Source organism: Mesorhizobium sp. M0040 (assembly GCF_040323505.1).
Classification (GTDB): domain Bacteria; phylum Pseudomonadota; class Alphaproteobacteria; order Rhizobiales; family Rhizobiaceae; genus Mesorhizobium.
In genome coordinates this window covers 1-48,339 of record NZ_JAMYVA010000043.1, presented here as the reverse complement: position 1 = coordinate 48,339, position 48,339 = coordinate 1, and the positions used below count along the sequence as shown (strand labels likewise).

Annotated in this window: 41 protein-coding genes and 4 pseudogenes; 26 read left to right on the top strand and 19 right to left on the bottom strand. The window is 60.4% G+C overall.

Annotated features, from left to right (window positions below):
* Positions 1 to 197 (top strand): annotated as a pseudogene (locus tag NKJ91_RS26395) (LysR family transcriptional regulator); the annotation flags it as partial.
* Between the two features lie 339 nt (positions 198 to 536).
* On the opposite strand, the gene metH reads toward NKJ91_RS26395, so the two are convergent.
* A complete protein-coding gene (gene metH, locus NKJ91_RS26390; protein WP_352457871.1) occupies positions 537 to 4,346 on the bottom strand; it encodes a methionine synthase in 3,810 nt (1,269 codons plus the stop codon).
* Between the two features lie 858 nt (positions 4,347 to 5,204).
* On the opposite strand from metH, the gene NKJ91_RS26385 reads away from it, so the two are divergent.
* The 6 genes and pseudogenes from NKJ91_RS26385 (at position 5,205) to NKJ91_RS26360 (ending at position 11,683) form a co-directional block, all read left to right on the top strand.
* Entirely contained in the window at positions 5,205 to 6,089 is an 885-nt protein-coding gene (locus tag NKJ91_RS26385) for a sugar phosphate isomerase/epimerase family protein (protein WP_352457873.1), read from the top strand.
* Positions 6,090 to 6,340: 251 nt separating this feature from the next.
* Positions 6,341 to 7,573, top strand: coding sequence for an ROK family transcriptional regulator (locus NKJ91_RS26380; protein WP_352457870.1), 1,233 nt, complete (start codon positions 6,341 to 6,343; stop codon positions 7,571 to 7,573).
* A gap of 259 nt (positions 7,574 to 7,832) precedes the next feature.
* Positions 7,833 to 8,834, top strand: a complete 1,002-nt coding sequence (locus tag NKJ91_RS26375; protein WP_352457869.1) for a tagatose kinase — start codon at positions 7,833 to 7,835, stop codon at positions 8,832 to 8,834.
* Positions 8,831 to 10,144 carry a D-tagatose-bisphosphate aldolase, class II, non-catalytic subunit gene (locus tag NKJ91_RS26370; protein WP_352457868.1) on the top strand — a complete coding sequence of 438 codons (1,314 nt, stop codon included), beginning with the start codon at positions 8,831 to 8,833 and terminating at the stop codon, positions 10,142 to 10,144. Before NKJ91_RS26375 ends, NKJ91_RS26370 begins: the two co-directional genes overlap by 4 nt.
* A pseudogene (locus tag NKJ91_RS26365) lies at positions 10,141 to 10,870 on the top strand (SDR family oxidoreductase). Before NKJ91_RS26370 ends, NKJ91_RS26365 begins: the two are co-directional and overlap by 4 nt.
* Positions 10,871 to 10,909: 39 nt before the next feature.
* Positions 10,910 to 11,683, top strand: a complete 774-nt coding sequence (locus NKJ91_RS26360; RefSeq protein ID WP_352457867.1) for an SDR family NAD(P)-dependent oxidoreductase — start codon at positions 10,910 to 10,912, stop codon at positions 11,681 to 11,683.
* A 435-nt stretch (positions 11,684 to 12,118) separates the two neighbouring features.
* On the opposite strand, the gene NKJ91_RS26355 is transcribed toward NKJ91_RS26360, so the two are convergent.
* The 6 genes from NKJ91_RS26355 to NKJ91_RS26330 are packed head-to-tail and all read right to left on the bottom strand — an operon-like array spanning position 12,119 to position 17,386.
* Positions 12,119 to 13,156, bottom strand: a complete 1,038-nt coding sequence (locus NKJ91_RS26355; protein WP_352457866.1) for an ROK family protein — start codon at positions 13,154 to 13,156, stop codon at positions 12,119 to 12,121.
* A complete protein-coding gene (locus NKJ91_RS26350; RefSeq protein WP_352457865.1) occupies positions 13,156 to 13,878 on the bottom strand; it encodes a ribulose-phosphate 3-epimerase in 723 nt (240 codons plus the stop codon). The genes NKJ91_RS26355 and NKJ91_RS26350 overlap by 1 nt, the downstream gene beginning before the upstream one ends.
* Positions 13,875 to 14,708 carry an alpha/beta fold hydrolase gene (locus tag NKJ91_RS26345; protein WP_023680303.1) on the bottom strand — a complete coding sequence of 278 codons (834 nt, stop codon included), beginning with the start codon at positions 14,706 to 14,708 and terminating at the stop codon, positions 13,875 to 13,877. Before NKJ91_RS26345 ends, NKJ91_RS26350 begins: the two co-directional genes overlap by 4 nt.
* Positions 14,708 to 15,526 carry a sugar phosphate isomerase/epimerase family protein gene (locus tag NKJ91_RS26340; protein WP_352457864.1) on the bottom strand — a complete coding sequence of 273 codons (819 nt, stop codon included), beginning with the start codon at positions 15,524 to 15,526 and terminating at the stop codon, positions 14,708 to 14,710. Before NKJ91_RS26340 ends, NKJ91_RS26345 begins: the two co-directional genes overlap by 1 nt.
* A complete protein-coding gene (locus NKJ91_RS26335) occupies positions 15,526 to 16,602 on the bottom strand; it encodes a Gfo/Idh/MocA family protein (RefSeq protein WP_352457863.1) in 1,077 nt (358 codons plus the stop codon). Before NKJ91_RS26335 ends, NKJ91_RS26340 begins: the two co-directional genes overlap by 1 nt.
* 10 nt (positions 16,603 to 16,612) lie before the next feature.
* The gene (locus NKJ91_RS26330) at positions 16,613 to 17,386 is read right to left on the bottom strand and encodes a sugar phosphate isomerase/epimerase family protein (RefSeq protein ID WP_352457872.1); all 774 of its coding nucleotides are present in this window, start codon (positions 17,384 to 17,386) and stop codon (positions 16,613 to 16,615) included.
* Between the two features lie 175 nt (positions 17,387 to 17,561).
* On the opposite strand from NKJ91_RS26330, the gene NKJ91_RS26325 reads away from it, so the two are divergent.
* The 3 genes from NKJ91_RS26325 to NKJ91_RS26315 all read left to right on the top strand — a co-directional run bounded on the left by NKJ91_RS26325 (position 17,562) and on the right by NKJ91_RS26315 (position 20,019).
* Positions 17,562 to 17,792 (top strand): hypothetical protein, encoded by a 231-nt coding sequence (locus NKJ91_RS26325; RefSeq protein WP_352457862.1) that lies wholly within the window; start codon positions 17,562 to 17,564, stop codon positions 17,790 to 17,792.
* A gap of 87 nt (positions 17,793 to 17,879) precedes the next feature.
* A complete protein-coding gene (locus tag NKJ91_RS26320) occupies positions 17,880 to 19,028 on the top strand; it encodes a Gfo/Idh/MocA family protein (protein ID WP_352457861.1) in 1,149 nt (382 codons plus the stop codon).
* Between the two features lie 16 nt (positions 19,029 to 19,044).
* Positions 19,045 to 20,019, top strand: coding sequence for an alpha/beta hydrolase (locus NKJ91_RS26315; RefSeq protein WP_352457860.1), 975 nt, complete (start codon positions 19,045 to 19,047; stop codon positions 20,017 to 20,019).
* Here NKJ91_RS26315 and NKJ91_RS26310 read toward each other — a convergent pair.
* Together NKJ91_RS26310 and NKJ91_RS26305 are read right to left on the bottom strand one after the other, a co-directional pair.
* On the bottom strand, positions 20,000 to 21,022 hold the full coding sequence (locus tag NKJ91_RS26310) for a LacI family DNA-binding transcriptional regulator (protein ID WP_352457859.1): 1,023 nt from the start codon (positions 21,020 to 21,022) through the stop codon (positions 20,000 to 20,002). The two genes, NKJ91_RS26315 and NKJ91_RS26310, sit on opposite strands and share 20 nt — an antisense overlap.
* 320 nt (positions 21,023 to 21,342) lie before the next feature.
* A complete protein-coding gene (locus NKJ91_RS26305; protein ID WP_352457858.1) occupies positions 21,343 to 22,104 on the bottom strand; it encodes a DeoR/GlpR family DNA-binding transcription regulator in 762 nt (253 codons plus the stop codon).
* Positions 22,105 to 22,334: 230 nt separating this feature from the next.
* Here NKJ91_RS26305 and NKJ91_RS26300 point away from each other — a divergent pair, with 230 nt between their 5' ends.
* The 7 genes from NKJ91_RS26300 to NKJ91_RS26270 all read left to right on the top strand — a co-directional run bounded on the left by NKJ91_RS26300 (position 22,335) and on the right by NKJ91_RS26270 (position 29,794).
* Positions 22,335 to 23,135: a beta/alpha barrel domain-containing protein gene (locus tag NKJ91_RS26300; protein WP_352457857.1), complete on the top strand. Its 801-nt coding sequence runs from the start codon at positions 22,335 to 22,337 to the stop codon at positions 23,133 to 23,135.
* A gap of 3 nt (positions 23,136 to 23,138) precedes the next feature.
* A complete protein-coding gene (locus NKJ91_RS26295) occupies positions 23,139 to 24,077 on the top strand; it encodes a PfkB family carbohydrate kinase (protein ID WP_352457856.1) in 939 nt (312 codons plus the stop codon).
* Positions 24,078 to 24,225: 148 nt separating this feature from the next.
* Positions 24,226 to 25,371: an ABC transporter ATP-binding protein gene (locus NKJ91_RS26290; RefSeq protein ID WP_352457855.1), complete on the top strand. Its 1,146-nt coding sequence runs from the start codon at positions 24,226 to 24,228 to the stop codon at positions 25,369 to 25,371.
* A 627-nt stretch (positions 25,372 to 25,998) separates the two neighbouring features.
* A complete protein-coding gene (locus NKJ91_RS26285; RefSeq protein ID WP_023680291.1) occupies positions 25,999 to 27,252 on the top strand; it encodes an ABC transporter substrate-binding protein in 1,254 nt (417 codons plus the stop codon).
* A gap of 98 nt (positions 27,253 to 27,350) precedes the next feature.
* On the top strand, positions 27,351 to 28,289 hold the full coding sequence (locus NKJ91_RS26280; RefSeq protein ID WP_023680290.1) for a carbohydrate ABC transporter permease: 939 nt from the start codon (positions 27,351 to 27,353) through the stop codon (positions 28,287 to 28,289).
* 6 nt (positions 28,290 to 28,295) lie between these two features.
* Positions 28,296 to 29,141 carry a carbohydrate ABC transporter permease gene (locus NKJ91_RS26275; protein WP_352457854.1) on the top strand — a complete coding sequence of 282 codons (846 nt, stop codon included), beginning with the start codon at positions 28,296 to 28,298 and terminating at the stop codon, positions 29,139 to 29,141.
* Positions 29,142 to 29,587: 446 nt separating this feature from the next.
* A complete protein-coding gene (locus tag NKJ91_RS26270) occupies positions 29,588 to 29,794 on the top strand; it encodes a hypothetical protein (protein WP_352457853.1) in 207 nt (68 codons plus the stop codon).
* A gap of 84 nt (positions 29,795 to 29,878) precedes the next feature.
* On the opposite strand, the gene NKJ91_RS26265 is transcribed toward NKJ91_RS26270, so the two are convergent.
* The 4 genes from NKJ91_RS26265 to NKJ91_RS26250 all read right to left on the bottom strand — a co-directional run bounded on the left by NKJ91_RS26265 (position 29,879) and on the right by NKJ91_RS26250 (position 34,163).
* Complete coding sequence (locus tag NKJ91_RS26265; RefSeq protein ID WP_023680286.1) at positions 29,879 to 30,634, bottom strand: ATP-binding cassette domain-containing protein; 756 nt, start codon at positions 30,632 to 30,634, stop codon at positions 29,879 to 29,881.
* Positions 30,627 to 31,688, bottom strand: a complete 1,062-nt coding sequence (locus NKJ91_RS26260) for an ABC transporter permease subunit (protein ID WP_352457852.1) — start codon at positions 31,686 to 31,688, stop codon at positions 30,627 to 30,629. Before NKJ91_RS26260 ends, NKJ91_RS26265 begins: the two co-directional genes overlap by 8 nt.
* Before the next feature lie 100 nt (positions 31,689 to 31,788).
* Positions 31,789 to 32,766, bottom strand: a complete 978-nt coding sequence (locus NKJ91_RS26255; protein WP_352457851.1) for an ABC transporter substrate-binding protein — start codon at positions 32,764 to 32,766, stop codon at positions 31,789 to 31,791.
* 491 nt (positions 32,767 to 33,257) lie between these two features.
* Entirely contained in the window at positions 33,258 to 34,163 is a 906-nt protein-coding gene (locus tag NKJ91_RS26250; protein ID WP_352457850.1) for a sugar-binding transcriptional regulator, read from the bottom strand.
* A gap of 282 nt (positions 34,164 to 34,445) precedes the next feature.
* On the opposite strand from NKJ91_RS26250, the gene NKJ91_RS26245 reads away from it, so the two are divergent.
* Both NKJ91_RS26245 and NKJ91_RS26240 read left to right on the top strand, forming a co-directional pair.
* The gene (locus NKJ91_RS26245) at positions 34,446 to 35,351 is read left to right on the top strand and encodes a tagatose-bisphosphate aldolase (RefSeq protein WP_352457849.1); all 906 of its coding nucleotides are present in this window, start codon (positions 34,446 to 34,448) and stop codon (positions 35,349 to 35,351) included.
* A gap of 36 nt (positions 35,352 to 35,387) precedes the next feature.
* A complete protein-coding gene (locus NKJ91_RS26240) occupies positions 35,388 to 36,863 on the top strand; it encodes an ROK family protein (RefSeq protein WP_352457848.1) in 1,476 nt (491 codons plus the stop codon).
* 78 nt (positions 36,864 to 36,941) lie between these two features.
* Here NKJ91_RS26240 and NKJ91_RS26235 read toward each other — a convergent pair.
* Positions 36,942 to 37,028 (bottom strand): annotated as a pseudogene (locus NKJ91_RS26235) (short-chain dehydrogenase); the annotation flags it as partial.
* A gap of 131 nt (positions 37,029 to 37,159) precedes the next feature.
* Between NKJ91_RS26235 and NKJ91_RS26230 the strand changes: the two are divergent.
* Complete coding sequence (locus NKJ91_RS26230) at positions 37,160 to 38,128, top strand: oxygenase MpaB family protein (RefSeq protein WP_352457847.1); 969 nt, start codon at positions 37,160 to 37,162, stop codon at positions 38,126 to 38,128.
* A gap of 119 nt (positions 38,129 to 38,247) precedes the next feature.
* On the opposite strand, the gene NKJ91_RS33880 is transcribed toward NKJ91_RS26230, so the two are convergent.
* The 3 genes from NKJ91_RS33880 to NKJ91_RS26215 form a co-directional block, all read right to left on the bottom strand.
* Positions 38,248 to 38,370: a hypothetical protein gene (locus tag NKJ91_RS33880; protein WP_502896966.1), complete on the bottom strand. Its 123-nt coding sequence runs from the start codon at positions 38,368 to 38,370 to the stop codon at positions 38,248 to 38,250.
* 381 nt (positions 38,371 to 38,751) lie between these two features.
* Positions 38,752 to 39,531 (bottom strand): SDR family NAD(P)-dependent oxidoreductase, encoded by a 780-nt coding sequence (locus tag NKJ91_RS26220; RefSeq protein WP_352457846.1) that lies wholly within the window; start codon positions 39,529 to 39,531, stop codon positions 38,752 to 38,754.
* Positions 39,518 to 40,210: a GntR family transcriptional regulator gene (locus tag NKJ91_RS26215; protein WP_352457845.1), complete on the bottom strand. Its 693-nt coding sequence runs from the start codon at positions 40,208 to 40,210 to the stop codon at positions 39,518 to 39,520. The genes NKJ91_RS26220 and NKJ91_RS26215 overlap by 14 nt, the downstream gene beginning before the upstream one ends.
* 206 nt (positions 40,211 to 40,416) lie before the next feature.
* Here NKJ91_RS26215 and NKJ91_RS26210 point away from each other — a divergent pair, with 206 nt between their 5' ends.
* From NKJ91_RS26210 to NKJ91_RS26195, 4 genes are all read left to right on the top strand, one after another.
* A complete protein-coding gene (locus tag NKJ91_RS26210; protein WP_352457844.1) occupies positions 40,417 to 41,442 on the top strand; it encodes a sugar ABC transporter substrate-binding protein in 1,026 nt (341 codons plus the stop codon).
* 133 nt (positions 41,443 to 41,575) lie between these two features.
* Positions 41,576 to 42,616 (top strand): ABC transporter permease, encoded by a 1,041-nt coding sequence (locus tag NKJ91_RS26205; protein ID WP_352457843.1) that lies wholly within the window; start codon positions 41,576 to 41,578, stop codon positions 42,614 to 42,616.
* Positions 42,613 to 43,584 carry an ABC transporter permease gene (locus NKJ91_RS26200; protein ID WP_352457842.1) on the top strand — a complete coding sequence of 324 codons (972 nt, stop codon included), beginning with the start codon at positions 42,613 to 42,615 and terminating at the stop codon, positions 43,582 to 43,584. Before NKJ91_RS26205 ends, NKJ91_RS26200 begins: the two co-directional genes overlap by 4 nt.
* A gap of 1 nt (position 43,585) precedes the next feature.
* The gene (locus NKJ91_RS26195; RefSeq protein WP_352457841.1) at positions 43,586 to 45,106 is read left to right on the top strand and encodes a sugar ABC transporter ATP-binding protein; all 1,521 of its coding nucleotides are present in this window, start codon (positions 43,586 to 43,588) and stop codon (positions 45,104 to 45,106) included.
* Between the two features lie 126 nt (positions 45,107 to 45,232).
* On the opposite strand, the pseudogene NKJ91_RS26190 reads toward NKJ91_RS26195, so the two are convergent.
* Positions 45,233 to 45,556, bottom strand: a pseudogene (locus tag NKJ91_RS26190) (substrate-binding domain-containing protein); the annotation flags it as partial.
* A 225-nt stretch (positions 45,557 to 45,781) separates the two neighbouring features.
* Entirely contained in the window at positions 45,782 to 46,300 is a 519-nt protein-coding gene (locus tag NKJ91_RS26185) for a hypothetical protein (protein WP_352457840.1), read from the bottom strand.
* A 244-nt stretch (positions 46,301 to 46,544) separates the two neighbouring features.
* On the opposite strand from NKJ91_RS26185, the gene NKJ91_RS26180 reads away from it, so the two are divergent.
* Positions 46,545 to 47,582: an IS110 family RNA-guided transposase gene (locus tag NKJ91_RS26180; protein ID WP_352457839.1), complete on the top strand. Its 1,038-nt coding sequence runs from the start codon at positions 46,545 to 46,547 to the stop codon at positions 47,580 to 47,582.
* A gap of 399 nt (positions 47,583 to 47,981) precedes the next feature.
* Entirely contained in the window at positions 47,982 to 48,212 is a 231-nt protein-coding gene (locus NKJ91_RS26175) for a helix-turn-helix transcriptional regulator (RefSeq protein ID WP_352457838.1), read from the top strand.
* The last annotated feature ends 127 nt before the right edge of the window (positions 48,213 to 48,339 follow it).

Sequence of the window (48,339 nt, the reverse complement as noted above, 5' to 3'; positions counted from 1 at the left end):
TTCCGTGCTTCGTCGGTGACGGCGATCCGCGGCTGGTTCGCGTTGCTCAGCCTATCCCCGAACTTGAAACCGACCAATGGATCGTCACCCATCACGAGGAACGCCACTCCCCGCCGGTACGGAAAGTCGCCGACCGGATCGCCGCCTTGATGCGGGCGCACCAGCCGCTGTTTCGCGGCGAGACGCCGATCCGGTAAGCCTCAGGCATCGATCGGCCGCCAGTGGAGCCGCACGCTGGCACTCATGCCCTGGCCGGGCTCCAGCGCCGTCAGGCCTTGGCCGTGATGCGCGTCGACCGGATCCGACACCGGTTCTCGACCGCTAGCTAGCGGGTCTAAGCGATTGGTTTCATTGTCAGCTTCCGTCCAGACTTGTTGCGGGAATGCTCACCGCGTCCCATACTCCTGCTATGGAGATGCCTAGGATTTTCGCCATCTCTGCATCTTCTTGCCGCCTGCCGCCCAGTGGGTGAGCGGCGCGCCCGGCAAGGCTTGAATACAGGACGAATTCCACTTTGAAGCTGGTACGCCGACAATCTATTCAGCGGCCTCAGCGACCTGCACTGGGATGTAATTCAGGATGGGCCCGAGCCACTGCTCGACCTCCGAAATTGACATGTCTTTGCGCCGTGCATAGTCCTCCACCTGATCGCGCTCGATCTTGGCCACCCCGAAATAATAGCTTTCCGGATGGGCGAGATAGATGCCGGAGACCGACGAGCCGGGCCACATGGCATAGCTTTCGGTCAAGGTGACCCCTGCGTTGCGTTCGCCGTCGAGCAGCCTGAACAGCGTCGCCTTCTCGGTATGGTCGGGCTGCGCCGGATAGCCGGGCGCCGGCCTGATGCCGCAATAGGGTTCGCCGATCAGATCCTCCGGGGCCAGGTTCTCGTCCGGCGCATAGCCCCACAACTCTTTTCGGACACGCTCGTGCAGCCGCTCGGCGAAGGCTTCGGCGAAGCGGTCGGCGAGCGCCTTCACCATTATCGAGGAATAATCGTCATTGGCCCGCTCGAAGCGCTCGGCGATCGCCACTTCCTCGATGCCGGCGGTCACGATGAAGCCGCCGAGATAATCCGCCTTGCCACTTTCGAGCGGCGCGACGAAATCCGACAGGGCGACGTTGGCCTTGCCGTCGCGCTTGGTCAGTTGCTGGCGCAGCGTGAAGAAGGTCGCCAGCTCTTGCGAACGCGTGTCGTCGGTGAAAAGCCTGATGTCGTCGCCGACGGCATTGGCCGGCCAGAAGCCGATCACGCCCTTCGGTGCGAACCATTGTTCCGCGATGATCTGCTTCAGCACCGCTTGTGCATCCTCGAACAGCTGGCGCGCCGCCGGCCCCTGTGCCTCGTCTTCGAGAATCTTCGGATAGCGCCCCCTCATCTCCCAGGTCTGGAAGAACGGCGTCCAGTCGATGTAGCGGGCGAGTTCGGCGAGGTCCCAGGTCTCGAAAACCTTCAGCCCAAGGAAGGAGGGGTTTTGCGGGACATAGCCCGACCAGTCGATCTTGTGGGCGTTTGCCCTTGCCCTGGCGAGCGGAAGGCGCAGCTTGTCGGCTTCACTACGCGCATGCGCGTCCGCCACCTTGCGGTACTCGGCGCGTACCGTATCGACATAGTCGCCCTTTGCCTGGTGGGACAGCAATGACGAGACGACGCCAACGGCGCGGCTGGCATCTGTGACGTAGACCGTCTGGCCGCGCTCATAGCGCGGGTGGATCTTGACCGCCGTGTGAACGCGGCTGGTCGTCGCCCCGCCAATCAGCAACGGAATGTCGAAACCTTCGCGCTCCATTTCGGAGGCGACATGCGCCATCTCGTCGAGCGACGGCGTGATCAGGCCGGAGAGGCCGATGATGTCGACGTTTTGCTCGCGCGCCGTCCGCAGAATCTTAGTCGCTGGCACCATGACGCCTAGATCGATGATCTCGTAGTTGTTGCAGGCGAGCACGACGCCGACGATGTTCTTGCCGATGTCATGGACGTCGCCCTTGACCGTCGCCATCAGGATTTTTCCGGCGGTCTGGCGTTCGCCGGTGTCGATGCCGTTGGCGGCGTTGGCCAGCTTCTCGGCTTCCATGTGCGGCAGCAGCCCGGCGACCGCCTGTTTCATCACGCGCGCGGACTTGACCACTTGCGGCAGGAACATCTTTCCGGCACCGAACAGGTCGCCGACGACGTTCATGCCGGCCATCAGCGGGCCCTCGATGACATGGAGCGGCCGCTCGGCGGCAAGCCGCGCCTCGTCGGTATCGGCGTCGATGAACTCGGTGATGCCGTTGACCAGCGCATGCGAAATGCGCTTGTCGACAGTCCACTCCCGCCAGGCGAGATCGCGTTCCTTGGCCTCCTTGCCGGCGGTTCCCTTGAAGCGCTCGGCAAGTTCCAGCATCCGCTCGGTGGCGCTGCCGCCGCCCGCCGGCTGGCGGTTGTTGACGACGTCCTCGCAGGCTTCGCGCAGTTCCGGATCGATCGATTCGTAGACTGCAAGTTGGCCGGCATTGACGATGCCCATGTCCATGCCGGCCTGGATGGCGTGGTAGAGGAACACGGCATGCATGGCCTCGCGCACCGGTTCGTTGCCGCGAAACGAGAAGGACAGGTTCGAGACGCCACCCGAAATGTGGACGTGAGGTAGGGTCTGGATGATTTCCCGCGTCGCCTCGATGAAGTCGACCCCGTAATTGTTGTGCTCGTCGATGCCGGTGGCGATGGCGAAGATGTTCGGGTCGAAAACGATGTCTTCCGGCGGGAAGCCGGCCTGCTCGGTCAGGAGCTTGTAAGCGCGGGTGCAGATGGCGACTTTTCGCGCCTGCGTGTCCGCCTGGCCTTCCTCGTCGAACGCCATGACGACGACCGCCGCGCCATACGCGCGGACGAGTTTCGCATGGTGGAGAAAAGCTTCCTCGCCTTCCTTCATCGAGATGGAATTGACCAGCGGCTTGCCCTGCACGCATTTCAAGCCAGCCTCGATGATCTCCCATTTCGAACTGTCGATCATCACCGGCACGCGGGCGATATCCGGCTCGGCGGCGATCAGGTTGAAATACTCGACCATCGCCTTCTTCGAATCGATCAGGCCCTCGTCCATGTTGATGTCGATGATCTGGGCACCGTTGGAGACCTGATCGCGCGCGATGTCGAGGGCGGCAGGGTAGTCGCCGGCGGTGATCAGTTTCCTGAATTTCGCCGAGCCGGTGACGTTGGTGCGCTCGCCGACATTGACGAACGGAATTTCCTTGGTGAGCGTGAAGGGTTCCAGACCTGACAGGCGCATTTTGCGCTCGATCTCCGGAATAGCGCGCGGCGGATATTTCCTCACTGCCGCTGCGATGGCGCGGATGTGATCCGGCGTCGAGCCGCAGCAGCCGCCGACGACATTGACCAGTCCCTCGCGCGCAAAACCCTCGATCTGCGCCGCCATGAATTCCGGGCTCTCGTCGTAGCGGCCGAACTCGTTGGGCAGGCCGGCATTGGGATAGGCACAGGTGAAGGTGTTGGCGACGCCGGAAATCTCGGCGACATGTGCGCGCATGGCGTTGGCGCCGAGCGCGCAGTTGAGGCCGACCGTGAACGGACTGGCGTGGCGGATCGAATGCCAGAAGGCCGTCGGTGTCTGGCCCGACAGCGTGCGGCCCGACAGGTCGGTGATCGTGCCTGAGATCATGACCGGAAGATGCACGCCCTTTTCGAGGAAGATCTCGTTGCAGGCGAAGATCGCCGCCTTGGCGTTCAGCGTGTCGAAGATCGTCTCGATCAGGATGATGTCGGCGCCGCCGTCGATCAGGCCGCGCAACTGCTCGCCATAGGCGATGCGCAGATCGTCGAAGTTGACGGCGCGATAGCCGGGGTTGTTGACGTCCGGCGACATCGAGGCGGTGCGGTTGGTCGGTCCCAGCGCGCCGGCGACGAAGCGTCGCTTGCCGTCTTCCTGTTGGGCGCGAATGCACGCCCGCCGCACCAGACGGGCACCGTCCCGGTTCAGGTCATAGACCGCATCCTCCATGCCGTAATCGGCCTGGGCGATCGACGTGGAGGAGAAGGTGTTGGTCTCGATGATGTCGGCGCCGGCAATCGCGTACTGGTAGTGGATTTCCTCGATCGCTTTCGGCTGCGTCAGGATCAGCAGGTCGTTGTTGCCCTGTTGATGGCAGGCGCAGCCGACGAACTTGTCGCCGCGGAACTGTTCCTCGTTGAAGCCATGCCCCTGGATCTGCGTGCCCATCGCGCCGTCGAGGATGAGGATTCGTTCGCGCGCGGCCGATTCCAAGGCAGAACGAATCTCCGATCCATCCGCCTTGGCGACAACGGGTCCGAAAAGGGAATCCAAGGAGGATTCAGAATGCACCACGGTGAGCCTCGGCTTCCAAGATCACACACCGTGACATAAACATATCTTTATGTCAAAATATGATGTGCTCATCGTAACCTTTGATACGTCATGGCAGGCATCACGCTGGTCATTAGCCCCACTGCCAATGCGGCAAGGCCTATTCCGAGTTCATGTCTCATCTTTCACTCCTCCAAAGAATCTTGAATGTCAGTCCGTCATTTCGCAGTCATGGCAATGTTCCTTCTCGCCAGACCGGAAACCTCCTGGCCATCAAAGGCATTGTGGGGGCCCCGCCTCCGCGATTTCCTCCAATCGGCCCGGTGGCGCCTCCCGGCTTGATCCAAATTTAAGACGCCAGCGCACGGGCACTGGCCCTATGAAGATTCATCGCTTTTCGTGCCCGCACCCGAACAGAAAACTCCCCTCAGGTGCTGGCCTTGGGAGGCAACATTTTCTGCTGTTTCGAATTGCCGGCTTGGTCTCAACTCACGGACCGAGTTGGCCATATTCATGCGAACGAGCACAGAAGAGCGCTATCAGCCCATCTGTCGCGAAGAGCGGAGAAATTGGATCAGGGCAAGTTAATTTCCTCCTCCACGTTTCGCTGGTTGGGCAGCGTTATATGTTGTTCTTGGCAACAAATTAAACGGTGCGGGAATTCTGTCAAGCCAAAAAACCCGCCGAGGTAGCGGCCCCGGGATTCCGCGTATTATCCTCGGCATATTTGCGTGGATGATGCTCGATCCGGTTAGGAGTTGCCGCGCGCAGAAGCATTTGGTTGCGCCGTCGAGGACCTTGACATTTGTCACGATGGGGGCATTTTTGTTGTCCTTGTCAACATTTATAGAGTCGCCAGTACCCAGGAGGAAACAGCCGATGCGCAGATTGGGCATTCATTCGTTCGTATGGACCGGCGGTGGCACTCAGGCCATGCTTGAAGAAGCGATGGAGAATTCGGCTGCGTGCGGTTACCGGCTGATCGAGTTTGCGTATCTTCAACCCGAAAAGTTCGACATCCATCGCCTCGCCAAGAAGGCTCAGTCGTTAGATCTCGAAATCGCCGTCACCATGGGCCTGCCCTTGAGCGCCGATGTGTCGAGCGAGGACGACGCTGTCGTGAAGGCAGGTGAGGAATTACTCGCGAATGCAGTCGCGGCGGTGCGGGACATCGGCGGTACCAAGCTCGGGGGCATTCTCTATTCCGCGCATACGAAATATTCGACAATGCCGAGTGATCGCGGCCGCAAGAACAGCATTGCAGCCATTGCCAAGACGGCTGACGCAGCAAAGAAGGCCGGCGTCGATCTGGTCCTGGAGGTCGTCAACCGGTTCGAGACGAATCTCTTGAACACGGCGGCTCAGGGCCTCGACTTCATCAAGGCGACCGGCTCCGATCACGTCACGCTCCATCTCGACACGTTTCATATGAATATCGAGGAGGCCAATCCAGCGGCGGCCATTCGGCTGGCCGGCGACAAGATCGGCTATTTTCACATCGGCGAAAGCAATCGCGGCTACCTCGGCGATGGAGTGATCGATTTCGATCGCATCTTCGACGCGTTGCTAGACATCGGCTATAACCGCGACATCACCTTTGAATCGTTCTCCAGCGCCGTGGTCGATGAGGGTCTGTCCCTCGCATGCGCCATATGGCGCGATACCTGGACCGAGAACATGCCGTTGGCAAAGCACGCCAAGGCCTTCATCGACCTGAAAATGCAAGGGGCGGTTCGTCGGCGAACGACGAATGCCCGTCCATAAGTCGAGGACAATCTGATTATGCGGCAGTGCGGACCCTCTGCCTAAGGCGCCCTGCTCCGCGGTCTTCAGCGCTGTAGTGCTGCGGCTTTTTCGCTGTTCATCGGCAGCCTCGGATCCGTGAGACAGAAGCTTCGGGGGATGCGTGTTCAACAAGATCGCGCCAGTTGCTGCACGCCTGCGCGGCGTGTACCAAGTGAGCGCGTTGTGGTTACGTTCGGCTTGCGGACCGCAGGTAACCTGGAGAGACCTAAGTGAACGACCCGGCGCTGACCGCCAGTTCAAATCGCAGGATTCGACAAAACAATGAAGTGGCGGCTCTAAGAGCCCTTCATCAGTTTGGACGTCTCACTCGAGCCGAACTCGCGCGCAAGTTACGGCTTAACCGCTCTTCGTCGGGGCATATCATCGCGAGCCTGACGGCTGACGGTCTGGTGCGCGAAGCAATTGAGGATCTGCCTGAACAAGCGCGCTATGCCCGAGCCGGCCGCCCCGGCATCATGCTGGAACTTGTGCCGGATGCTATTTTCTTCCTTGGGGTCGAGATCGGTGTCGAGCATATCAGTACGGTAGAGATCGATCTTGGAACCAATATCGTTTCGACGAATGTGGAACCGTTTGATGGCCCGTCGATCAACGTAGAGGCCGCGGTCGACCGCGCCGTAAGGCTGGCGCTCCAATCTATTCCTCTGTCAAAACTGGAGCGATGTGAAGGCGTTGGCGTATCAACCCCGGCGCAAATGGATAAGAATGGCTTCGTCCACTTTGCGCCGCTTCTCGGCTGGCGAAATGTTCACCTTGCAAAGCTGGTGAGAGACGCCCTGCCGATTCGTGTTCCGGTCCTTGCCGAGAACGATGCCAACGCATTCGCGATCGGCGCGACTTACGGGCGCAGCGAGGTGCATTCCGGCGTCACGCTTTTTCTCGTTATGGAGAGCGGTGTCGGCGGCGGCATTATCGTTGACAGCAGCCTTTTTCGCGGCGCCAACGGGCTGGCGGGGGAGATTGGGCACTTGATTATCAGCGACGCGCCAGGCCCGCGCCGCAATCTCGAACAACTAATCGGCCTTGAAAACATTATGGCCGATTATCGCAAGACCTCCGCCCTCAGTGATCCGACATTCGGCAACTTCCTTTCCGATGTCCAAAACCGGTTGCCCAGCGCCGTCTCAACAGCCGAGGACTGGGCAAGGGCTTTGGCAATAGGCCTGGTGCAGACTTGCCGAATCATCGACGCCGACAAGATCGTGCTAGGCGGTTCGGTCGCCGCACTCTATCCCTTGATGGCTGCCAGGGTCGCTGCACACATCCATGCCATACAGGAATCCAGTTTCCCGTTCGCATCGATCACAATGAATGATGAAGGAACTGTCGGTTCCGCCTTCGGTGCGGCCTGCATGTTACATCAGCGATACTTGTCTCTGCAAAGCCAGCGTTTCGCCGACGGTGCGGCGGAACTCGAAGGGGCAGAGGAAGACGAAGACTAATGTCCAGGTTCGGCACTGCCGAACCGATGCTGCTGCTCGGGCTACCCGTCTGATCGCGATTTAGAACGCCATTGTGGCGTGTCCGTCTCGATTGATTAATATGTTGCATAAGGCTACAAACATAATTAAATGTAGCCTCTGGAGGAGCATCCCGCATTCCCATCGTGGCCGTCTCGGGTTGTCGTTCGCTGTGGAGCGAGCGGCCGCAACCTCCAGGCGCGTGCTCCAGTCAAAAGATGTGCGCTAGCCGAGTTGTATGATGCCCGCAGATGCGATTTTAATTCAGACCAAGCTCGCACCCGACGCACTAGGGCCGACGGTGGTCATCGGCGAGATCCTGGTGGAAATCATGGCTAAAAGTCGCGGCGACGGCTTTCTCGAGCCGATAGAGCTTATCGGCCCCTTTCCCAGCGGCGCGCCGGCGATTTTCATCGATCAATGCGCCAAGATCGGCGGGTCGGCGGCAATTGTCGCCTCGGTCGGCGATGACGATTTCGGCCGCATCAACATCGAGCGGCTCCGGTCTGACGGCGTGGACGTATCGGCCATCTCGGTCAGCCAGGATTATCCGACCGGAAGCGCGTTTGTTCGCTATCGCAATGACGGCTCGCGCGACTTTGTCTTCAACATCGGAAAATCGGCGGCGGCCCTGGTGAGCCTGACGGTTGAAGCGAAGGCGCTCTTCGAGCGGGCTGGACACCTCCATGTCATGGGTAGCGCTTTTGCCATCCCGGGTATCTGGGAGACGATGGATCATGCCATCGGCGTCATCAAGCGGCGCGGCGGCTCCGTTTCACTTGACCCGAACTTGCGCAAGGAATTGCTCGGGCTCGGGCAGACGCAGGAGCGCTTCGCCAAGCTCGTCGATGTCGCCGACCTTATCCTGCCCTCCGGCGACGAATTGTTCATGGCAGCTGGAGTTGATGGTGAATCTGCCGCGGTCATCGCGCTCTTTGGGCGCAGTGTGACAGAGATTGCGCTTAAACGCGGCGAACACGGATCAACATTCTTCGGTGCTGACGGCTCGCGGATTGATTGCTCGGCGTTCAGGGTTGCGGAAATTGATCCGACGGGCGCTGGCGACTGTTTCGGCGGCGCTTACGTCGCTTGCCGCCGTCTCGGCATGCCTGTGTTCAAAGCCCTAGAGTATGCCAATGCCGCGGGAGCCCGCAACGTTACTATTCAAGGTCCGATGGAAGGTGCCGCCTCGCGTCGGCAGCTTGACGAATTCATCGCCGTGACCCCGAGAAACGCTCGATGACCGGTCTCCTCAAAAGCCTGGCGGCGGCGCGGCGCAATGGTTCGCCGATAGGCGTCACGTCTGTCTGCTCAGCGCATCCATTGGTCATTCGGGCAGCAGCGCGCAATGCTGCACGCTTCTCCGACATGCTTGTGATCGAAGCAACCTGCAACCAGGTCAACCAGTTCGGTGGCTACACCGGAATGCTGCCCAGCGATTTTGTTCGTCTCGTCCAGCACATATCGGCAGAAGAAAAGCTTCCGATGGAAAGGATCATCTTCGGTGGGGATCACCTTGGGCCAAATCCGTGGCGCGGGGAACATGCCGGCGCAGCGATGGCGAAGGCAGAAGAGATGGTCACGGCGTACGTGTCCGCCGGCTTTCGAAAGATCCACCTCGATGCTTCGATGGGATGCGCCGGCGAGCCTGCCGCGCTCGACGACGCCAGAACGGCGGAGCGTGCAGCGCGGCTGGCCTTGGCGGCAGAGCGCGCGGCGCGCGCCGCAGGAGATGAGGCCCCGGTCTACATCATCGGCACCGAGGTGCCGACGCCCGGCGGCGCCAACCATGCAATCAGCGACATTGAGCCGACCAGCGTAGCGGCGGCGACGCACACGATCGATGTTCATCGCGACCTGTTCCTGAAGCAAGGCTTGGCCGATGCGTTCTCACGCGTCATCGCACTGGTGGTCCAGCCCGGTGTGGAGTTCGGCAATGAGAATGTGGTCCTTTACGATTCCGCCAGGGCACGCGGGCTGACGCGGCTGCTCGAGCAGGAGCCTGGCCTGGTCTACGAGGCGCATTCAACCGACTACCAGGGACGAACATATTTGCGCCAATTGGTCGAGGACGGCTTCCCGATCCTGAAAGTGGGGCCGGAATTGACCTTCGTCCTGCGTGAGGCGCTCTACGCGCTGGACCTTATCGCGACCGATCTTTTGCCTGACTACGGAGCCCGTCCACTCTATCAGGCCATGGAGCGATTGATGCTGGCCAAACCCGGCAATTGGCAGGGCCACTATCACGGCTCGGAAGCCGAACAGCGCATCCAGCGCCACTACTCGTTCTCGGACCGCATCCGGTATTACTGGAACCAGCCGGAGGCGGAAGCAGCGGTCGCGAGCCTGACCGCGGCCCTGCACGGCAAGACGGTGCCGCTCACGCTGTTTCGCCAGCATCTGCCCGCATTCGAGGCGTTTGCAGGCAAACCGCTCGAGCCTACCTCGTTACTGATCGCCTCGATCCAGCGCAGCCTGGACGAGTACCGCTTCGCCTGCACGGGCGAGGCACTCAACACCGAAAGCAACCCGACGGCTGGAGGACGAAGATGAGCGAACAACTCTCTGGAAAGGTCATTGCAATCACGGGCGCGGCATCGGGTATCGGCCTTGCTTGTGTCCGTGGTTGTCTCGATGCTGGCGCGCGGGTGGTCCTGATCGACTATGCGGATGAGAAACTGCGCAGCCTGGCCGCTGATCTCGGCGAGAACGCGATTCCTTTGAGGGTGGATCTCACCAATCCGGAAAGCGTGGCAGGCATGATGCCCGGCATTCTGGACAAGGTCGGTCACCTCGACGCCTTCCATGCCAATGCCGGCGCCTATATCGGCGGCGATTTCATTGATGGTGATCCGGACGCCTTTGACGGGATGCTGAACCTGAACGTCAATGCCGTATTCCGAACGGTCCATGCGGTCCTGCCGCACATGATCGAGCGGGGCACGGGAGACATTGTCGTCACCAGTTCCGTTGCCGGCCATACCGCAATACCATGGGAGCCGATCTACACCGCTTCCAAGCACGCAGTTCAAGCGTTCGTCCATGCGCTGAGGCGACAGGTGGCGAAGCACGGCATCCGTGTCGGCGCGATTCGCCCCCGGACCGGTACTGACGCCCCTCGTCGCCGACTGGCCGAAGGAGAACCTCGACCGGGCGATGGCGGCCGGAAATCTGTTTGAGCCGAAGGAAATTGCCGAAGTCCTGCTGTTCATGCTGACCCGGCCGAGAACGGTGACAATTCGCGATATCGTCATTCTGCCGACCAACTTCGACATTTGACACGTAGCGTCTCGGCATCGAAATTCGGGGAGGTAGGCCATGTATCAAGCGCGCTTCAGGGTGGACAACGAGATCGCCGTGGTGACCGGCGGAGGCAGTGGTATTGGCCTCGCATGCGCCGAAGCGTTGGGCGAGTCCGGAGCGCATGTGGTCATCATAGAGCCCGACGAGCAGATCGGCAGTGCTGGCAGGGATGCACTGACTGCGAAAGGCTACTCGGCCGAGCTGATGCTCGGTGACGTCACTTCGTCAACAAGGATGAGCGAGATTGCTGACACGCTCGCCACTCGGGGCACGCCGGCTTCGATTCTCGTCAACAATGCCGGCGTCGGCAGCAGCGGCATTTCGTCGGAAGATATCAGTGATGAACTCTGGCTGTGGATGATGAACGTCAACATCAACGGCGTCTTCTGGTGCTCGCGCGCTTTCGGCCGCCACATGATCGCGGCCGGCCGCGGCTCAATCGTCAATCTGGGTTCCATGTCGGGCACGATCTGCAACCGGCCGCAGCCGCAAACACCTTACAATGTCTCCAAGGCGGCCGTGCATCACATGACCCGCTCGATCGCCGCCGAATGGGCGCCTCATGGCGTGCGGGTTAACGCGGTGGCGCCAACCTACATCGAAACGCCGATGGTCCTGGCGATTCCGGAAAACGCGCCGCGTATAGAAGCGTGGTTGCGAGACACGCCAATGGGCCGCATGGGCCAGGCGCACGAAGTCGCCAGCGCTGTCCTGTTCCTCGCTTCCGACGCGGCCAGTTTGATGACCGGAGCCCTCGTACCCGTCGATGGGGGATTTACGTGCTGGTAGGACCGTAGCAGCCAGGAGTTTCCTCCCGGTCACTTCTCTCACCGAAGCTCGAGCTCGAGAAGGTGGATGCGGCTTCGGCCGCCGGCACATCGCCTTAGGTAACCTCGGCGCCGATCGCAGCCAGCGCGAACCACGTCGAAATCCTTGTCCCCAACCAACAGTCGAGCCGCCCGCCAGGCACCGCCGACCAATGTAGATCGGCAATCTGTCAGCAAAATTAATGACGCCTCCGCACGGGCGACGCTGGCCGAGCCCTGCTTCGAACGGTCATGCCGCCGCTGGGCAGTTCGCAGTCTCGCCGCGACTACCAGAAGGCTTGTATGCGCCCATTGCGATGGCGCGCACCTCCAGCGGTGTAGTCGAGCAGAGTCGCCTGGTCGTGGACTAATGACCTCGACGGATCTGTAGGATTTGCGCACGCCGCTCAGCTTGAGCTCAGCCATGGCTTGCCTCCCGGGCACCGGCACGTTTGGTCGTGTCGTTGTTGTTTTCGTCATCTTGCGCCATCGCCAGCGGCGCGCCTGGTTCGCCTTCCCACAGGATCAGGCTGGCGGCGCCGATCAGTCCGGCCTGATTGCCGAGTTGCGCCGGCACGATGGGTACGTCCCGGTAGGCGGGCATCGCCCGCTGCTCGACGACCGCCCTGATGCTTGGAGCCAAGAGGTCGAAACCGTTGGCGAGACCGCCACCCATTACGATCAGGTCCGGCGAATAGAGATGAAGCAGATTGGTGAAGCCGATGCCCAGCCAATTCGCCTCCGCCTCGATGAGTGTGCGCGCGCGCCCGTCGCCTGCACGCGCGGCATCGACCACGTGCCTGGCCGAGATGTCGCCGTCGGCCGAAAGGCGCCGCAGCAGCGAGCCGTCGCCCGGCGCCGTCAGCGCCGTGGCGCGCCGCCCGAGCGCGGTTCCGGAGGCGACCGCCTCGAAGCAGCCGACGGCGCCGCAGAAGCAGCGGTCTCCTTCGCCGGTGATGGTCATGTGGCCGATCTCGGCCGCCAGCCCGCGCCGGCCATGATAGACGTGACCCTCGGCAACGACGCCACCGCCAATGCCAGTCGACACGGTGACGAACACCATCGACCCGGTGCCACGCCCGGCGCCGAAGCGCCATTCGCCGAGTGCTGCGGCATTGGCGTCGTTCTCCAGCCGCACCGGCAGACCGAAATACTTGCCGAGAATGTCGATCAAGGGCACATCGTGCCAGCCAGCCAGTGTCGGCGGTGCGATCACGATCCCGGCCTTGGGGTCGAGCGGCCCCGGTGCGCCGACGCCGATGCCGGCAACCTTGGCCTGTGGGTGCTGTGTCAGAAGGTCCCCGGCCAGCGCGATGATCTGGCCGATCACCGCTTCCGATCCCGCGATCGCCATCGTCGGGGCCGAAACATGGGCGATCACGTGGCCGCCGCTCTCGACCAGCGCGCCGCGCAGCTCCGTTCCGCCGAGATCGAAGGCAAGCGCAACCTTTGTCATCAGGCGGCAATCTCCAGCCCATGCAGCCAGGCCATGCGCTGCGCAAGGTCGGGGTCGCCGAATGCCAGCGATCCGAGCACCACGGTTTCGGCGCCGGCGGCGCGCAGGCGGGGCACCGTTTCGTGGCGGATGCCGCCATCGGCAGCCAAGATGATTTCGTTCTCGCGACCTGCTTTTCGCATCAGCGCCCGTGCCTCGATCAGGCGCGGGCCGGCCTGGTCGGACAGGCTCTGGCCCTTGACGCCGATGGATGTGCCGAGAAGCGTCACGAAAGCCACTTGCGACAGGAAAGGTTTGACCGCGGCCACCGGCGTTTCCAGTCTCAGCACCACCCCGGCCTCGACGCCGAGCTCACGCGCCAGCCGCACGGCGCGTAGGCCGGCCTCGCCGTTTTCCGCATGGACGCTGACAAGATCGGCGCCGGCCTCGATGAATTGGCGCGCCTGCTCCTCGACGATCTCCGCTTCAACCATCAAATGCACATGGATCGGCTTTGCCGTCAGCATGGCAATCCGCGCCACCAGGTCCGGAAAGAACAGGAAGCCGGGGGTGAAGCGGGCGTCCGCGACGTCGATGTGGTGGAGGTCGACAAACGGATCTATGCGCTTCAGGTCGCGCTCCATATTGGCGAGGTCGGCCGACCACAGCGAAAACTCGCCGAGCAGCCGGTTGCGCGGAAGGGCGGCGATGGCAGCGGGGCCGGACAGGGATTTGGTCGTCATAACGGGACAAGGCTCCGGATGTTGAAGTGAGCGCGAAGGAAGGTCGTGATCTCAGCCTGCAGCTCGGCGAAATGCCTGACGCTGTCGAGCGCCTTGGGAGAGATTTCCGCAAAGGTTGCGCCGGGGATCGCCGTGGCAAGCGTGCGCGCAGCCGGCAGCGGATGCACCGCATCCATGGCGTTGCCGATAACCAGCGTGGGGACGCCAAGGGCAGCGGCGTTGCTTTCAGAAACGCCCGGTCCGTCGGCGGCGATGTCGGCGAGGACCTGCGCGAATGGCGCGGCGTCCGGCCGGTCGAAATAGCCGAATAATGAGGCGAGATTGTCGGGCGCGTGGCGCTGCAGGCGCTCGGCGGTTTCCGATTGCGCGAAGATCGTCCTGGCCTTGTCGGGGCCGTGGTCGAGGATGAGGCCGGCGACCTCGGCGATCGGCCGCAGGTTCACCGGCGCGCTGTCGAAAATCCAGGCCGGGCGTACAAGCAGCAGACCCGCGATGCGGTCCGGGTGGCGACAGGCAAGGCGCAAGGCAATGGCGGCGCCCATGGAAACGCCGCCGGCGACGAAACGGTCGAGACCGGCTTGATCGGCGGCGGCAACAACATCGTCCGCGAACATGCTCAGGGAAAACGGACGGCGGCTGCCCAGTCCGGAGGCGCCGTGCCCGCGGCATTCCAGCGTGATGCGCCGCAAGTCGGCACCGGCCGGGAAAGCCTGGGCGATTTGCGCCTCGCCGCCGCCCAGCCCATGCTGGAAGACGACGGCAAGCCCGTTGCCATTATCAGAAATCCGAAGCGTGGCGTCGTCGCGAAGCAGAGCGGCCAGGCGCGCCATCAGGTCAGCCCCATCAGGAAGCGAGCAACCCCTGGTGCCTCTTCGGCCGAGAGGCCATGCGTGACCAGCGGCCCGTCAAAGCCTGATGACTTCAGCCTGGCGACGAAATCCGGGAAATCGACGACGCCCCTGCCGGCGGTGGCAAAGCGCCCGTCGGCGAAGCGGTCCTTGGCATGCGCCATGGCGACGTGGCCGGCAGTGCGTTCGACGGCGGCGGCCACGATGGCGCTTGCTTCCTCGGGGCTCGCCTGTTCGAACAGGTTGGCCGGATCGAGCACGACGCGCAACCGCTTCGAGCCCATCTCGGCGATGAGGCGCATCGCATCCTGCGCCGAGGTTACGATGTTGGCCTGTTCGGGCTCGATGCCGAGATCGACGCCATGACGCTCGGCGAGTTGAAGCGCCTTTTCGATCTCGCCTGCCATGTCGTCCCATGCCTCACGGTCGGCGTTGTCGGGGTGATACGCCCACTGATCGTCCGCGTTGCGCGTTCCCGTGCACAGGGTGACGAGCGGAACAGCAAGGGACGCCGCGGCCTTGATGACCACGCCAAGCCGGCGCATGCCGTCGTCGCGCACCGCTTTGTCCGAATGGGCCATATTGTAGGTGCCCGACAGCGCCACCAGGGCGACGCCGGAGGCACCGGATGCTGCCGCGATGGCGCTGATGGCACCGTCAGGTACCGCATCCGGCATCGACGGCAGGCCGGCGCAGGCAAGATTGAACTGGGTGACGGCAAATCCCGCGTCGCGCACCGCCGCCAGCACGCCGGCCGGCTCGCTGCCCGGGAAGGTCCTGGCGAACACCCCGACCTGCATCAGACCGCTCCCGTGACGGCAGCGATCTCGACGCGCAGCCCGCTCTCCACCGAGCGGGCGATCGCCACCATGGCGCGGATCGAGGCGAGGCCGTCCTCGACATCGGCGCCGCGCAGCGGCGCGCCGTCGAGGACCGTGTTGGCGAGGCCTTCGAGTTGCCGCCTGAAGAAATGGCCGTCGGCGCCAAGCGGCTTTCGCGCCGTCGCATCCTTCTCGTGAAAGATGTCGACCTCGCTCGCTCGGAAATACCAGGGATTGAAGGTCTTTGCGATCACGGAGCCGTTCTCGCCATAGAGTTGAAAGCCTTCGTGCCAGTCCATGCGGACGGCGACGGTGAGGTCGAGATGGCCGAGCGCGCCATTGGCGAATTCAGTTTCGACGAACCAGCAATAGGCGCCGAAACGCTCATTGAGGCGGGCGCGCACCGCGACAATCTCGCCGCAGAGGAAGCGTGCTGTATCGACAAGGTGCGAGCCGTGCGCGAGCATGAAATACTGCCTGAGGTCGGCCTTCGGATTGCCGGCCGGCTTCTTTGCCAGCTTGCTGGTGACGGGCAGCGGCTGCACCGCGTCGGTGTTGGTGTAGCGATGCGTGGAATCGCAATACCAGGCCTTCAGCGCCAGGATTTCGCCCATCTCGTCGCGGACGAAATCGCGCGCCGCTTCCAGTGCCGGGTCGAAGCGCTTCATATGTCCGACCTGCAGCACCTTGCCGGAGCGCTTAACCGCATCGGCGAGCGTCTCACCTTCCTCGACCGAGACGCCGATCGGCTTCTCGCACAGCACGTGCTTGCCGGCCTCGAGCGCCTTGATCGACATCGCAACGTGATAGGCGTCCGAGGTCGCAACGATCACCGCTTCCAGCTCAGGGTCGGCGAGCATCTCATCGTAGTCGCCATACATTTTTTCGGGCTCATAAGTCGCGCCCATGCGCGCCAGCAGGTCGGGAGCGGCATCGCAGATCGCATAGAGGTCGGCATTCCTGGCTTTCACGCAGGATTCCAGATGGGCAAATTGCGCGATCGGCCCGCAGCCGAGCACACCGACACGTAGGCGACGGTCTTGCTTGCGGATCATGGTCTCTTCCTCAGGCGCCGTAGCCGCGCATCGTCTGGCGGTTGGGGTTGCCCGCGGCCGCGGTATCGGGGGCCGCGGTCTCGGATTCCTCTTCCAGCACCAGCCAGCCATTGAAGCGTGGCGCTGCACTGGCGATGTCGATCACCGCCGCGGTATCGCAGACGCCCTTGCCGAGCATCGCCCATGTGCCGCTGGCATCGACATCCTTCAGGTGCACGTAGCAGATGCGGTCGCGATAGGTGGTGAGCGTATCGGCCATGTTCCGATGGCCACGCAAGATGTGGCCGGTATCCGGCACCCAGCCGACGAGCGACGGATCGACCAGCCCAAAGATCCGGTCGTAGTCGGCGCGATCGAAGAGCAGCGTGTTGTGGTGCGAACTCGGATGCACCGCGACCTGGACGCCCGCCTTGCGCCCTAGCTCCCCCGCCTTGTTGTAGACCTCCGCGGCGATGGCGAATTTGTCGTCGCGCGGGCCGTCGGAGACGACTGTCGCCGAGCCCATCGACACCAGCGTGTCCGGAAAGGCAGCAGCGAAGTCGATCCATCGCTTCGCGGTCTCGAGGTCGTTGCCGATCTTCTCCTTGAGCGTGAAGCCGCTCTTGGAACCGAAGGCGAAGGAGACGAGCGTCAGACCTGACGCCTTGAGCGCGGTCGCGAACTCCGCCGGCTTGTCGGCATATCGGCCGATCATCGTGTCGGTGATCTCGATGCCGGCATAGCCGCCATCGGCGATCGCCTTCAAGAGATCGTCCGGGCCGCCGGCAAAGCCCTCTCCGAGCATTTCCCAGGTAAAGGTCTGGCAACCGACTTTCAGGTCTTTCACGATCGTCCTTTCATTCCTTGATGCCGCCCCGCGTTAGCCTTGCGGTCCTGCCGTTCGTTGAAGGCCTTGATTAGGTCGCCAAAGGTTTCCTTGCCGAAGAAGGCGGCGCTGGCAAGCTGATTTCGGAACGTGATTGCGCCCGCGCCGGTCGAATGCCGAGACCCGTGTCGAGCGCTGCGACGCCCAGCATGCCGGCGCCGATGAGAAATTGCCGGCGATCGGCGATGGTGACGTGACCCACAGGCTTCGTAGCGGCGGTCGGCCGTTTTTCATGTCAGTCATTTCCTCCCCTGAAGGCAGGGCCTCCATGTTGCGCCAGCATTTTCGCATGTTCTGCAAAAATTTTACGCGCGTCAATATTTAAAGTGCTGTATAGCGGGCTGTGATTGCGGCTCGCCACCGATTCAGCAGGCCCGCCGAAGTGTCATCGCGTTGGGAGGCAGACTCGAAAATGCAAGCAAAATCACAGATTAAGCTCGGTATCGGCATTGTCGGATGCGGCAACATCTCGATGACTTATCTGCGCAACGCGGCGCTCTTCGGCGGCCTCGAGTTGCGTGCATGCGCCGACATTTCCACCGAACTGGCGGCACTGCGCGGCAGCGAATACGGCATCCGGGCAGTCAGCGTCGACACGCTTCTAGCCGATCCGGACATCGACCTTGTCCTCAACCTGACCGTCCCGGCGGCGCATTTCGACATCTCGTTTTCGGCGCTTTCGGCGGGCAAGCATGTTTTCACCGAAAAGCCGCTGTCAACCTCGGCTAGCGACGGCCGCCGGCTTGTCGCCGAGGCGGCGAAGCGCAATCTGCTCCTAGGCTCGGCCCCCGACACTTTTCTCGGCGCAGCCGGACGGCGGGCGCGCCGCCTGATGGACGAGGGCGCGATCGGCCGCGCCGTCACCGGCACCGCCTTCATGATGGGGCGCGGCATGGAGCACTGGCATCCCAATCCGCAATTTTACTATCAGCCGGGCGCCGGCCCAATCTTCGACATGGGCCCCTATTACCTGACCATGCTGGTCAACCTGCTTGGGCCGGTGGCACGCGTGATGGCGATGGCGACTCAGGGACAGGAAGTGCGCCTTATCACTGCCGAAGGTCCCTACAGGAACACCAGTTTCAAGGTCGGCACGCCGACCAACATCCTATCGCTGCTGGAGTTCCGATCGGGCGCCACCGTCACCTTCGGAGCCTCCTGGGATGTCTTCAGACACTCCAATCACCCTATCGAACTGCACGGCACGGAAGGCTCACTGCGCCTGCCCGATCCTGACACGTTCGGCGGCACCGTATCGCTTTCGGAACGCGGCGCCGACTGGGCCGACTTCCATAGCGAGAGCGAGCTCTACGGGGGGCGCAACTGGCCTTACGCCGCGCCCGACCGCGCCAACTACCGCATGCTTGGCGTCGCCGATTTGTCGCATGCGCTGACGACGGGCAGAAAACCCCGCGCCTCCGGCGATCTCGCTTTGCATGTGCTGGAGATCATGGAGGCGATCCTCGCTTCGGGAGAAAGCCGCGAGTCCGTCGCCGTCAACGGGGCGGTCGACCAGCCGCCGCTTCTTGGCGAGGACGAGGCGACGAGCCTGCTTGCCTGAGGCGTAGGATCAGTCGATGGCTGCGTTGCTTTCATCACTTCTCGATCCGGAAGCCCGGCATGTGCTCGACCTCGGCCGACAGGCTCCCGCGCGGCCGTTCGAGGCCGGCACGCCTGAAGAGGCGCGGCGCGCCTATGAGGAGAGCTTTCCCACACTGCAGGGTGAACGCGAGCCGGTCGCCTCGCTGAACGAACGCTTCATCGACGGGCCTAGCGGCCCGTTGACGCTCAGGATCTATCACGGGCGACGGGCGGCCTTGGCCAGTGCCCCAGCGCTGCTTTATCTGCATGGCGGCGGCTGGGTAATCGGCAATCTCGATTCCCATGACGAGATCTGTCGCTGGTTTGCCAACATGGCGGCCTGTGTGGTCGTCTGTCCCGACTATCGGCTGGCGCCGGAACACAAATTCCCGGCCGCCATCGAGGATTGCCGCGCAGCGTTTGCCTTCATGCAAAGTGCGGCCGACGATCTCGGCATCGACGCGGAGCGGATCGCTGTCGCCGGCGACAGCGCCGGTGGCAATCTCGCTGCGGTGCTGTGCCTGATGGTGCGTGGGAGCAAGAATCCGCCGACCGTGCAATTGCTGTTCTATCCGAACACGGATGCCTCGCAGACAGCGGACAGCTATCGCCGTTTTGCTGAGGGCTATGGTCTCACCGCGGCAACGATGGCCTGGTTCCGCGACCACTATGTCAACCATGCCGGGGATATCGACGACTGGCGCGTGTCGCCGCTGAAGGTCGCCAGCCTTGCCGGCGCAGCACCAGCCTTTGTCGCGATCGCCGGTCATGACATTCTCGTTGACGAGGGTGGGGCTTACGCAAAGCGTCTGCAAGATGACGGCGTGCCTGTCGTGCTGAGGCGCTGGCCTGGCCAGATCCACGGCTTTGTCTCGATGGGCCGCCATGGTCCGGCCTCGCGGCAAGCCGTCGGCGCGGCGGTTGCCGCGTGGCGCGGCTTCGATGGAAAGCTCAGGCCGATTGACGCATGACCAGCGTCGCGTCGAGATTGACCTTGGCGGCAACCTCCGCTCCATCCTCGTTCAGCAGGGCCAGCAGCGTCTCGACGCTATGTCCCGCCATGGCGGCGAAGTCCTGCGCCATGGTGGTGAGGCCTGGACATGTGTAGCGGCTCAGCGGGTGATCGTCATGAGCTGCGACACGCAGGTCGCAATCGGCCTTGCGACCGACCTTGAGGCCTTGCGCGTAGGCGGCCGCCATCACGCCGAAGGCGAGACGGTCGTTGTTGCACAGAATGGTCTTGCCCGACAGGCCGCCATTGCCGAGCATTTTTTCCATTTGCTCGTAGCCGATCCGTTCGAAATCCCATGTGTAGTCGTCGGTGTTGCCGATGACGACAGGCTCATGCCCGAGCCGCTTCATAGAAGCGATATAGCTTTTCAGTCGTTCTGGCGAGTTGTGGTTGACGTGCGGGATATCGAAATAGACCGGGGCGTCGCCGGACCGGCACAGATACTCGACGATGGTCGAGACGCTCTGGGCATTGTTGTTGCCGACGAACGGCGTTCCGCCTTCGAGATAGGTGTCGAAATAGACCACCGGTATGGCCTGCGTCAGCTTCTCCAGCGTGCGGTGGTCCGAGCGCAGGCCGAGCGGCGCGATGAGTGCACCGGAGACCTTCAGCGACAGGATGGTTCGCGTTGCCTCCACTTCGAGCTCGCGCGAGCCGTGCGAGGAGATCACGATCGGCCAGTAGCCTTCGTCGCGCAGCCTTAGTTCGATGCGGCTGACTATCTCCGAATAAAAGGGGTCGGCCACTGTCGGCACCATGATGCCGATGCTGCGGGTCCGCTTGCGGTTCAGGTTGCGTGCAAACAGATTGGGCTGGTAGTCGGACGAGCGCAGCGCCTCTTCGATACGCTGCCGTGTCGCTGGCTTGACGCTGGTCGGATCGTCGAAATATTTCGACAGCGTCGGCCTGGAGACGCCGCAAGAGCGGGCAAAATCATCCATCGTCTTGTGCGTCGTCGGCATTCAAACGCCTCGCGTTCTGGACATCCAATCACGGGGTTGCCCTAAGCGCTGCCCCAGGGCACCCGCATACGGTGCGCTGCCGTGCAACGGCAACGCAAAAGTTTACAGAGGGCTTCAGCAGTTTCAACGCGTATCGCTGAATTTGTTTCACGCGTAAATTTATTAGTTAACGCGAAAAGTACAAGCCTAATTGACTCAGGATATCGGTTGCCGCCAGGCAGAATTGCACGCGGCCGAGAGGGCCGTCCGAGTCGGGGCCTAGGGGCTCGGTTGCCAATGGGACGAGCTGCCAATTCTGAGCACCACAATCCGGAAGGCACCTAGACATAGCGCACTTCGACTCCCAGCTTGTCCAATCGACTGCGAATCCCAAAGGGCATAGCGGTGTCGGTGATGATCAGATCGACACGTGACAACGAAAATGCCTTGGATGAGGCGCCGATATCCCATTTGCTTGAATCCGCCACAAGGATCACGCGCCTGGCCATACGAACCAGATTGCGTTTTGTGCGCGCAATGTCTTCTGAGACATCGACGACATCGAATGACTGATCGATCGCATGCGCGCTGAGGAACGCTTGGTGGGCCACAAGGCCGCCCACAGCCCTGTCAAAATCCGACACGATCGTGCTGACCGTCGAGGGATAGACCCGACCGCCTATCATATGCACGTCCAGCCCAGGGCGATACATCAGATGCTGTGCAATGTTCATCGCGGTTGTGGCTACTACCACATTGTTGACCGGGGGCATCTGCATTGCGACCTGCAGCAACGTCGAGCCGCTGTCGAACACCACGGACTGGTTGTCTATGATCTGGCGCGCCGCCATCTGCGCGATACGCCGTTTGGCATCGAAATTGCGAGACATCCGCTCTTCGAAGGCCGCCGCGGGCGAATCAGCGGGCAAGGCGATCGCACCGCCATGCGTTTTGATCAACTGCTTTTTTGCATCCAGAATTTCCAGGTCGGACCTGATGGTCACCTCGGAGACGCCGAAGTTTTCCGCCAGTTGGCTGGTACGCGCCTGGCCGGTCCGCTGAAGCGCGAGCATGATCTGATGTCGCCGTTGTTCCGCAAGCATGTGTAACCCCGAATTGCTGTTTGGATAACTGCACGCCAACCTTTCGAAAATCGAATAGGAAACCGGCCTGCGTTTGAGAATTCGAGGGATACCGCCTCACCGCAGCGAACGCTAGCCGTTGCAGTTGCAATCTATATCGAAACGAAAGAAATCGAAATATTGAATATTGTTTTGCTTTCGAGTTAGGGTCCTCAACGTCAGATCAACAATTGCGAAGGGACTGCACTGATATGGGCCTTGGAACTAAAATTCGCTTGTCGCGGCTGTTCTCGCATCGATCTGGGAACCTGTTCGGTGGTGCCGTCGACCATTTCGTAGGGTACGGCAACGTCCGCGAGGGAGGCCTTGCGGATCTGCCCGGCGCGCTCAAGCGGGTGATGGCCGGAGAGCCAGATTACATCAGCATTCAGCCTGGTGCGGCGCGTCATTTGTGGCCGGCTTACGCCGGCAAGGCAGCGCTGGTCATTCAGGCGGGATGCTTTACGCCCGACGATCGGATCAGTCAGTTGATCGCGACGCCCGAAGATGCAGTGCGCTATGGTGCCGATGCGCTGGCGGTCGCCATTCCGGTGCGGGGCGATACCGAGGGTCACTACATTCGTTGGCTTACCGATACGGTCAACGCGGCTGCTCGTTTCGAAATGCCGGTCGTTGCACATGTTTATCCCCGCGACTATTCAAACGGCTGCAAGATCGTCTTCACCCCCGACGAAATCGCCTACGCAGTGCGGATTGGTTTTGAGACCGGTGTTGACGTGATCAAGGTCGGATACACCGGGGACTTCGACTCATTCAAGGAAACCGTGGCAACTTGCCCGGTTCCCATCGTTATCGCCGGCGGTCCGAAGACCGAGGATCTTCTGGGCGCTCTCACCCAGACATCTGAAGCCCTGCGCGCCGGTGCGAAGGGTGCCGTCGTGGGGCGCAATCTGTGGGGGCACGGTGACACCACGATGGCAGCGCGTGCATTCAAGTGCGTCATTCACGATGGGATGGCGCCGCAAGACGCTTTGGCGGCTGCGGGCACGTGAGCTGTGACCGGCAATCTGCAGGTTTTGGGCTTCGGAGCCTTGGCGATTGACGACATCATCTATGTCGACAGCCCGCTGGGTGCTGGCAAAGGGAAGGTGACAAATCGCACGAAGGACCACGGCGGCAATGTGGCGACGGCACTCGTTGCTGTCGCCAAGCTGGGGGGGCGTGCCGGTTTCATCGGCTGGCTGAGTGATCAGCCACTTACGGATGTCGGCGCCCACGAGCTTGAACGACACGGCGTCGACATATCTTTCGCGCCACGTCGTTCCGATGCCAAGCCGATCCGGTCGGTTATTACGGTCGCGCCCGATGGTGACAGGTTCATCGCCTATGATGATGATGTGCCGCACGGGACCTCCGATGCGCTGGCCGATAGCGTCCTTGCGCAAGCCCAGGTGCTGCTGATCGACGGTTACGCCATGCACGCCGACATGATCGTTGCTCGTGCCCGTAAGCTGGGTCTGGCGGTGGTGGCCGATATTGAGTGGACTGTCGGACCTGCGACCGAACGATTGATCCGCCTGTCAAATCACCTGGTATTGCCTCTGAAATTTGCCCAAACCTATACTGGCGAGGCCAAGGCGACAGCGATCCTGCGCAAGCTGTGGTCAGATGACCGCTCCGCGGTCGTGTTAACCGAAGGCGATCGAGGAGCCTATATCCGGCAAAAGGACGATGTCGTTTTGTGGCACGTTCCGGCCTACAAGGTCAGGGCAGTGGACACGACCGGCGCGGGGGATTGTTTTCATGGCGCCTATGCCTTCGCCCTTACGCAGGGAAAGCAGCCTGTCGCCTGCGCTGTTTATGCAACTGCCGCGGCCGCGATCTCAGTGACGGGCCGGGGTGGCCGCATGGCTCTGCCGGATCACAACGCCTGTGTCGCGTGGATGGCGAAAGAAAATGCACCTGTGCCCATACCGATTACGTCGCCAGACTGAGAATTCATCACTCGGATATTGCCGCTGCTGGTGGGACGTCCGAGGCGCGCGGTTAACCGCGCAGATAGCAATGCCGGTTCGATCTGCAGTCGCGCCGCGCGGAGGCTATTCGATGTTTAGGTAGCGCTGACAATAGGGAGGATGTGACGTGGCTGTTGTTGTGTTGGACAAAATTTGCAAGACCTACGGGACGAAATTCCAAGCCATCAAGGATCTTAGCCTGACGATAAACGACGGCGAGTTCCTCATTCTCGTTGGCCCTTCGGGATGCGGAAAATCGACAGCCTTGCGCATGATCGCGGGGCTGGAGGAGATCAGCAGCGGAACCCTGACCATTGGTGGAGAGAATGTTGAGGACCTAGCGCCGAAGGACCGGGATATTGCGATGGTCTTTCAGAACTATGCCCTTTATCCGCATATGACAGTGTTCGACAACATAGGCTTCTCGATGAAGCTTGCGGGGAAGAGCAAGGCCGAGCGGACGAAGCGCGTCCATGAAATAGCAAAGACCCTGCAGCTGCACACGCTGCTCGACAGTAAGCCGGCCGCGCTGTCTGGCGGACAACGCCAGAGGGTCGCCATGGGGCGCGCGATGGTGCGCGAACCGGCAGCCTTTCTCATGGATGAACCCTTGTCAAACCTCGATGCCAAGCTGCGCGTGCAAATGCGCGCGGAAATTGTCAGCCTGCAAAGACAGCTGGGGGTGACCACGATTTATGTAACACACGATCAGACCGAAGCCTTGACCATGGGCGACCGGGTTGCGGTCTTGAAAGGCGGTGTCCTTCAGCAGGTCGACACGCCAAAGACGCTGTATAATCGACCAGTCAATGCCTTCGTCGCGGGTTTCATCGGCTCGCCGTCGATGAACCTGTTCGAAGGCCGTTTGCACAATGGCAGGATCAACCTGCCGACCTTTTCGATACCGGTGCCGACGAGTGCGTTTGAGCGCTCTCCTGGTCTGAGCGCCTTCGAAGGCAAGACGCTCATTTTCGGCATACGCCCCGAGGATCTTTACGACAGCAGTCTGGAATCGGGATCGCGACATGCCACTCTACCGGCCATCGTGAAGACGACAGAGGAATTGGGATCCGAGCTTATCGTTCATTTGAAGGTCGACGCGGTTCGAATCGATTCTGGCGACCCAGATGCTGTTGAAGATCTAAGCGGCGCAGCAAATGTCGTAGCGAGGTTTGAAGCCGTCAGCGCGGTCCGGCCGGGCGCGTTGATTGATCTGGCGATCGATGCGGCCAAGTTGCACTTCTTCGATCCCCAGACGCACCTCACAATCTAGCGTGATCCGCGATGGTTGACCCGGCTAAAGGGACGGAGACGCAAATGTCGCTTCCGTCTTCTGGTCCATTTGCGTAGGTGACGGTAGACGCTGGCTTCGCTCTCCTGGGCAATCCGACCAGTTCTCGCTCGCCCATCACAGCTCGGGCCGTCTTCGTTGGCAAATGGTGAGACTTTGCTCGACATCGGTTCAGCGCGCGACAGCCGATTTTTCCACCGGAGGTGGAGATCGTCTTGTGCCCGGCGGCACCCTGTCATCGACAACCAAAACGATCGCCTGAACGCCTCTGAATTGCGACGTCTATGCGAGCGCGCGACCCCACCGAATGGCGTTTTTTTCTCTTCGAATATACGACTTTCATTTGTTTTCTTTTTAGGGGAGTGGCTTTCATTTGTTTACGAAAATAGAGAAAGAAAGCGGCACAAGCAATGTGCACAAGGGAAAAACTACCCTCAGAGAGCTTAAGAAAACCATATACCAATCAATGGCTTACATTCATTCATAACGTCCCGGCATCCTACCCATTTTTCACGATTGCAGTTCTTGATTGACACAAAGACCCGGAAAAGAACCTAGTTTGATCGCGATCGGGAGGATCGAGCCAAACGTCGCTCCTAGGAGGAAAACATGAACGTCAGAAGATATATTGCTGCGGCCACGTCGGCTGTGGCTGTCTGGGCACTGTCTGCTACCTGCGCCTTTGCTGAGACCAATCTCGAATTCATCCAATGGTGGGAGCCGGAAATGCCCGCCGGTGCTCTGCGTAGCATCATGGACGACTTCGAAGCCAAAAACCCTGGTATCAAGGTGACGCTCGTCAGCGGTCCCTATTCCGCCACCCATGATCAGATCGTAGTCGGCGCCGCGTCGGGGACGCTCAGCGACGTCGTCGGCCTGGACGGAGCATGGGTCAATGGCCTTGCAAAGCAGGGCGCAATCGCTTCCATGGACAGCCTGATGGCTGACGCCAAATATGATCAGAGCCAGATCGCTGACATCATCAAGGTCAACGGCCAAAGCGTCATGTTCCCGCTCGCCTCGTTCGTATACCCGGTCTTCGTCAACCTCGATCTGGCCAAGGCTGCTGGTGTCGACAAGATGCCGGCCAACCGCACAGAATTCGCTGCTGCCGCGAAGAAGATGACCAATGCGGACAAGAACGAGTACGGGTGGGTGCTGCCGCTATCGCTGCAAAACCCCGGCGGCATCCAGAACGACGTGATGTCTTGGGTCTGGGCTTCCGGAGCATCGATGCTCAAGGACGGCAAGCCCGACGTGGAAAATGAGGCCGTGGTCGGTACACTCGAATACGTCAAGTCGCTACAGGACGCCGGCGTCATATCGCCAGGCATCTTTGCCAAGAAGGAACAGGACAAGGTCGAAGAGTTCGTCAACGGCCGTGTCGGAATGATGATCGACTCGCTGGCTCATATCAATCTTATCCGCCAGCGTAACCCCAATCTAAAGTTCGGTATCTCTGCGCTTCCTGCGGTCGACGGCTATACGGGTAAGCGCGGACTGCCCTATGCCTCTTGGGGCATCGGCATTAGCAACAGCACCGAGCATAAGGCAGAAGCCTGGAAGCTTGTTGAATATCTGATGAGCCCGGAAGTGAACGGCCGCCTGGTATCGCTCGCAAATGCCTTTCCGGGCAACGTGCAAGCGAAGCCTGACTTCTCGAAATCGGACCCGCTGTTCGAGGAAGCCTTCAAGATCTTCCAAAGCGGTCACTTGGCCAATGAATTCGTGGGCTTGCCGGTGGCCGAAGACCTGATGCGCGACATGAACGTCGAAGTGCAAAAGATGTTCGACGGCCAGCAAACCGCAAAGGAGGCCGCTGCCAACACGCAAAAGCAGTGGTTGGTTGACTTCGCCAAGTAGGCGCTGCTTCAGACAATTCGGCAGCGCGATAAGATCTATCGCGCTGCCGCTGCATCGGAACCGGACCATACGGTCGATGACCCAGCGGATTGTACCTCATGAGCCTCGCCAACGAAGGTTTGATCGTCGCGCGAACGAAAATGCGCAAGCGTGGCATGCTTTCTTACAAGACGAGAAAGCGGCTCACTCCGCTGTTTTATGTGGCACCCGCCACGTTTTTGTTTTGTCTACTAATGCTGTTTCCCATGATCACGGTCCTGCGCTATTCGCTGATGGACGGCGCAATCATGAAAAAGGACGCTGCTTTCATAGGGTTGCAGAACTACGAGACGATCTTCACAGATCCAGTCTTCTGGCAGTCGGTCGGGCAGACCCTCTATTTCACGGTGATGAGCGTCATTTTCCACCTTCTAATCGGCCTGGCCTTCGCCCTGTTGCTGAACACCCAACGCGTCCATCCGATGATTAGAAGCATCCTGCGTGTTCTCTACATATTGCCCTGGCTCTTTACGGCAGTGATCATCGCAATCATCTGGCGGCTGCTTTTGGATCCCAATGGCGTGGTCAACAGCATTCTGATGACGCTCCATATCGTCAACTCCAAGGTCGAGTGGTTCTCCTCGACGAAAACCGCGATCCATGCGTTGACGTTTGCGAACATCTGGGCGGGATACCCCCTATATATGGTCAGCTTGCTCGCCGGTCTCCAGGGCATCCCCAAGGACCTTTACGAAGCCGCCGGCATCGATGGCGCCAATGAGTTCCAAAAGTTTCGGTACATTACGATCCCGCAGCTGATGCCGATCATCATCAGCATCGCCCTGCTGGATTTTATCTGGACGATGCAAGTCTTCCCCCTGGTCTGGATGACGACGGGCGGTGGACCGATCCATTCGACCGAGGTGCTGAGCACGTATACCTATAAGCTTGCGTTTTCGAGTTACGAATTTTCACAGGCTTCGGCGAGCGCGATCTTCATCTTGATCATCTCGATGGGCGCGACTTACTTCTACATCAAACACCAGAAGGCCAGGTGACCGGCAATGGCAAAGCGCTCCTTCAAAAGCACCGTTTTGCCGACCGTACTGACATATCTCGGGCTCGCGGCCGGTCTGGTCTTTGCAGGCTTTCCAATCCTGTGGATGTTTTTCACTTCGTTGAAATCGAACACCGAGATCTTTGCCCTGCCGCCGAGACTGCTGCCCGACCATTTCACGAACGTAGCCTATCTTTCGATCTTCAATGATCCGACCAAGGTGCGCTTCTTTCTCAACAGCTACCTGGTCGCGGGAGTGGTAACCCTTCTGACGTTGCTGATCGCCATTCTGACGGCCTATGGCTTCAGCCGCTATTCATTCCGGCTTAAGAATACCCTTAACGTCTTCATCATCAGCACACAGACCGTACCGCCGATCACGCTTCTGATCCCCTATTTCGGCATGGTCGTCGCCTTCGGCATTTTCAACACCTATTTCGCGCTGATTCTAACCTACATGGTATTCACCCTGCCTTACGCAATCCTTCTGATGACCGGCTATCTCAATACCCTGCCAAAGGAACTCGATGAGGCAGTGCTGGTCGATGGGGGGTCAAGTTGGACAGCGCTGTGGCGTGTGATTATCCCTCTTTCAGTCCCCGGCGTCGTCGCGACCGCGGTCTATACGTTTCTGTTGGCGTGGAACGAGTTCCTTTTTGCGCTTACTTTGACGAAGTCGACGGACATGCGGACCGTTCCGATCGGTATCGAGTTGCTTATGGGCCAACATGCGTTCGAATGGAACGAGATGATGGCGATGAGCGTGCTGGGATCACTCCCGCTTCTGATCCTGTATCTGATTGCACAACGTTACTTCCTCGCGGGCCTGGCCGCCGGGTCGGTGAAGAGCTGAGCAAACTGACTGCCAGTTCGCTGTTCGCTGCTGAACACATCAACCCATTCCGGCCCCGAAGGTCCGGTCTTTGACAGCGCCAGCGCTATGCCAAATCCTGCACGTCGAGGGTCGTGCAGGCCGAAGGCGGCGACTGATCGCGCTCGACATCTCTCCCGCGGTTTCCCAACTGTTTCGCCCCGATGGCCCGGCGCTGACGCCGCTGCCGTCGACCTGAGTGGCGCACTCGGAAGTTGAATCCGACTGCTGACCAAGCCGGCTTCTAGCCTGGCCTCGGCATCCCCTGCCTTGTCGATTCCGCCATCTGATGCCGCGATAGCTCGACACCGGTCTGCTGCAATGCAGCACATCAAAACCCGCGGCACACCATTTTAAATCTTGACGCGTGTCAAATTGTTATAAAACATCCGGAAACGCTGACAAGGCATCGATCAGCGCGGCTGGAAGTGACGAAAGCCGGCGTCGGCGGTCCTGTGACGCGGACATACGGGCCGCTCTATGGCGATGCCTTCTCCAATGAGCTCGAAACCTTCCATCGCCACATCATGCACGGCACCAAACCTCTGACCGATCTCGCGGACTCTCGTCGCGACTTGGCGCTGATGGCGGAGATCATTGATCGCATGAAACAGACTACGGGGATTATGCGCTGATGCTGCCCTTTCATTGAGGGTAGATAGTACGAGGAGATTGCATTGGCTCCCGGCTGGCGGGTCTACGCTTTTCCGGCTCGCGGTCTATCCGCCAACCATCAGCTTGACGACTTCGTCATGGTTGGTTTCCGATATCTTGCGCTCGCCGGCCTGGACGCCGCGCCGCAGCACGATGATGCGGTCGGACACGGCGAAAATATCCAGCAAATTGTGCGAGATGAAGATTACGCCCCTGCCTTGGGCCTTGAGTTGGTGGATGAGCGAAATGACCTTGCGCTGCTCCGGTACGCCGAGGGCCGCGGTCGGTTCGTCCATGATCAGGATCTGCGCGTCCCAATAGACGGCCCGGCCGATGGCAACAGCCTGCCGTTGACCGCCGGAGAAATTGCTGACCGGGGCATCGAGCCGGCTCACATGGAAATCCAACCGCCCCATGGTCTTCTTGGCGGCGACGGCCATGGCCTTGCGATCGAGCACCGGCAAGAAGCCGAAGGCCTTGCGCATGGGTTCACGGCCGAGAAAGATATTGGCGCCGATGGACAAATTGTCGGCGAGAGCGAGATCCTGATAGATAGTTTCGATGCCTTTTTCGCGCGCCTCATGCGGCGTCGCAAATGTCACCGGCTGACCCCTCAGCAGAATTTCACCGCCCGTCGGCTGAAAGACGCCCGATATCGCCTTGATCAGCGTCGTCTTGCCGGCGCCGTTGTCGCCCGCCAGGGCCACCACTTCGCCCGGCCGCACGACCATGGAGAAATCGTTGAGCGCCCGGACGGCGCCGAAGTGCTTGGAAAGGTTCCGGACTTCCAGGAGGGGAGTGGTCTGGCCTGGGCTATTCATCCTGACGGGCTCCACTGAACCGGCGCTGCGCCTGGTCGATGAGAACGGAAATGATGATGACGACGCCGACGGCGATGAACTGCCAGAAGGGCTCGACATTGACGAAAACCAGCCCGTACTGAATGACCGCGATCACCAGCGCACCGGCGACCGTCCCGAAGATCGTGCCCGATCCACCGAACAGGCTGGCGCCGCCGATCACGACGGCTGCGACGCTGTCGAGCAGCAACGGCTCGCCGGCCTGGGCCGCGCCAGCGGTGAAGCGCGCTGCATAGAGGGCACCACCGAGGCCTGCGCACATCGCCGAAAGCACATAGAGGCGCAGGATATGGCCTCTGATGTCGATGCCGGCACGACGAGCCGCCTGCACATTGGCGCCGATGGCGTAGTTGTGCTGGCCGAACCGGGTCTGGCTCAAGATGTAGTGCATCGCGACGACGAAAACGGCTGCAATGACGACGAGATAAGGCACACCGTAGAACCTGCCGTTGCCGAGCAGCGCGAACCAGGAATTCTGGACCGGCACCGTCGTGCCGCCGGCGAGCAGGAAAGCAGCGCCGCGCGCCACGCCAAACATGCCAAGCGTGCCGATGAAGGGCGGAATTCTGAGGCGCGAGATCAGCAAGCCGTTGATCATGCCAGGGACTCCCGCGACGATCACGGCCGCCAGAATGCCCACCATCATGGCCAGAGGCACCGGCATGGCGGCGCCAGCCAGATTCGTGGCATGGGCCGCGACAACAGCAGCAAGGCCCATGATGAAGCCCAGCGAGAGGTCGATGCCTCCCGAAATGATGACGAATGTCTGTCCGGTCGCAAGCAGCAACGGCGCCACGGCAAATATCGCAATGGATTGCACGTTGAACGGGTTGAGCACGAAGGTCGCGCCGAAGGAGGCCCTCGACCAAACCTCGAAACAGATGATCAGGCCGGCGAGAAACAGCCAGGCGCGCCCTTCGGCGATGCGTCCGAGCCAGGTCCTGGCCGGATCACCATGGTCGGCCTGAGGGGCGACATGGGTTTCGCTCTGCTCGGTTGGTGATGTTGAAGTCATGGATACATCCGATCCGCAGCGCGGTCTCCGTCAACAGGGTCCCAGAGACCCGGCGCAGGTCTCCTCCCGGCAAGCCGGAAGGAGACCAAGCTGGTTGGCATCATTCGGAATAGAGGTACTTCGAGATATTCGGGTCCGCGATGTTTGACTTGTCCATGATCGTAAAGCCGGTGCCGATCGCAACCGGGATCGACTGGCCGGTCAGGTGGGCATAGGCCGAAACGACACCAAAATAGCCGATCTCGGCCGGATGTTGGGCAATCGCAACGTCCACCAAGCCGGTGTTGATGTTGTCGACGATGCTCACCGGTGCGTCGAACGCGACGACCTTGATGGTGCCGCTTTGCCCTGCCTGCTTGACGCCGTTCGCCGCGCCGATCGCCGAGAACAGATTTGCACCGAACACACCAACGAGATCGGAGTTGCGCGCGAACGTCGCTTGGAGCTGCGAGGCAGCCTTGTTGGCGTCGTCGTCATTGAACTGCGTCTCGAGCACGGTGATGTCCGGATGCTTCGCCATTTCCTTCTTGAAGCCCTCTTCACGCTGATCGGTGGTCGAAATGCCGGGCTTGACGTTCGAAACATAGACCTTGCCCTTGCCGCCAATGGCCTTGACCAATGCCCGCGCGGCGATCTCGCCGCCCAGAATGTTGTCGGAAGCAATATAGGACAGCGGGAAATCCGCCTCACCGGCGCCGGTCTGGTAGACGCCGCTGCCGATGAAAGTGTCGACGGTGATCACCGGGATGCCGGCGTCATTGGCCTTGCGGAGCGGCTCGACCAATTGAACCTTGTCGGTTGGCGCGATCAGGATCGCGTCTGGCTTCTTAGCGATGACCGCGTCAAGCACGGGAACTTGCGTTACCGGATTGAAATCCGAAGCGCCCTGGAACACCAGGGTCACGCCAAGGGCATCGGCCGCCGCCTGGGCGCCTTTGCGCATGGTGATGTAGAAGCCGTCGGTGGTAAGGCCCGGAACGAGAGCAATGGTGAACTTCTTGTCCTGCGCCAAAGCGGGCGTGATCAGCGCCGTTGCGCAGATGGCGAGAGCCGCCAGGGCGGCAACGATCTTCTTCATAACATCCTCCTCATAATGTTGGCAGATTTGCCGTTGCGATTGATATCGGGAATGGCCGTCAATCTGTTCAGGCTACAAATCGTAATGCGCTGACGGCCGGGAAACGGGTTTCGCCTGCTTGCTGTTACGGGCAGGTCCTCCCAGGCGCCCCAGTCACTAGATCAGCCAGTCGAAACCGACCAGCCCTGATGCCCGCAATCCCATTTCCTCGCATCCGCAAGGTCCAGAGAACCGCGCCGCTCGGCGCGCATGCGCGCCTAGCTGTAAGGTTGTAACACTTTGCTGAAAGAAGTTGCAACCGGGTACTTCCCTGGCCGGAACGCTTTTCAAACCGGACAACATCTGTCTGCTCCGCAGGGCCCGCACGGCAGACTATTGCCCCCAAGTCCCTGACGAGACAACAGGCGATTTCGCAGCGCCAGGGTCACGGACCGCGTGGCGTCGATCGGTTCAGGATCGATCAGGCGCGCCGGATGTCGCGCATCCGCCTTCTATCGAGGCACGAGAGCCACGAGGATGGCTTGCGCCGTTTTCGTGTCCGTTATCAGGGCATTGATGAGCCTCGCGCGGACGGCACCGATGATGGCCGTCGCCTTCTCCGGCGAGGCGGCAACGCCGATGACCAAGGGGACGGCTCGAAGCTGGGCCGGCGACATTGCGATCATCCGGCCCTCCCCTTCCCACGGGATAAGGGTGCCTTCGGCGTCGAAGTAATGGCGGATGACGTCTCCAGCCGCATGAAACAGGGCCTGTTCGCTCAATGTGGCCGCGCTCGCCTCGGGCGGGTTGATGGCATGGGGCAGGCCGATGCCGACGATCGCAACGTCGGTCCGGTCCCAAAGCGCGACGCTGTCGCGGATGGCCGCATCGCCAAGGAAGACCTCACGCAATTCGGTGGACGGCAGATAGGGCGCATGAATGAAATGCGGTGTCCCGCCGAACTCTTCGGCGGCCAGCCGTACAAACTCGTTGATCTGGAAATGCGCCGCCTGCTGCTGCATGCCGCCGGTGGCAGCGACGGTAAGGACCCCGGGAATGCGCGGTAGGCCTGCCCGGATCACCTCGCGGATGGCTCGCCCCCAGCCGACGGCAACCACCGAGCCGGCCGTCAGTTCCGCTTGCTTGAGCAAGGCGCCGAGCGGTGCGGCGAGCGCCGTCAGCGCCCCGGCTGCTGGCGTTTCGACGACCGCGGCGTCGCGCAGCCCCAACCCGTCAATCAACTGCCTGGTGATGTCCTCGGGCGTCACAAGGTCGAGAACCTCGATCCGCACGATGCCCTCTGCCCTCGCCCGCTGCAGCAGACGCGATATGGTGGCGGTGGAGACACCGAGCCGGCGCGCGATATCGACCTGCGGCATCTCCGCCTCGTAGTGCATTTTGGCGACCGTATGCAGCATCGTCCGCGATGCGGCCGCGTCTTGTACGGGAGGGACAGACAGCTTGCAATTCCTTTCAGCAATGTGTTACAGACCCATCAACCGATGGGAGTTATCGCGCAATTCCGGCAGACTCGCAACTCGGGTTCGTTTCCACCGAACGTTGCGGCCAAGCCAGATTTCCCGGTTCGATAGCGCATCAAAGCGGCAAACCTTCCTGCCGGCGGGCAGGCAAAAACTGAACATTTCTTGTTCCACGGATCTGCGCCTTGGTGAATGGGCGCCAACATCGGACAAAAGACCATGACAAAGATGACGACAGCGGAGTTGCGGGGCTATCAGCAGATATGCGGCAAGGACGGGGCCATGATGGCCATCGCCTGTGACCAGCGCGGCGGCATGCGTACCTTGTTGGCGTCGGACCCTGCCGAACAGGCCAAGATCACCAACGACATGCTCGGCGACACCAAGGCGGACATCACGCGATACCTCGCCAGCCAGGCATCCTGCGTGCTGCTCGACCCGCTCTGCGCGGTGCCGCGGGTTGTCGATGAAGGGGTGCTGAACCGAGATACGGCTCTGCTCATCGGCCTCGACGCCTCGGGCTTCGACGTCTCGTCCGCCGGCTACCGCCTGTCGCGCCTCGTCCCCGACATCGACGCACGCCGCGTCCGCGAACTCGGTGGCACCGGCGGCAAGATCATGGTCTATCTCAGGGCCGACAGACCGGAGGCGAACGAGCATAACGTCGCCATTCTGCGCCAGTGCATCGCCGACTTCGGGGAAGAGGACCTGCTGCTCGTCGTCGAATTCCTGACCTACCAACTCGAAGGCGAAAGCCTTGAAGATTATGCGGCCAAGATCCCCTGGCTTGTCGAAGAGGGCACACGGATATCGCTGGAATGTGGGGCAAAGGTACTCAAGCTTCCTTATCCCGGAACGCCGGAAGCCTGCGCCAGGATCACCAGCATGGCTGGCGAGGTGCCGTGGGCGGTCCTCTCCGCCGGCGTCAACCACACGACCTTCCTGGGCCAGGTCGAGATCGCGATGAAGAACGGCGCGTCAGGCGTGATCGCCGGCCGGTCGCTGTGGAAGGACTGCATCTCGCTGGACCGCGATATTCAGCGTGAAAGGCTTAAGACTATCGCAGTGTCGAGATTGCACGAGCTTCAGGCAGTGATCGGAAACTACCGGCAGAAAGCCGCTTAGCCATTCGCCGTTCACACCGGGCACACACGGGACGTCATGCCTCATAGTTCGATGGCCATCGGGATCGATATCGGCGGCACCAATCTGCGCGCCGCCCGCATTTCCGGCACAGGCGAAATCCTTGACCGCATGTCCGAAAAGAGCGCGCTGGACCCGGCGCTCATGCTCTCCCGGATCGCCGAGATGGCGCGCCGGCTCGATTCTGCGGAGGTTGCCGCCATCGGCATCGGCGTCCCGGGACGCGTCGATGCGCGGCGTCGCGCCGTCTTGTCCGGAGGCTATGTCAACCTCGCCTCGGTCTCCCCGGCACAACGGCTGGAAAGCCTGGCGGGCAAGCCCGTCGTGATCGACAACGATTGCAACATGGCACTGGTCGCCGAGATGGCTCGAGGCGCCGCCATGGGTCACGAAAACATCGTGATGTTCACCATCGGCACCGGCATTGGCGGCGCCGTCGTACAGGACCGGCGGATCGTGCGCGGCAAGGGGACGGCGGGGCAGCTCGGCCATATCGCCGTCGACATCAACGGCGAAGCCTGCGTCTGCGGCCGGCGCGGCTGCGTTGAAACCACCAGCTCCGGTACCGCACTTGGCCGTCACATCTCACGCGCAGGCCTCGGTCCGGATATCTCGGTCGATCAGCTTTTCGCCCGGGATGCGAGCGGCGAAACGCCGGTGCGCGGGATACTGGAAGCCTGGGCCAGACCGTTGCGTGCGGCAATCGATACAGCGGTGGCGATGTTCGCCCCCGATCTGGTGCTGCTCGGCGGCGGACTTGGCCAGGCGGCCCATCAGGCGCTTGCCAAGGCTCCGGCCTTGGCTCCCTGGTACCAATGCCCTGTTGAACCGGCGCAACTCGGCGACGACGCCGGCGTCATCGGCGCCGGTCTGCAAGCGCTGGCAGGGCAGGCGGCGGTTACGGCCTCGCCGGTGACCTCGCCATCCGCTGGACTCAACCCGGGCCGGCGTGCCGTGCCCGGCCAGCGCGCCGTGCTCGTCAACGGCATCCCCGCCAGCGGCAAAAGCACGGTCTCGCGCGGTATCGCCGACCGCCTAGGGTGGCCATTGCTTACGCTCGATACCATCAAGAACCCGTTCCTCGAAGTGCTCGGCGGCGGCGATCGTGAATTCAACCGCTCGCTCGGTCGCGCCAGTTATGAAGCCATCTGGTCGGTCGTCGGCGAAGCTCCCGCGGGCACAACAGTTGTCGTCGATGCCTGGTTCGGCTTCCAGCCGCGCCAGGTGCTCGAGGATCACCTGCGAAGGGCTGGTGTCGAGCGGACCGCCGAAATCTGGTGTCATGCACCCGGCGAGGTTCTTGCCGAGCGCTATCGCGCACGGCTCGACCAGCGTCCCGCTGGCCACCCCGGGGCGGCCTATGTCCCCGAGCTGATCGAGCTGGCCAAGCGCGCCGAGCCGCTGCGGCGTGGACCGCTCTTTGACGTCGATACGACGAAACCAATCGCTTTCGATGCCATCACGCAATGGCTGCGGGCGACGATTGACACATAGGCAGGCGAAGCTTGCGCGCCTGAAATGATGATCCGCGCGCGACTTGTCCGCGGAGTGATTCACTCGTGCTCTTGATTTTGATGCCGGGAGCGGAAGCTCGCGCTGGATCGAGGTGACATGGATGACCACGCCCGAGCCTTGCTCCATCATCATCGGCAACAGGGCAGATCAAGCAGGGTTCATCGGCTTCGCGCGAGGATGATTTGGAACGACGGGAAGACCAAAGACGTTCGTGCATATTGCATCCGCCAGCCACAGGTCTAACGCTTGCTATTCTCAGTAGTTCGAGGCGTACCATGTTTCGCAACTCGGGCATCATTTCTCTGCCTCGCCCGCTTGAGCGTCGTGTGGACACTCTTGCCCAGTCGTTCATGCGCCAGCGGCTCGGATCTCAGATGGACTTCTCGACTCCGGAAGGCGAGCCGGCGCTGTTACCACCCAATTCCGTAACCTGGCGCATTTTTAAGAACCCTGTTGCGCTGTTCATCGGCGGGGTAACGGCGGTGCTGCTCGAATTGGCAGAGCCGCGGGTTCGCGACGCCATTTGGCAGCACAGCAGCTTCCGCTCCTTCGCGCTCCGACGGTTACAGCGTACGGGCCTCGCTGCCTTGGTCACGGTCTACGGCCCCCGATCCAAGGCTAAGGCCATGATTGAAGATGTGGTCAGGATGCATGGGCGCGTTTCAGGTCGAACCAGCGAAGGCGAGCCATACCACGCCACCGACCCGGAGCTGCTGGACTGGGTGCAAGCGACGGCCGCGTTTGGTTTCATGGAGGCCTATCACATCTATGTGCATCGCCTGCATTTTTTCGAACGGGACGCGATGTTTGCTGAGGCTCGCCCCGTCGCACTTCTCTATGGGGCCGTCGGCGCGCCCACGTCTCAGGCCGAGCTTTACGCGCTGTTCGACGTGATGAGGCAAAGACTCGTCGCGTCGCCGATCGTCTCGGAGTTCCTGCAGATCATGGAAGAAGTTCCCGCCTTGCCGGGAGTTGCTCGACCCCTCCAGCGGCCGCTTCTGAAGGCGGCCGTCGAGATCCTACCCCAATGGGTCCGCAAGCGGTTGGAACTCGGCGACCGCTGGACCTTGAAGCCGTGGGAGCGTGCTGTTGTGAAGACGACGGCTGCAATTTGCGACAGCACCGCGCTTCATTCATCACCAGCCGTCCAGTCGTGCCGCCGCCTCGGCCTTTCCGAGAGCTATCTCTATCGCCGAACGGCATCCGAAAACCTACACAGAACCGGACAGTGTTCCTTGACCTAAATGTCAGGCCCGCCTCGTGCAGACGTTCAGCTTCTAGTTAACGCATCTTGAAGGCACGAACTCGATAGCCCACTGGACGGTGAGGCGTGACGGAGGCCCGCCAAGCAGATGCGAACAAACTACCGGACGGCTGGCGGCAACAGTGAAGCCGTCGTACCGTCAAAACCGGCATGGGCCGGCTCGTGGCCGGAGCCGCCGCCCGAGATGACCGTGTAGCCCTTCTCGGTGACTGTCAAAGTCACGATCCTGATCCGCGGGTCAAAGAGCGCCTCCAGCAGCTGAGCGGGGCCCTCCGGTGCGACAAGAATATGGCCGATAGAACCGACTATCCGAAGGCTCGTCTGTTCATCTTGACGACTGACAACTGTGTACAAACCATCTTGGGGAGCAAGCGCGTCCCGCGTGTCCGAACTCCGGGGGAGGCTGCAATGATGCCCCAATCGAGTTGTCCCGCGGCCAAGCAATCATCCGTATAGATTGCCTGATGGGCCCTGTGGAAGTTGCCGATACCGAGATGCACGATTCCGGGCGTCACACTCCGTCGATCGTACCGATGAATTTGGACACCGGCTGATGCGAGCGCCAAATTGGCGTAAGAACGACGATTTTCCATTATATGCAGCTCAATCGAAATGGAGACCACCGTTCATGTCGATAACCTCACCCGTGATGAACCCGGCTAGAGGTGACGCGAGGAATGAAACGGTGTGGGCGACTTCTTGAGGTTCGCAAAATCGCCCGACCGGGATTTGAGCAAGCTGGGCCGCGCGCTGTTCGTCGTTGAGCTGTTCGGAAACCATCGGCGACATTACGTAGGCGGGGGCAATTGCATTCGAGGTTACGCCCTGGCCAGCGGTCTCGCGGGCAATCGAAAAGGTCAGCCCTATCATCGCGCTTTTCGAAACTGAATACGCCGTCCCTGCGGTCAAGCCTCCGCTTTTGGCGGCATAGGAGGAGATATTGACCACCCGACCCCACCGTTTCGACCGCATCCCTGGAAGAAATATCTGGGCGAGAAGGAATGCGGCTTCTACGTTGACTATGTTGACCCTTCGCCATTCCTCGATCGAGGTATCTGCCATTTTGTGGTTCGACAGAATGCCAGCATTGTTGACCAAAATGTCGACCGAACCGAAGTGCTGAAGAACCTTCTCCGCCGCCGCGCGCGTTGAACTCTCAACTGCCAGATCAACACCGACGGCAACGGCGCCATGCCCTATCCGCGACGCCAGCGCCTCTGCGGCCTTGGGGAGCAGATCCAGGACTGCTACTTGAGCGCCGGCGCGCGCCAGTTCCACTGCGATTGCGGAGCCGATAGCGCCTGCGCCTCCAGTTACGACAGCGGTTTTTCCTTCTAACAATTGCAAGCGGGAATTCTCCATTGCTTGGTCAGACCGCGGCATGACGTGTCTCCGACGCATGCGCGTCGAAAAGGACAAAGATTTTATCGAGATGGGCGACCAATGCGGCTTCCGCACCGGGTCCGTCATTGGCATCCAGCGCATCCAGAATTGCCAAATGCTCCTGCAGCACAACCGCAAACCGTGCGGCATTGCCGGAGAAACGAATAAAGCGAGTCAGCTTGGCTTTAGCAGCGTGGATGGTCGTCCAAACTCCCGGTCGCTGCGCGAAAGACGCAAACAATTGGTGAAAATTCTCGTCATTGTCGTGAAATCCGTCAATATCGCCCTCAGCGATACTCCGTTCTTGAGCCGCCACCAGTGAACGCATTTCAGCGCTCATCGCTGGCGTCCAACGCGACGCAACTTCGCGAAGAAGGCAAGTTTCCAGAGAACGGCGGACAAAATGGCTGTCTTGGATGCTGACGATATCAATTTGCGAAACAAAACTGCCGAGCTGCGGAAAGACACTTACAAGTCCGTCTTCGGCCAATCTTTGGATCGCTGCCCTCACAGGTGTGCGAGACACATTGAACTGGCGACACACCGCGTTTTCACTAATCGATTCGCCCGGCAAGAGCTTCGCACGCACGATTGCCTCGCGCAGGACGGAGTAAATTTGCTCACTCGCCGAACTGCGCCGGTTCAAAAACACGTCTAGTTCAGCCAATCCGGAAGACATGGCTTTCGCTCCATTCTGGTCGCAACGCGATATCGCGTTGCGCTCGCCTTCTTGCACAATGTCCTCGGAAAAATGCCATCAACAAAAAAGCAGTTGCACCTTGTATACAAGTGTACTAGAACTTCTGCGCTGAATGCAAGGCATTTGCGCTGGCGGTCTCGACAATTTTAAGCGGGAAGGCGGCGCTCTCAACGGGAGGAGTTTTGATGTCGAACTATTTGCGTCGCGTGCTCGCGATTGGACTGCTATCCGCAATAGGCGTGGGGTCCGCCTTCGCCGCCGGAGATTCAAAAATTGCGCTGGTTCCCGGAGGTCCACACCCCTACTTCGCGGCGTGGGAGCAAGCTGGTAAGGATGCTGCCAAGGATTTTGGCCTGGCCGCAGCAGACTACAAGGTGCCGCAAAAGTGGGAACTCAGCCAGCAGAACCAGCTGCTCGAGAGCCTTTTGACCCAGGGTTACAACGGCTTTCTGATTTTCCCAGGTGACCCCGTCGGATCGGTCAGTACCGTCGACGAGCTCGTGTCCAATGGCGCGCCTGTCATCGGCGGCGCAGGGTGCTTCAAGGATCCTTCTTCAGCAACCTTCTGCCTCGGCACCGACACTGGCAATTCAGCATACATCGGAACCAAGGAGCTTTTGAAAACACTGACGGGCACCAAGAAGCGCATTGCTCATTTCACCGGCTTCCTTGTTGATCCGAATACCCAGCTTCGCATCGACGCCGTCAAAAAAGCGGCGGAGGAAGAAGGCGCAACGGTCGTCCAGGTCATCGCTGACATTGATGCGCCCGAGCCAGCCGAGGAAAAGATTAATGCCTACCTGGCAGCTCACGCCAACGACGTCGATGGCATCATCACGACCGCTTGGGTCCCTGCGGTTGTAGCATCGAACGCAGTCCGAAAGATCGGCGACAAGCGGATCAAGATGGTAGCCATTGATCACGATCAAGTTGTGTTGAAGGCGATCAAGGATGGCTTTGTGAATGGCACAATGCTGCAGAATCCGTATGGCCAAGGCTATATCGGCACTTTCGTTCTCGACAAGCTTCGTTCGGGTTGCGCGATCAAGACCGATGCGCCTTTTAAGAAGAATGCCCTCACTGACAAGTTCATCGACTCGGGAACCGTCTATGTCGCGGCCGACAAAATCGACACTTATGTTGACGCCATGCGCGACACGACCAAGAAGCTCTTTGAAACCTTCCAGGCGACTTATCTGACCTGCAAGTAACGAGACTTCCGCCAATGCCGCCGGGCTGCGTTCAAGCAGACCCGGCGGTCGTCTAACCAAATTGCACGGTGTCTGTCGTGACCCAGAGCCAGGCCTGATAAGATGGCAGCCTAGCCATTGAAGGTGCGAAACCATGTCTTATTCAGATGTGCCGGCGAAGGGTCCGAGTGGCGACATCGTCGGCAAGCCGCGCAGGAATGCCACCGAGACGCGATTCTATCTGACCAATGAGTTTGGGCTCATTGCCCTCATTGTGGTCTTTGCGCTGGGCTTCAAATTCACAACAGAGGGTTTCTTTTCGGCCTTCAATTTGTTCACCCTCGGTCGTATCGCAGCCGTCAACATCATGATCGGCTTGGCCATGATGGTCGTCGTTATAACTGGGGGGTTGAACCTTGCTGTAGGGGCGATCGGCGTTTGTGCCGCAATGACTTGCGGCTATCTCATTGAGGTGGTCGGGCTTCCATGGCCACTCGCAATTCTCTCAGCGGTGGCCCTTGGCGCCTTGCTGGGCTTTATCAACGGATGGACTTCCGTTCGCACAGGATTGCACAGCTTCATCATCACGCTCGCTACAATGAGCATTTTCTTCGGCGTAATGATTTTCCTGACGCGTGCAGAATCCTATCGCGCTCTGCCACCCGTCTTTGCAGCGTTCGGACGCCTCAAGCTGTTGGGTTTTTTCTCTCCGCTCCTCCTGGTCAGCCTCCTGGCTGCATTGCTTCTAGGATATCTTTATAATTTGACGGCGGTTGGGCGGGAGATGCTGGCTGCTGGCGCCAAGCCCGAAGCGGCGGAGATGTCCGGCATAAATGTCGGGCGCATCTTCATATACTGCCACATGCTGTCTGGCGCGCTCGCCGCCTGCGCGGCTCTGATGCTAGTCGCACGCAATGGAGCGGCGATCCCATCAATGGCGGGACAACTCGGACAGGACTGGCTGCTCATCGCGTTCCTTGGTCCTGTGTTGGGGGGAACACTTTTGGCGGGCGGCAAGGCATCGGTGCTGGGGACGTGCCTAGGTGCGTTTCTGGTGACGATGCTGACTAGTGGTTTGCTTCTATTACAGCTGGGCGATTTCTGGATTCAGAGCTTTTTGGGTCTGCTTTTGCTGGCTGCGGTATTGATGGACAAAACACGCCGAACCTTTCTGGCCCGGAGGAACATGGCATGAACGGCTCCTTCGCCAACGCCGTGCGGAGCGACTGGTTTGGGCCGCTGCTGGTTACGATCGTCGCCGTTGCGATCGTGGGGGGCTTCAACCCATCATTCCTATCGCCATTGAATATTCAGGTGCTGCTGCTCGCAATTGCAGTAAATGGCCTGATCGCGTTTTCGCAAATGCTCATCATCGCTATCGGTCAGATGAATTTGTCTGTCGGGGCTATCGGCGGTCTTTGCGCTATTGTTTTCGCCGGCATGATGGACGCGTGGCACGTGCCCGCATCCCTTGCCGCCTTAACCGCGCTGTCGCTCGGGGTCATATGCGGCGTAATAAACGGATTTCTGATCGCCCGAACTGGCATTTCGGCGTTCGTAATTACCCTCGCCAGCCTGTCCGTTTACAAGGGCATCAATTTGGGCATCACACATGCCCAACCCTTTTATGATATCTCAGACGGCGTGAAATCCATCGGACAGGGCGCGATCTTCGGGATCATTCCTTGGTTGATGCTCCCTACCATGGCTGTCGGGCTAGCCTTGTGGTTCATGCTTAATCGGCAACCCATAGGGCGGTTTATTTTGGCAGTCGGCGGCAATCAACATGCCGCAGAATTGTCGGGAATATCGATTGCAAATACAGTTGTCATCGCGCACGCCCTTTCGGGGTTTCTTGCAGCGCTTGCCGGTCTTCTCCTTGTTGCCCGTTTACAAATGGGTCAACCGACGATCGGCGACGACTGGCTAATTTTGTCTTTTGCCGCGCCCGTGATCGGCGGCGCGGTCTTGGCCGGCGGACACGTCAGCGTGCCCGCTACGCTGCTCGGGGTGGTGATCGTTGCAATAATCACACAAGCCCTAGTGCTTTTCGACATCGACCCGTTCCTCGTGCAGGTCGTGCTGGGCGCAATGATCTTGGCGGCAGTCGGCGCCAATCGTTTTCGCGAAAGTCGTTTGTCACGAAATCTCAAGAGGCTCTGAAATGGCGAGCGAGATAGCGTTCCAGGCTCTGGGCATTGAGAAGTCCTTTCCAGGCGTAAAGGCCCTAAAGGGCGTTTCCCTGACACTTAAAACTCATTCCATACATGCTTTGCTCGGCGAAAACGGCGCAGGGAAGTCAACGCTTATCAAGATTATTACCGGTGTTCACCACCCCGATGCCGGCCGCCTCATCCTGGAGGGCCAAGAGGTTCATTTCGGCTCGCCGCGCGAGGCCATCGCTCATCGTGTTGGCGTCGTACATCAAGAACGGAATCTTATCCCGAGGTTTTCTGTTGCGGAAAATATCCATCTCGAGCAACTTGGGGCTTCGTTGCTAAAGCCGGTGGACTATGCCGACTTGAACAAGCAGGCCGCGCGTTGGCTTGAGGCCCTCGGCCTAGACATCGACCCAAGAACCCCGGTATCGCGCCTTAGCGTCGCCAAGATGCAGCTGGTCGAAATCGCCAAGGCCTTGTCTCTGCGCTCGCGAGTGCTTCTCCTGGATGAACCAACCGCATCACTTACCTCGAGTGAAACTGATCTATTATTCTCGTTTTTGCGAAAGCTGCGAGACCAAGGCGCCAGCCTGCTATTTGTCAGCCATAAGTTGGAAGAAGCGCAGGAGCTTTGCGACAGCGTCACAGTGCTGAGGGATGGGTCGAATGCCTGTGAAAGCCGGCCAATGGAGGGCCTGGGGCGGCAAGACATTGTCCGATTGATGATCGGCCGGGCCGAGGGTGAAGGCGGCTGGCGGGAGCGCAACTCGACTGGGGCTCCTCCGGCCATCGAGCTCAAGAACATTGAAACATCTTTAGGCCATTCGGACGTCAATCTGCATGTCCGACAAGGCGAGATTGTGGGCCTCTATGGCCTCGTGGGCGCCGGAAGGACCGAGCTTGCAAAATGCATCCTGGGTCAGTTTCCGCTGACGGCTGGTACCGTCGAGATCGACGGGAAGCCGGTTAAGATCAGGTCGGTCGGCGAAGCCATCCACACGCATCGTGTGGGATACGTCAGCGAAGATCGAAAGGGCGAAGGTCTGGTCTTGATGCATTCGGTGCTGTCAAATGCTGGAATTGCAGTGTGGCGCCCCCTTTCGGCACTTCTCGGATTCCTCACCGACCGCCTCGTGCGACACAAGGTAACGCCATACATCGAGAAGCTTGAGGTGAAAACACCCAGCCTCGCGCAGACGGTGGCCAACCTTTCGGGTGGCAATCAGCAGAAAATCAGCGTCGCCAAATGGCTGGCAGCAGGCGTCAAGATCTTGCTGGTTGACGAGCCGTCAGTCGGCATCGACATCAAGACCAAGGCTTACCTGCACGATTTGCTGCGAGAACTCGCCGACAACGGCACTGCCATTTTGCTGATCACGAGCGACATGCCCGAAATGATCCTGCTCGCTGACAGGATTCTGGTCATGAACGACTACCGGCTTCAGGGCCAGTTAATCAATGACGGATCCTATGCCGGCATGAGCGAGGGCATCATGAATCTGATCCATAGGGCTGAGGCCGCCTAAGCTCCTCACACTTTCAGGACTTTTCACCATCGGCCAAGAGGATCCCGTGGACAGGCGTGAGTTCGGCAGGACTGGATTGCAGGTATCCGCGCTGAGCTTTGGTGCGTCCTCTCTGGAGGTGTGGGCATGAGCCTCGCCGAAACCCTTGGCAGAGGCAAACTCGAAATCCCAATTGGCCCCCTTCTGGCCGGGCGATTCATGCGTGATGACGATGATGCCGGCGTCCTTGGCCTTCTGCAGCACCGGCTCGAGCACCTTGGCGTCGTTCGGCACCACGCCGATGACTTTTACGCCCTGAGCGATGAGATCCTCGATGGCGCGAACCTGAAGTGCAGGATCGGCGCTGGTCGGGCCAACCATGAACGCATCGATGCCGAGCTTCTGACCGCGCTCCTTGATACCGGCCTCCATCGCGTTGAACCACGGAATGCCACCAATCTTCACGACGATGCCGACCTTGCCGGCCTATTGCGCCAGCGCCGCGAACGATGCGCCAAGCGATAGCGATGGGCGAGCGCCACGGCGGACGCTTCGCTGCAAGTTGATGGGTTCTCCGCCGCAGCCGAAGTTGTGTTGGACGGGTCTTCATATCTCGCCCCCATCTTAGTCTTTCAGGCTCGGAAACAGCAGCCAGCCCGCCGTCCGGGGAATGCCGCTTGCCGTGAAGAGCTGTTCCTACGGGATCATCTGTTGGGCGATGCGCACCAGATCATTGAGCGCCGAGCGGATCTGCGGCCAAGGGAACTCGGAGCATTCCTCCCAGGCCTCGCCCTCACGCAACACGGCATCGAGCTTGCCCGCTATACCGGCGAGAGTCGTGGCGGGCGTGGACGAGATCACTTCCAGCAGATCCTCCGCCCGGTCACCAGCCTCGCGCTCGGCCCTGAGCGCTGCGGTGTAACCGGTCTCCTCGGCAGCCGCATCCCAGCGTGCCTGATGCGCCGCGAAATCAGCTTCGGCCTTCTTGCGGAGAGCCACCATGTCCGGCCCTTTGCCGAGTACTTCATTGAGCATCTCGATCGAGTGGACCGTCACGTCCTCACCCTCGGGCAGGCGGACGGTCGCGCGAGGAAAGCCGACGCTCTCGACAAGCCTCGTCTCCAGGCGCTGTTGCTCGCGGCAAAGCCGCTCGCTCAGCCTGTGGGCTGTCTGCCATTCCCGCCAAAGCGCCAGCGCTGGGTCGAAGAGGGACATGTTCGTCGCGGTAGCGTTGCCGGTAAGAGTACTTTTCTCAAGCATTGAAGCGGTGGACGCGGTCATTCCTCCCGCAAGCACTTGCCTACGGGTGACGAAGGGCGGAGTCGTGGTATTGTCGGAATCAGATGGGGTATTCGGCTCGAGCCCATCTTCAAAGGTGATGCAAAGAGGTGTTGCGCTTCGAGCTGATGATAACTTGGTCTGTCCAGACAGCCACAAGCATCAGGAAAGGAAGCGCAACATGAAGCATTTTGTTGGCCTCGATATCTCGGTGAAGGAAACCGCCGTTTGCGTTGTCGACGAAACCGGCAGGATTTGTCGTGAGGTGAAGGTGGTCAGCCACCCTGACGATATCATTGCGGTGCTGAAGGACTCGACTTGGAACGTCGAACGGGTCGGGCTCGAAGCAGGGCCCTTGTCGCAGTGGCTATTCGAGGGGCTGGCCAGGGCCGGGCTGCCGGTCATCTGCATCGAAACACGTCATGTGAAAGCATTCCTGAAGGCGCAGCCGAACAAGACAGATCGCAATGATGCGCGCGGCATAGCCCAGATGATGCGGGTCAACCTATTCCGCCCGGTGCACATCAAGACGCTGACGAGCCAGAAGCGCCGGGTGCTGCTGACGGCCCGCAAGATCTTGCAGGAAAAGGCGATCGCGATCGAGAACGACATCCGCGGTCTTCTGCGCAACTTCGGGCTCAAGGTCGGCGCCGTGGGAACGGCGAAGTTCGAGGACCGCATCCGTGAGCTTGTCGAATGCATGCCCGATCTCGAACAGATCATGGAGCCACTGCTGGCCGCCAGGCGGAAGCTGCGCGAGGAATTTGCGCACCTGCACAGACAAGTGCTGGCGATCGCCAGGGGCGATGCTACCTGCCGGCGCTTGATGACGGTCCCTGGTGTCGGCTCCATAGTGGCGCTCGCGTACACCGCGACGATCGACATTCCACAACGGTTCAGAAACTCCAAGGCGGTAGGGCCGATCCTGGGGCTGACACCGAAGCTCGACGAGTCCGGCGAAAGCAAGCGCGTTGGAGGCATCTCACTCTGCGGGGACGGCATGATGCGAACATTGCTCTATGAAGCAGCCCAAGTCATGCTGACGCACGTGAAGAAATGGTCATGGCTGAAGGCCTGGGCGATGAACGTCGCCAAGCGGCGCGGCTTGCGCAGGGCGATAGTCGCGCTCGCACGTCGCCTGGCGGTCGTCATGCACCGCATGTGGCTGGACAACAGCGAGTTCCGCTGGACGCGGGAAACCATGGCGTCAGCCGTGTGACAAAAGGCCGGGAAGAAGAGGTAGAGAGTTCCGCCCAGCGCGGAAGCACGTCCTTCGCGGGACGAAGGATGAGGTGAGTTCGCGATCATGGGCACACCGGTCATGTCATGCTGGCCAGGACGCGAATCAGATTGTTCCGCCTTATTCTCTGAATCCCATCAAGGGAGGGCCAATGGGCCGATCCCGGAGAGAAGCACGAACCCGCGAATGATGTCAGAAGCTGGTAAGGCAGAAAATGACAAAAGCGCTTGACCCCAAGCCGCCGAATAGAGAAGCCATGACCCGAGCTCCTAACAGCTTGGCTGTGGTTAGGTCGGGCTAAGCGTGTCAGCGCTCAGCTCGGCCGGCTTAGGGAAGCTCATCATACAAATTGATTGACCGTCAATGGGATTGTAGCCCATGGAAAGTGCGCTAACGATAGAGCAGTGTCGCGGCGCTCGGGCGATGCTTGGGTGGAGCCAAGACGAACTAGCTAAAGCCGCAAATGTGGCTCGGCAGACGATTGCGGATTTTGAGCGTGGGGCGCGCATTCCGATCGCCAACAACCTCATAAGTATAAGGCATGCGTTCGAGAGGGCCGGAATCGAGTTCTTATCCGAGAATGGTATCCGTTTAAGACCCCGCATCTGACAACTGTTTGGCAATAGGCTTGGCTAAGAGACCGTTTTGAAAATCGGCTGGCTATGGGTTCCGTCTGAGGCTTGGTTGTGATTCAAGCTTTAGATGTGGACAGAGCAGAGCCGTGGCCGGATGGCCC

Bases quoted from the DNA above. Each gene is read 5' to 3' on its own strand.
- NKJ91_RS26345 (WP_023680303.1), bottom strand. From the start codon at position 14,708: ATGGCGCGCCTGGCCGCTCTGCTTCGCGACGACGCCACGCTTCGGATT.
- NKJ91_RS26310 (WP_352457859.1), bottom strand. From the start codon at position 21,022: ATGCCGACGACGCACAAGACGATGGATGATTTTGCCCGCTCTTGCGGC.
- NKJ91_RS26185 (WP_352457840.1), bottom strand. From the start codon at position 46,300: ATGTCCCTCTTCGACCCAGCGCTGGCGCTTTGGCGGGAATGGCAGACA.
- NKJ91_RS26200 (WP_352457842.1), top strand. From the start codon at position 42,613: ATGAACGGCTCCTTCGCCAACGCCGTGCGGAGCGACTGGTTTGGGCCG.
- NKJ91_RS26335 (WP_352457863.1), bottom strand. From the start codon at position 16,602: ATGATCCGCAAGCAAGACCGTCGCCTACGTGTCGGTGTGCTCGGCTGC.
- NKJ91_RS26315 (WP_352457860.1), top strand. From the start codon at position 19,045: ATGGCTGCGTTGCTTTCATCACTTCTCGATCCGGAAGCCCGGCATGTG.
- NKJ91_RS26305 (WP_352457858.1), bottom strand. From the start codon at position 22,104: ATGCTTGCGGAACAACGGCGACATCAGATCATGCTCGCGCTTCAGCGG.
- NKJ91_RS26175 (WP_352457838.1), top strand. From the start codon at position 47,982: ATGGAAAGTGCGCTAACGATAGAGCAGTGTCGCGGCGCTCGGGCGATG.
- NKJ91_RS26180 (WP_352457839.1), top strand. From the start codon at position 46,545: ATGAAGCATTTTGTTGGCCTCGATATCTCGGTGAAGGAAACCGCCGTT.
- NKJ91_RS26255 (WP_352457851.1), bottom strand. From the start codon at position 32,766: ATGAAGAAGATCGTTGCCGCCCTGGCGGCTCTCGCCATCTGCGCAACG.
- NKJ91_RS26300 (WP_352457857.1), top strand. From the start codon at position 22,335: ATGGGCCTTGGAACTAAAATTCGCTTGTCGCGGCTGTTCTCGCATCGA.
- NKJ91_RS26205 (WP_352457843.1), top strand. From the start codon at position 41,576: ATGTCTTATTCAGATGTGCCGGCGAAGGGTCCGAGTGGCGACATCGTC.
- NKJ91_RS26370 (WP_352457868.1), top strand. From the start codon at position 8,831: ATGACCGGTCTCCTCAAAAGCCTGGCGGCGGCGCGGCGCAATGGTTCG.
- NKJ91_RS26195 (WP_352457841.1), top strand. From the start codon at position 43,586: ATGGCGAGCGAGATAGCGTTCCAGGCTCTGGGCATTGAGAAGTCCTTT.
- NKJ91_RS26240 (WP_352457848.1), top strand. From the start codon at position 35,388: ATGCCTCATAGTTCGATGGCCATCGGGATCGATATCGGCGGCACCAAT.
- NKJ91_RS26220 (WP_352457846.1), bottom strand. From the start codon at position 39,531: ATGCCGCGGTCTGACCAAGCAATGGAGAATTCCCGCTTGCAATTGTTA.
- NKJ91_RS26360 (WP_352457867.1), top strand. From the start codon at position 10,910: ATGTATCAAGCGCGCTTCAGGGTGGACAACGAGATCGCCGTGGTGACC.
- NKJ91_RS26350 (WP_352457865.1), bottom strand. From the start codon at position 13,878: ATGACGACCAAATCCCTGTCCGGCCCCGCTGCCATCGCCGCCCTTCCG.
- NKJ91_RS26275 (WP_352457854.1), top strand. From the start codon at position 28,296: ATGGCAAAGCGCTCCTTCAAAAGCACCGTTTTGCCGACCGTACTGACA.
- NKJ91_RS26280 (WP_023680290.1), top strand. From the start codon at position 27,351: ATGAGCCTCGCCAACGAAGGTTTGATCGTCGCGCGAACGAAAATGCGC.
- NKJ91_RS26330 (WP_352457872.1), bottom strand. From the start codon at position 17,386: ATGCTCGGAGAGGGCTTTGCCGGCGGCCCGGACGATCTCTTGAAGGCG.
- NKJ91_RS26340 (WP_352457864.1), bottom strand. From the start codon at position 15,526: ATGCAGGTCGGGGTGTTCGCCAGGACCTTCCCGGGCAGCGAGCCGGCC.
- NKJ91_RS26210 (WP_352457844.1), top strand. From the start codon at position 40,417: ATGTCGAACTATTTGCGTCGCGTGCTCGCGATTGGACTGCTATCCGCA.
- NKJ91_RS26215 (WP_352457845.1), bottom strand. From the start codon at position 40,210: ATGTCTTCCGGATTGGCTGAACTAGACGTGTTTTTGAACCGGCGCAGT.
- NKJ91_RS26250 (WP_352457850.1), bottom strand. From the start codon at position 34,163: ATGCTGCATACGGTCGCCAAAATGCACTACGAGGCGGAGATGCCGCAG.
- NKJ91_RS26375 (WP_352457869.1), top strand. From the start codon at position 7,833: ATGCCCGCAGATGCGATTTTAATTCAGACCAAGCTCGCACCCGACGCA.
- NKJ91_RS26285 (WP_023680291.1), top strand. From the start codon at position 25,999: ATGAACGTCAGAAGATATATTGCTGCGGCCACGTCGGCTGTGGCTGTC.
- NKJ91_RS26245 (WP_352457849.1), top strand. From the start codon at position 34,446: ATGACAAAGATGACGACAGCGGAGTTGCGGGGCTATCAGCAGATATGC.
- NKJ91_RS26230 (WP_352457847.1), top strand. From the start codon at position 37,160: ATGTTTCGCAACTCGGGCATCATTTCTCTGCCTCGCCCGCTTGAGCGT.
- NKJ91_RS26265 (WP_023680286.1), bottom strand. From the start codon at position 30,634: ATGAATAGCCCAGGCCAGACCACTCCCCTCCTGGAAGTCCGGAACCTT.
- NKJ91_RS26260 (WP_352457852.1), bottom strand. From the start codon at position 31,688: ATGACTTCAACATCACCAACCGAGCAGAGCGAAACCCATGTCGCCCCT.
- NKJ91_RS26355 (WP_352457866.1), bottom strand. From the start codon at position 13,156: ATGACAAAGGTTGCGCTTGCCTTCGATCTCGGCGGAACGGAGCTGCGC.
- NKJ91_RS26385 (WP_352457873.1), top strand. From the start codon at position 5,205: ATGCGCAGATTGGGCATTCATTCGTTCGTATGGACCGGCGGTGGCACT.
- NKJ91_RS26320 (WP_352457861.1), top strand. From the start codon at position 17,880: ATGCAAGCAAAATCACAGATTAAGCTCGGTATCGGCATTGTCGGATGC.